The sequence below is a fragment of the Luteibacter sp. ME-Dv--P-043b genome, from assembly GCF_030209605.1.
In the GTDB taxonomy this organism is placed as follows: domain Bacteria; phylum Pseudomonadota; class Gammaproteobacteria; order Xanthomonadales; family Rhodanobacteraceae; genus Luteibacter.
Window position 1 is genome coordinate 1 of the sequence record NZ_JARVRT010000041.1, and the last position, 56,298, is coordinate 56,298.

45 protein-coding genes are annotated in these 56,298 nt (G+C 68.0%); 17 read left to right on the forward strand and 28 right to left on the reverse strand.

Translation table 11 applies throughout. From position 1 onward, the window contains the following. Window positions 1–446, forward strand: a 446-nt coding sequence (locus QRN34_RS17585) for an integrase core domain-containing protein (RefSeq protein ID WP_285406509.1), incomplete at its 5' end; no start/stop codon positions are given. Between the two features lie 314 nt (window positions 447–760). Here the strand turns inward: QRN34_RS17585 and QRN34_RS17590 are convergent. The 8 genes from QRN34_RS17590 to QRN34_RS17625 form a co-directional block, all read right to left on the reverse strand. Next, complete coding sequence (locus tag QRN34_RS17590) at window positions 761–1,753, reverse strand: alpha/beta hydrolase-fold protein (protein WP_285406510.1); 993 nt, start codon at window positions 1,751–1,753, stop codon at window positions 761–763. A gap of 70 nt (window positions 1,754–1,823) precedes the next feature. Then, on the reverse strand, window positions 1,824–3,467 hold the full coding sequence (locus tag QRN34_RS17595) for a serine hydrolase (protein WP_285406511.1): 1,644 nt from the start codon (window positions 3,465–3,467) through the stop codon (window positions 1,824–1,826). A 39-nt stretch (window positions 3,468–3,506) separates the two neighbouring features. After that, on the reverse strand, window positions 3,507–4,499 hold the full coding sequence (locus QRN34_RS17600) for an SIS domain-containing protein (protein WP_285406512.1): 993 nt from the start codon (window positions 4,497–4,499) through the stop codon (window positions 3,507–3,509). 10 nt (window positions 4,500–4,509) lie between these two features. Further along, on the reverse strand, window positions 4,510–5,835 hold the full coding sequence (locus QRN34_RS17605) for a peptide MFS transporter (RefSeq protein ID WP_285406514.1): 1,326 nt from the start codon (window positions 5,833–5,835) through the stop codon (window positions 4,510–4,512). Further along, a complete protein-coding gene (locus QRN34_RS17610) occupies window positions 5,817–6,827 on the reverse strand; it encodes a dipeptide epimerase (protein WP_285406515.1) in 1,011 nt (336 codons plus the stop codon). The genes QRN34_RS17605 and QRN34_RS17610 overlap by 19 nt, the downstream gene beginning before the upstream one ends. Before the next feature lie 19 nt (window positions 6,828–6,846). After that, window positions 6,847–8,850: a serine hydrolase domain-containing protein gene (locus QRN34_RS17615; protein WP_285406517.1), complete on the reverse strand. Its 2,004-nt coding sequence runs from the start codon at window positions 8,848–8,850 to the stop codon at window positions 6,847–6,849. 31 nt (window positions 8,851–8,881) lie between these two features. Next, window positions 8,882–11,137, reverse strand: coding sequence for a TonB-dependent receptor (locus QRN34_RS17620; protein ID WP_285406519.1), 2,256 nt, complete (start codon window positions 11,135–11,137; stop codon window positions 8,882–8,884). A 131-nt stretch (window positions 11,138–11,268) separates the two neighbouring features. Continuing rightward, entirely contained in the window at window positions 11,269–11,736 is a 468-nt protein-coding gene (locus tag QRN34_RS17625; RefSeq protein ID WP_285406521.1) for a hypothetical protein, read from the reverse strand. A 362-nt stretch (window positions 11,737–12,098) separates the two neighbouring features. Here QRN34_RS17625 and QRN34_RS17630 point away from each other — a divergent pair, with 362 nt between their 5' ends. The 3 genes from QRN34_RS17630 to QRN34_RS17640 all read left to right on the forward strand — a co-directional run bounded on the left by QRN34_RS17630 (window position 12,099) and on the right by QRN34_RS17640 (window position 20,439). Continuing rightward, entirely contained in the window at window positions 12,099–15,272 is a 3,174-nt protein-coding gene (locus QRN34_RS17630) for a TonB-dependent receptor (protein WP_285406522.1), read from the forward strand. Between the two features lie 71 nt (window positions 15,273–15,343). Then, the gene (locus QRN34_RS17635; protein WP_285406523.1) at window positions 15,344–19,513 is read left to right on the forward strand and encodes a GH92 family glycosyl hydrolase; all 4,170 of its coding nucleotides are present in this window, start codon (window positions 15,344–15,346) and stop codon (window positions 19,511–19,513) included. 107 nt (window positions 19,514–19,620) lie between these two features. After that, a complete protein-coding gene (locus QRN34_RS17640; protein ID WP_285406525.1) occupies window positions 19,621–20,439 on the forward strand; it encodes a MipA/OmpV family protein in 819 nt (272 codons plus the stop codon). Here QRN34_RS17640 and QRN34_RS17645 read toward each other — a convergent pair. Next, window positions 20,427–21,629 (reverse strand): ATP-binding protein, encoded by a 1,203-nt coding sequence (locus QRN34_RS17645; RefSeq protein ID WP_285406526.1) that lies wholly within the window; start codon window positions 21,627–21,629, stop codon window positions 20,427–20,429. The two genes, QRN34_RS17640 and QRN34_RS17645, sit on opposite strands and share 13 nt — an antisense overlap. Then, the gene (locus QRN34_RS17650) at window positions 21,626–22,312 is read right to left on the reverse strand and encodes a response regulator (RefSeq protein ID WP_036140696.1); all 687 of its coding nucleotides are present in this window, start codon (window positions 22,310–22,312) and stop codon (window positions 21,626–21,628) included. The genes QRN34_RS17645 and QRN34_RS17650 overlap by 4 nt, the downstream gene beginning before the upstream one ends. Window positions 22,313–22,407: 95 nt before the next feature. Here QRN34_RS17650 and QRN34_RS17655 point away from each other — a divergent pair, with 95 nt between their 5' ends. Genes QRN34_RS17655 through QRN34_RS17670 form a run of 4 tightly spaced genes read left to right on the forward strand, consistent with a single transcriptional unit; the run spans window position 22,408 to window position 28,438 of the window. After that, window positions 22,408–23,910, forward strand: coding sequence for an efflux transporter outer membrane subunit (locus QRN34_RS17655; protein WP_285406528.1), 1,503 nt, complete (start codon window positions 22,408–22,410; stop codon window positions 23,908–23,910). Further along, a complete protein-coding gene (locus QRN34_RS17660; protein ID WP_285406529.1) occupies window positions 23,907–24,995 on the forward strand; it encodes an efflux RND transporter periplasmic adaptor subunit in 1,089 nt (362 codons plus the stop codon). The genes QRN34_RS17655 and QRN34_RS17660 overlap by 4 nt, the downstream gene beginning before the upstream one ends. 1 nt (window position 24,996) lies before the next feature. Further along, the gene (locus QRN34_RS17665) at window positions 24,997–28,044 is read left to right on the forward strand and encodes an efflux RND transporter permease subunit (RefSeq protein ID WP_285406531.1); all 3,048 of its coding nucleotides are present in this window, start codon (window positions 24,997–24,999) and stop codon (window positions 28,042–28,044) included. Window positions 28,045–28,075: 31 nt separating this feature from the next. Continuing rightward, entirely contained in the window at window positions 28,076–28,438 is a 363-nt protein-coding gene (locus tag QRN34_RS17670) for a hypothetical protein (RefSeq protein ID WP_285406532.1), read from the forward strand. On the opposite strand, the gene QRN34_RS17675 is transcribed toward QRN34_RS17670, so the two are convergent. The 3 genes from QRN34_RS17675 to QRN34_RS17685 are packed head-to-tail and all read right to left on the reverse strand — an operon-like array spanning window position 28,413 to window position 32,280. Continuing rightward, window positions 28,413–29,564, reverse strand: coding sequence for a pectate lyase (locus QRN34_RS17675; protein ID WP_285406534.1), 1,152 nt, complete (start codon window positions 29,562–29,564; stop codon window positions 28,413–28,415). The genes QRN34_RS17670 and QRN34_RS17675 overlap by 26 nt on opposite strands. Continuing rightward, window positions 29,561–31,258, reverse strand: coding sequence for an ABC transporter ATP-binding protein (locus tag QRN34_RS17680; protein WP_285406535.1), 1,698 nt, complete (start codon window positions 31,256–31,258; stop codon window positions 29,561–29,563). The genes QRN34_RS17675 and QRN34_RS17680 overlap by 4 nt, the downstream gene beginning before the upstream one ends. Beyond that, complete coding sequence (locus QRN34_RS17685) at window positions 31,252–32,280, reverse strand: serine kinase (protein ID WP_285406538.1); 1,029 nt, start codon at window positions 32,278–32,280, stop codon at window positions 31,252–31,254. The genes QRN34_RS17680 and QRN34_RS17685 overlap by 7 nt, the downstream gene beginning before the upstream one ends. 172 nt (window positions 32,281–32,452) lie before the next feature. On the opposite strand from QRN34_RS17685, the gene QRN34_RS17690 reads away from it, so the two are divergent. Both QRN34_RS17690 and QRN34_RS17695 read left to right on the forward strand, forming a co-directional pair. Further along, entirely contained in the window at window positions 32,453–33,919 is a 1,467-nt protein-coding gene (locus QRN34_RS17690) for a radical SAM protein (RefSeq protein WP_285406539.1), read from the forward strand. Between the two features lie 8 nt (window positions 33,920–33,927). Further along, on the forward strand, window positions 33,928–35,136 hold the full coding sequence (locus QRN34_RS17695; RefSeq protein ID WP_285406575.1) for a nucleotidyltransferase family protein: 1,209 nt from the start codon (window positions 33,928–33,930) through the stop codon (window positions 35,134–35,136). Here QRN34_RS17695 and QRN34_RS17700 read toward each other — a convergent pair. The 15 genes from QRN34_RS17700 to QRN34_RS17770 are packed head-to-tail and all read right to left on the reverse strand — an operon-like array spanning window position 35,120 to window position 49,894. Further along, window positions 35,120–36,235, reverse strand: a complete 1,116-nt coding sequence (locus QRN34_RS17700; protein WP_285406541.1) for a glycosyltransferase family 4 protein — start codon at window positions 36,233–36,235, stop codon at window positions 35,120–35,122. The genes QRN34_RS17695 and QRN34_RS17700 overlap by 17 nt on opposite strands. Then, window positions 36,232–37,326 carry a glycosyltransferase family 4 protein gene (locus QRN34_RS17705; protein ID WP_285406577.1) on the reverse strand — a complete coding sequence of 365 codons (1,095 nt, stop codon included), beginning with the start codon at window positions 37,324–37,326 and terminating at the stop codon, window positions 36,232–36,234. Before QRN34_RS17705 ends, QRN34_RS17700 begins: the two co-directional genes overlap by 4 nt. Before the next feature lie 31 nt (window positions 37,327–37,357). Then, the gene (locus QRN34_RS17710; protein WP_285406544.1) at window positions 37,358–38,887 is read right to left on the reverse strand and encodes a radical SAM protein; all 1,530 of its coding nucleotides are present in this window, start codon (window positions 38,885–38,887) and stop codon (window positions 37,358–37,360) included. Beyond that, window positions 38,884–39,582: a class I SAM-dependent methyltransferase gene (locus QRN34_RS17715; protein ID WP_285406547.1), complete on the reverse strand. Its 699-nt coding sequence runs from the start codon at window positions 39,580–39,582 to the stop codon at window positions 38,884–38,886. Before QRN34_RS17715 ends, QRN34_RS17710 begins: the two co-directional genes overlap by 4 nt. Then, the gene (locus QRN34_RS17720) at window positions 39,576–40,784 is read right to left on the reverse strand and encodes an amidohydrolase family protein (protein ID WP_285406548.1); all 1,209 of its coding nucleotides are present in this window, start codon (window positions 40,782–40,784) and stop codon (window positions 39,576–39,578) included. The genes QRN34_RS17715 and QRN34_RS17720 overlap by 7 nt, the downstream gene beginning before the upstream one ends. 4 nt (window positions 40,785–40,788) lie before the next feature. Then, the gene (locus QRN34_RS17725; RefSeq protein ID WP_285406550.1) at window positions 40,789–41,610 is read right to left on the reverse strand and encodes a class I SAM-dependent methyltransferase; all 822 of its coding nucleotides are present in this window, start codon (window positions 41,608–41,610) and stop codon (window positions 40,789–40,791) included. Beyond that, window positions 41,607–42,470, reverse strand: a complete 864-nt coding sequence (locus tag QRN34_RS17730) for a Wzz/FepE/Etk N-terminal domain-containing protein (protein ID WP_285406552.1) — start codon at window positions 42,468–42,470, stop codon at window positions 41,607–41,609. The genes QRN34_RS17725 and QRN34_RS17730 overlap by 4 nt, the downstream gene beginning before the upstream one ends. Then, entirely contained in the window at window positions 42,457–43,614 is a 1,158-nt protein-coding gene (locus QRN34_RS17735) for a hypothetical protein (RefSeq protein ID WP_285406553.1), read from the reverse strand. Before QRN34_RS17735 ends, QRN34_RS17730 begins: the two co-directional genes overlap by 14 nt. Continuing rightward, window positions 43,611–44,525: a glycosyltransferase gene (locus QRN34_RS17740; protein WP_285406554.1), complete on the reverse strand. Its 915-nt coding sequence runs from the start codon at window positions 44,523–44,525 to the stop codon at window positions 43,611–43,613. Before QRN34_RS17740 ends, QRN34_RS17735 begins: the two co-directional genes overlap by 4 nt. A gap of 35 nt (window positions 44,526–44,560) precedes the next feature. Next, window positions 44,561–45,811, reverse strand: coding sequence for an O-antigen translocase (locus QRN34_RS17745; RefSeq protein WP_285406556.1), 1,251 nt, complete (start codon window positions 45,809–45,811; stop codon window positions 44,561–44,563). Beyond that, window positions 45,808–46,935: a DegT/DnrJ/EryC1/StrS family aminotransferase gene (locus QRN34_RS17750; protein WP_285406557.1), complete on the reverse strand. Its 1,128-nt coding sequence runs from the start codon at window positions 46,933–46,935 to the stop codon at window positions 45,808–45,810. The genes QRN34_RS17745 and QRN34_RS17750 overlap by 4 nt, the downstream gene beginning before the upstream one ends. Continuing rightward, window positions 46,923–47,855, reverse strand: a complete 933-nt coding sequence (locus QRN34_RS17755; RefSeq protein ID WP_285406559.1) for a GNAT family N-acetyltransferase — start codon at window positions 47,853–47,855, stop codon at window positions 46,923–46,925. Before QRN34_RS17755 ends, QRN34_RS17750 begins: the two co-directional genes overlap by 13 nt. Next, window positions 47,842–48,795: a hypothetical protein gene (locus QRN34_RS17760; protein WP_285406562.1), complete on the reverse strand. Its 954-nt coding sequence runs from the start codon at window positions 48,793–48,795 to the stop codon at window positions 47,842–47,844. Before QRN34_RS17760 ends, QRN34_RS17755 begins: the two co-directional genes overlap by 14 nt. Window positions 48,796–48,803: 8 nt before the next feature. After that, window positions 48,804–49,469, reverse strand: a complete 666-nt coding sequence (locus QRN34_RS17765) for an acetyltransferase (RefSeq protein WP_285406564.1) — start codon at window positions 49,467–49,469, stop codon at window positions 48,804–48,806. Next, on the reverse strand, window positions 49,466–49,894 hold the full coding sequence (locus tag QRN34_RS17770) for an FdtA/QdtA family cupin domain-containing protein (protein ID WP_285406565.1): 429 nt from the start codon (window positions 49,892–49,894) through the stop codon (window positions 49,466–49,468). The genes QRN34_RS17765 and QRN34_RS17770 overlap by 4 nt, the downstream gene beginning before the upstream one ends. A 127-nt stretch (window positions 49,895–50,021) precedes the next feature. Here QRN34_RS17770 and QRN34_RS17775 point away from each other — a divergent pair, with 127 nt between their 5' ends. From QRN34_RS17775 to QRN34_RS17805, 7 genes are all read left to right on the forward strand, one after another. Then, entirely contained in the window at window positions 50,022–50,579 is a 558-nt protein-coding gene (locus QRN34_RS17775) for a cytochrome b (protein WP_285406567.1), read from the forward strand. Between the two features lie 26 nt (window positions 50,580–50,605). After that, window positions 50,606–51,952 (forward strand): cytochrome C, encoded by a 1,347-nt coding sequence (locus tag QRN34_RS17780; RefSeq protein WP_285406568.1) that lies wholly within the window; start codon window positions 50,606–50,608, stop codon window positions 51,950–51,952. Window positions 51,953–52,038: 86 nt separating this feature from the next. Then, window positions 52,039–52,371, forward strand: coding sequence for a c-type cytochrome (locus tag QRN34_RS17785; RefSeq protein WP_285406579.1), 333 nt, complete (start codon window positions 52,039–52,041; stop codon window positions 52,369–52,371). A 77-nt stretch (window positions 52,372–52,448) separates the two neighbouring features. Beyond that, a complete protein-coding gene (locus QRN34_RS17790; RefSeq protein ID WP_285406570.1) occupies window positions 52,449–53,195 on the forward strand; it encodes a hypothetical protein in 747 nt (248 codons plus the stop codon). 66 nt (window positions 53,196–53,261) lie between these two features. Beyond that, window positions 53,262–53,846 (forward strand): sigma-70 family RNA polymerase sigma factor, encoded by a 585-nt coding sequence (locus QRN34_RS17795; protein ID WP_036140676.1) that lies wholly within the window; start codon window positions 53,262–53,264, stop codon window positions 53,844–53,846. Beyond that, a complete protein-coding gene (locus QRN34_RS17800; RefSeq protein WP_285406573.1) occupies window positions 53,843–54,466 on the forward strand; it encodes a zf-HC2 domain-containing protein in 624 nt (207 codons plus the stop codon). Before QRN34_RS17795 ends, QRN34_RS17800 begins: the two co-directional genes overlap by 4 nt. Beyond that, on the forward strand, window positions 54,463–55,803 hold the full coding sequence (locus tag QRN34_RS17805) for a S8 family serine peptidase (RefSeq protein ID WP_285406574.1): 1,341 nt from the start codon (window positions 54,463–54,465) through the stop codon (window positions 55,801–55,803). Before QRN34_RS17800 ends, QRN34_RS17805 begins: the two co-directional genes overlap by 4 nt. Window positions 55,804–56,298 lie beyond the last annotated feature (495 nt).

A 56,298-nucleotide genomic window follows, 5' to 3' on the forward strand; every position in this document is an offset into this window, starting at 1 on the left:
TCGATCGCACCGCCGAAGGGCGCGTATTGAAGTGCCTGACGATCGTCGATGACGCTACACATGAGGCAGTCGCCATCGAGATCGAGCGGGCAATCTCAAGCATCGGCGTAACGCGCGTCATGGATCGCCTGGCCGTCACTCGGGGCCTGCCGAAGATCATTCGCAGCGATAACGGAAAGGAGTTCTGTGGCAAGGCCATGGTCGCATGGGCACGCGAACGCGGCGTGCAGCTGCGCCTGATCGAGCCAGGCAAGCCGAATCAGAAAGCGTACATCGAATCATTCAACGGAAGGCTTCGCGATGAATGCCTCAACGAACACTGGTTTCTCAGCCTGCTGCATGCTCGAACCGAGATCGAAAACTGGCGACGGGAATACAACGAAGAGCGGCCGAAGAGAACGCTTGGCAGGCTGACTCTCGCTGCATACGCAAAAAAGCCACATTAATTCCGAACTCAAGATCGGACCGCTACTGAAGGCGGTGGACGTCGGTATGAGCTTGCCCGGATTTGACAACCACTCGCCACTTCCCCGGGTTGTAGGTACTTATCTCCGCGAGATACCTCTGGCGTTTCGCTCCATTTCTGGCTTTCTCGCCGACTCTGCGTTCGTCGGCAGCCTTCCCAAACAGCCCCACTGCGCAGACAGCTCGATATCACCTTGAAGTAGTCGATGGCAATTGCAGCTTCTAAGAATCAAGCAGCTATCTCATAGTCACAGTTAACACTGTCCGGAAAGCGGCATCAAACAACAGCGCCAGATCATCTAGCCTTACCCGGCAACGCCCAGAGTAACCCTCGCGTAATCACGGCCGGGAACACGGTCAGGTGATCCTCGGCCTCCACGGTGGTCATCTGGATATGCAATCCCGGGTAATGCTTCGCCTTCAACTCGGCGACGAAGCGCCGGGCACCGGCGACCATATCGGTACTGTGGTTGAAACGAGGATCGTGCGAGCCGGGCGAAAGCGACTCGTAGCCGCCCAGCACGATCAGCACGTTGGCGGGCATGTCGCGCCGCGTTGCCATCGCTTCGTGCAGGCGCGCGAACTCGGCGTCCTTGGCGAACTGGAATGACGGGCTGCCCAGGATGTAGTACTGGAACATGCCCGGATCGTGGATCAGGATATCCGCGCCGAGCAACCCGCCGTACGAATGGCCCGCGTAGATCTTCCGCTGCATGTCGGCCCGGTAGTGCCCGGCAATCAGCGGAAAGACCTGGTTCTTGATGAAACGGGCATAGGCTTCGCCGCCGCCATGGACGACGGCACGCCCCGGCATGTCGGAAGTAAGTTCGGGATCGCCATCGGGGGTTGGGGTGTAGTCACGGCGCCGGCTGTACTCCGGCGTCTCGCCGACGGCATACGACAAACCCACGAGGATGAAGGCCTCGGTACCGCCTTCGTGCTCGCCCACGCGACGCGCGATGCTGCGAATGAGCGGGAACGCGTAGTTGGCGTCGGTGACGAACAGCACGGGGTAGCGACGCTCGGGATGGTCCGCGTAGTCACGCGGCAAGCTGACGAATACCTGGTAATCGCGATCCGTACCATCGGCATGCAACGTACGCACCTCGGTACCCTCGAGTACGTAGGGTTGCGGCATGCCTTCGGCGGGCGCCGGTGGCGCCATCGCCGACCGGGCCGTAGACGCGGGGGGCCGGAGGGGTGTCGCCGGTGGCTCGGCACCGGGACGTGAGCAGGCAATCATCACGGCGCACAGCGCCAGCAGTCCAAACGTGGTGCGATAAGCCATCCGTTGCATTTCCCCTGATCGACAGCGGCCATTGACGCACGAAGGGCGCAGCCCCGGCAACCGACGCCGCTCAGTGCGTATCGGTGCCCACCGCTGTTACCGGTGTGAACAGCAGATCCTGGAAATCCCAGCTGAAATCCGCCACCGGTGACACCGCCTTCATGCTGATCCGATCGATGCCGCCTTCGGGCGTGAGCGCAAAGGTGACATAGGCGTCCTCGTCACCGGGCACCTTGAAGCGCGTACGGAACGTGTCCTGGCGCACATGCTCCAGCGGCCCTTCCAAGCCGGGCGAACGGTCGAAACGGATCGTCAGGCCTTTGCCGCTCCTGGCGATCGTAATGGTGCCGTACCACGGATCACGATAGACGCCCTCGTAACCGGCCAGCGGCAGCGACGGACCGCGGTCGCCAAGGGTCGGTGCGGCGCTGGTCGCGAGTGCCTTGCGTGCATCGGTCTCCTCCTGCCGCATCGCATCCCGATAGGCCGCGATCCAGTCCGGTGACGGCAGGCCCAGGCAACGGTCCAGCAGGTGTTCGCGCATGGCGAACAACGTGCCGGCATCCTCCGAGTTGATCATCACGGCGAAGGCGCAACGCTTCGCGGGCACGATCACCACGGCCGAGATACCGCCAAGCACGCCGCCCAGATGGGTCACGATCTTCTGCCCGCGGTAATCGCGCACCTCGAAGCCGAGGGCATACGCCAGGAACTGCGGTTCGGCCAGCGCCAGCGACGGCGGTCTCGCGGTGATCGGCATCAGCGTGTGCGGCGTCCACAGCGCCGTGGACGCCGCCGGACTGAACAAGGTCTTTCCATCGGGCATGACGCCATGGTCGAGCTGCACCTGCAGCCACTTGCCCATGTCCGCCGCGCTGCTCATCAACGCACCGGCGGGAGCGAACACATCGCCGGTCATGACCTGGGTGAGGACCGATGGCGGGCCTGCGCCTCGTAGCGGCCCGGAGATCTTCGCGTGCAGCGCCACCTGGTCGGGCGTTCGTGCATCGATGCTCACCTGGGTGTCGCGCATGCCGAGCGGGTCGAGGACACGCCGCTGCATGAAGGTTTCCCAGCGCTGGCCGCTGACGGCTTCCAGCAGCTGTCCGGCCGCGATGTAGAGCACGTTGTCGTAATCGTAGTCGGCCCGGAACGCGTGCGCGGGTTTCAGGTAGCGGCTGGCGTGCACCAGCTCCGCGCGCGTGCGGTCGGTACGTGGCACCAGCATCAGGTCGCCCTGCCCCAGGCCCAGGCCGCTGCGATGCACCAGCAGGTCGGTGATGGTCATCTCGCCCGAGGTCTGCGCGTCGTACATGCGGAAGCCCGGCAACCGGTCGACGACCCGATCGTCCCAGCGCAGCTGCCCGCCGTCGACCAGCATGGCCAGCGCCGTCGCGGTGAAGGCCTTGGTATTGGAGCCCAGGGGAAAGACCGTATGGGCGTCCACGCGCTCCGCCGCACCCAGCTTCCTCACCCCATAGGCATGCGTCGAGGTGTTGCCGTCGTCCACGACCACCACCGCCATGCCCGGCGTATCGAAGGCCTGCATCGCCCGCGCCGCATAGGCGTCGAGCGCGCTCGATGAAGACGTTGCCGGCGTCGCCTCCGTCGGCGCGGCAGGCACGCCGGCGCCGGTCTCGGCCAGGGCAAGGGCCGGCGAAAGCCCGCCCGTCGTCAACAGCAGGAGCAGGCACGCACGCGGTAGCACGGTCATCGGCATCGGCCTCTGGCGGCAGGAGGGGAACGGTCGGGATCAGGCCCTGGGCGGCCGCGGCTTGCGCGGCGCGCCCGCGGAGGTTTTCGTGCTCGCGCGACCAGCGGAGGTATTCCGGAGCGCGGGTTTCTTCGCGACGGTTTTTCTCGTGGCGGTTTTCTTCACGGAGCCCTTCTCCGTCGCCGGATGCCCGGCCGCAGGCGCTTCGACGTAGCCCACGAACGTCTGGCGCAATTGCGTGGTGTCGCCGATGCGCTCGAAGCGGTCGCCCATCTCGTTGCTCACGGCGCCGATCAGCAGGCTGAAAAGGCTGTTGGCGGCGCTGAAGTTGTGCCATGCGCGGTGATCGTCGATCGGCAACATGAGCACATGATCGGTGAGCTGGCGTGCCCAGTAGCACGACGCATCGGTAAGGATCACCAGCGGGATGCCGCGCCGGGCCACTTCCTCGGCCAGCAGGCGGAAATGGCGGGAATACCGGCGAAAATCGATCAGCACCGCGCAGCCGTTCGGCGTGGCGTCGAGCAGCACATCCGCGTAAGCGCCATCCAGGCCGTCGGCGAACACGGTGCGCGGCTTGACGTGCTGCAGCAGGCTGGCCAGACCCAGGCCGAGGAAGCGGCCGTGGTGGAAGCTGGTCACGGAGACACGATCCGCACGTACCAGCAAGTCGACGATGGGCGCCCATTCCGCGGTGTGCGTCAGCGCGTGCGCGGCGGTGAGGCCACGAATCTCCGACTGCAACGCCTCGGACGGTGAGGCGGCATCCACGCCGCCGGGGTTGCTGTACAGCTGCAGCCACGGCGTGCCCGTGCGCAGTTCTTCCTTCAGTTCACCCAGGTTCTCGTAGCCCAGGTTACGAAGGAAGCGGCCCACGGTCATCGGGCTTACATCCACGCGCTTGCCCAGCGACGCGGCCGTTTCGAACGGGATGCTGTCGATGTTCTGCAGCAGGTGCGCGGCGATCTTCTGCTCGGCCGTGGTGAAGGTATCCCAGCGGCTTTTCAGCTTCTTCTTGATGTCCTTGCTCATCGTCTCGTACTCACCGTGTCATCGCCGTGGCGGCTTCCGTCGTTCCGTGCCGCCCGACATCGCCCAGGCGTCGTCCAAGCATATACAGGAGCGACGCGGAAAAGCCGGCCACCCCGCCCACCATGACGAAAAACCATCCGTGCGCCAGCCAGCTCCACAGGGTGCCGAGCGCGCCGGCCAGCAGGTTGCCGAAGAAGCCGGCGAAGAACCAGGTGGCGATGCTGGTGGCGCGAAACCCCTCCGGTGCCAGCCGGCCGAACAACGCCAGCCCCACCGGCAGGATGTACAGCTCGCCGAGGGTGAATACGACGAACCAGGCGAACAGCCACAGCCAGCTCGCACGCGTGCCGTGCGCGTCGTTCCATGCCGCGACGGCGCCCAGCGCTACGAACGACACGCCGACCACTGCGGCACCGAACGCCATCTTTCCCAGCAACGGCGTCTCGACGCCCTGGCGGGCCAGGCGCGACCACCGCGCCACCAGGAACGGCGTGAATGCGAACACGGCCAGCGAGTTGATCGACTGGAACCAGGTCATCGGTATCACCCAGCCCGAGGCCAGTTGACGGTCGATACCGGTGTCGGCCCACAGGGCGATGGTGTTGCCGTTCTGTTCGTAAGCGCCACGAAACACCACCACGATGGCGGCGATACCCAGCAGCAGGGCGAACCGGTCGCGTGCCGCGCGGTCCAGTGGCGGGCGCGCCGCGCGCATCGCCGCACTGCGTGCCGGCTCCGGCGGCAGGTAACGGCTGCCCGCCAGGTAGATCACCAGCGACAGCAGCATGCCGATGCCCGCGGCACCGAAACCCAAGTGCCATCCATACGCCTCCCCCAGCGTGCCGCAGACCAGCGGCGCCAGGAAACCGCCCAGGTTGATGCCCACGTAGTAGATGTTGTACGCGCTCTTGCTGCGCACGTCGCCGTCGCGATACAGCCCCTCGATCTGGCTGGCCAGGCTGGGCAGGAACAAGCCGTTGCCCAGCGCGATGGTGACCAGCGCCGGGTAGAACAACGCCTCCGACGACATCATGAAATGGCCCAGGGCCATCGCCGCGGCACCGATGACCACGGCGTTGCGCTTGCCCAGCCAGCGATCCGCCAGCACGCCGCCGGCCACTGGCGTGAGGTAGACGAACGCGGCATAGGCGCCGTACACGAGCGAGGCGTGCTCCTGGCTCATGTCCAGGTGCTTGGTCATGTAGTAGACCAGGATCGCGCGCATGCCGAAGAAGGAGAACATCTCCCACATCTCGGTCAGGAACAGCACGCTCAGGCCACGCGGGTGGCCGAACCAGTCGCGGCCCGGGCCTGCCTTCAAAGCGGCGAGCCCCACAGGGTTTCCGGGCACCATATGTTGCCGTCCTCGTAAGTGGCGGCCGGTACGACGTCGCGGGTCAGGAAGGTCGGCCCGTCCAGGTCCACCACGTCGCATTGCTGGCCGACGACGAAGGCGGCGGCCATGGCCAGCGACGAGCCTGACATGTTGCCCACCATCAGGTCGAAGCCCAGCCGACGCGCCTCCATCGCCAAGGCCAGTGCCTCGGTGAGGCCACCGCACTTGTCCAGCTTGATGTTGACGATGTCCACGCGGCCGACCAGCGTCGGCAGGTCGGCGCGGTCCTGCACGCTCTCGTCCGCGGCCAAGCGGATCGGGCAGTCCAGGGCGTCCAGCCACGCCTCGTTACCCACCGGAAACGGCTGTTCCACCACGTCCACGCGCGCCTCCACCAGCGTCGGCAACAGGCGCGCGAACGACTCGCGCGTGAAGCCCTGGTTGGCATCGACCATCAGCCACACGTCCGGCCGCGCGGCACGCACGGCGGCCACCCGCTCGGCGTTGCGTCCGTCGTCGGTGAGCTTGAGCTTGATGGCACGGGCCGTCGCGTAGGCCAGCGCATCGCGGACCATCACCTCCGGCTCGTCGGCGCTCACGGTGAAGGTGGTCAGCAAGGGCACCGGTGCATCCTGCCCCGCCAGTTCCCACACCGACCGGCCGCTGCGTTTGGCCTCCAGGTCCCACAGCGCGCAGTCCAGCGCGTTGCGCGCCCCACCCGCCGGCAGCAGCTGTTGCAGTTGCTCGCGGGTCAGGCCCGCCTCGATGCGCGGACGCAACGCCTCGATCTGCGCCAGCATCGCGACGGGCGTGTCGTTACGGTAATAGACGCCCAGGCCCTCGCCGCGGCCGACCAGGTCGCCGTCGCGAAGGGTGACCACCACCGCCTCGAAGGCGTTGAAGGTGTAGCCGGTGATGTGGAAGGGGGCCTTGGTCGGCCACGTCTCGATGCTCGCCTGCAGTTGCAGACGATGGATCAGGGTGCTTTGCATGACGACTCCGGAAGCGTGCTCAATAACGGGCGCTGAAGCTGATCAGGCCGAAAACCACGATGAACCAGGCCAGGTAGAGGGCGGATACCGCCAGCAGCGCTTCGCCCACGCGTACCCACGCGCTTCGACGCGGTGCCACCCATACCCGCACGGCATGCACGACGATGGCGACCACGCCAGCCAGACCGAGCAGCCCCAGGACATACAGCACGTAGAGCCACGGTGTGATCGTGCCCTGCACCAGCGGCACCGCCCCGGTCGCAGACAACACCACCAGCATCAGCAACCAGCCGAACACCGCGGCGAACAGCGCCAGCGAGCCCAGTCGCGACAGGAGGCGCGTGCGCCGCTGCGTTGCCGTCAATACCAGCGCATGGCGATAGTGCCGGCGCAAGCCACGGCCCAGGGGCCACAGCACCAGGGTGACCAGGACGACCAGGCATGCCAGCGACGCCAGCCAGCGCACCGATCCCAGCGCCTCCAGGCCCGTCACCCGCTGGAACAGGAACACCGGCGGCTCCGCATCGGTGGCCCAGTAGCGGATGGCACCCTGCGCATCGGCCACGAAGGTGACATGCCGGCTGCCGCCGACCTCGCGATAGGCGAGCGGACCCACCTCGCGCCAGCGGATCGGCGCACCGGCATCGTCGGTGAGCGCGGAGATGACGAGGGTATCGTCGGGCATCGCGGCCACCTGCACCTGCGTCAGCAGGTAGAGCGGACGCATGGCACTGTCGTTGCGGCGGCTGGACAGGTACCAGCCGGCAACGCGTGCGGCATCCGCACCCGCCGTGGCGGCGGTCGGTGGCGCAGGCGTGCGATCCGGAAAGTAGCGATCGAGGAAGGCGCGGAACATCGCCGCGCGGATCACCCCGGCACCGCCCTCGTTACCGGCGCTGTTCATCGAGATGAAGAAGCCGACGTGCGCGTCCAGCATGAGGTGCAAATCGGTATGGAAGTAGTTGAGGTCGCCGGCATGGCCGACGATGCGCTGGCCGTGGCTGTCTTCCTGGTAGAAACCCAGGTCGAAACCGTTGAGGCCCGGCGCGGCCGTGCGCTGCGGCGTGTGCATCGCCGCCACGGTGGCTGGCTGCAGGATGCGCGCGCCGTCATAGCTGCCGCCTTCCAGCTGGGCGATCATGAAATGCGCCATGTCGGTCGCGGTGCTGCTCATGCCGCCGGCCGGTGCGGGATGGACCACTTCGAACGGCTGCAGCTCGCCGTCCGAGGCAGTCCGGTAGCTGCTGGCCATCAGTGGCGCCAGTGGCGCCACGATCGGCTGGTCGTTGGTGGAATGACGCATGTCCAGCGGCACGAAGATGTGCTGCCTGACGTAATCCTCGAAGCGCTGGCCCGATACGCGTTCCACGATGTAACCGGCCACGCCGCAACCGAAGTTGGAATAAGCCACCACCTCGCCAGCGGGAAAGATGCGCGCGGGCACGTGTGACTTCAGGTAATCGCCCAGCGTGACCTGCTTGTCACCGGCGCCGGTGATGAGGCCCTTGGCACTCTCTTCGAAACCGCCCGAGTGGGTCATCAGGTCGCGCAGCGTGACCGGCTTGCCGTCACGCGGTGGCAGCGCGAAGTCGAGATAACCGTTGACATCGCGATCCAGGTCCAGCTTGCCCTGCTCCACCAGTTGCATCACGGCCGTCCAGGCGAACAGCTTGGAGGTGGAGCCGGGCCGGAACAGTGTGTCATCCGGCGAGGGCACCGCGCGCGTCTTCAGGTCGCCATAGCCGTAGCCCTTGGCGAAGATGATCCTGCCATCCTTCACCACGGAGATCACCGCGCCGGCCACGTCGCCGCGCTGGAGCGCGAACGGCAACAGCCCGTCGTAGAACACCGCCAAGTCCTGCCCGGTCAATGCCGGTGGCATCGCGACCTCGTCGTGCGCCCCCGAGGTAGGTGCCGTCGGTGATGGCACGGGCGATGGCATCGGCGCAGGCACCTGTGCCGATACGATCCCGACCGCGGCCGTGGCGACGAACGCGGCGATGAGCTTGGTGAGGCGATGCATGGGCGCTCCCGGCTGACGATGGACGAGCGAATCAGAAGTCGTAGATGACGTTCACGCCGACCGTGCGCGGCGGCACGTACGACGCCGCGAAGGGGCTGCCCTGCGGATCGATGGTCTCGGAGGTGAGCGATGTGATGCCGCGCTGGTTGGTGAGGTTCTTGGCGTACGCCTGCAGGGTCCAGTCGCCGTAGTACGCCCCCGCGTGCAGGTCGATGCCGTGGTAGCTGGGTGCGGTCAGGCGCGGCCCAGGCACAGGGAGGAAGTCGGTGCGCCGCGAGCCCACGTAGTTATAGGTGCCGCCGAGCGTGCCCGACCATCCGCCACCGAGCGGAAAGTCATAGTCCACACCCACCGTGGCGTTCCACTTCGGCACCCACGGCAGGCGGTCGCCGTCATAGCCATAAAGGCCCGGCGGCGTATCGGCGGTCAGGGTGGCATCGGTATAGCTCGCATTGGCCGACACCACGAGGCCCCGTGCCGGCGTGAATTTCCAGCTGGCTTCGACGCCCTGGCTTCTCGCCTTGCCACCGTTACCCAGGAAGCTGAAACCACCGGAGGTCGAGGTCAGCTGGATGTGGCTCCAGTCGATGTAGAACACGTCCGCGTCGAATGACATGCGCCGGTCGAGCACGGTGGCCTTGAAGCCCAGCTCGTAACTGGTCAGCTTGTCCGGCCCGAAACTCACCGGCGCGCCCAGGCCCGGCGGCACGCCGACGTTCGCGCCGCCGGGGCGGAAGCCGGAAGCGACACGGAGGTAGGCCATGGCGTCGTCGCTGAACTTGAAGCTGGGGTTGAACAGGAAGGTGGCCGGGCTATCCGTGCTGCGCGTACGGAACCCGACGTCGCCCACCAGCAGGCCGGAGCCGGTCTGCGCGAACGTCGTGCGGTCCTTGCTGTAGCGCCCGCCTACAAGGATGCTCAGTTGCGAGGTGACATGCCAGGTCACGTCCGCGTAGGCCGCCCACTCCTTGAAGATGCCCGGCCCCACGTCGATGCTGCCCAATGGCGGCAGATCCAGGGGAGCGCCCGTGGCGGCGTCGAACCCAAGCACGCGTTGGGCGTTGGTCGTGTGCTCGCGCGTGTAGAACGCGCCGATCCGCCATTCCAGCGTCTGGTCTTCCGGCGACTGCAACCGCAGGTCCTGCGTGAACTTGCCGAGGGTGATCGGGTTGGCGATGGCGTAACCGCCGTTATTCACGCCGAACAGCGGATTGAGCAGCGGGCCGTAAGCCGCGGTGACATCCTGGTTCGTGTTGACCTTCTGCGTGCTGTAGCTGCTGGAAGACACCAGCTTGGCCCAGCCGAAGTCGGCGTTCACCGTGGCGTCGTACAACCGATAGCGGATCTTGAACAACCCCGTGCCGGCCGCCCTGCTCTGCTTCTGGTAGCCGTAGAGCGGACGCAACGTCGCGGGATCCACGTCCACGCCGGTGTTGGCTAGGCCATCGCTGGCGAGGTTCTGCGCCAGTGCGGAAAGGCTGACCGATACCTTGTCCACGGGCGTCCAGAGCACCTCCGCCCGTCCCCCGCGCACGGTATCTTCGTTCACGCGCGACGCGCCGGTGGCAACGTTATCGATGTATCCCGGGTCCTTGCGCGAATAGGCGTTGACCCGAAGCGCCAGCGTATTCGCGATCAGCGGCACGTTGAACATGGCGCGCTGGCTGAAGCCGCTGCCGCCGCCCGATACGCTGCTGTAGCCGGCAGACACGTAACCGAACGCATGGCTGGCGTCGGGCTTGGCCGTGACGAACTTCACCAGTCCACCGAGCGAGTTGGCACCGTACAACGTGCCTTGCGGGCCGCGCAGCACCTCGATGCGTTCGAGGTCGGCCGGATCGAGATCGGGGGTGAGCAGGCCGCCGCCGGCGTAGACCGTGCTGGAGCCGTAGGGTGCGTCGTTGATATAGGTACTCACCGCCGCGTTGGCCTGCCCGCTGCCGGACGTGATGCCGCGAAGCACGAGCTGGGTCTGCCCCTGCGAGGTCGAGATGATGTTGAGGCCGGGCACCTGGGTGGCGTAGTCGGCGAAGCTGACCGCACCGGATCGCTTGAGGTCTTCGCCGGTCACCGCCGACACCGCCATCGGTACGTCCTGCAGCTTCTCGGCACGTTTGTTGGCGGTCACCACGACGGCGGTCAGGTCCTGGGCCTGTCGCGAGTCGCCCTTCGTTTTCGGGTCCTGCGGGGCGTCCTGGGCCGGCGTGGTCCTGACCAGACCGATCAAGGCAACGGCGATGGCTGCGCAGGCAGCGCGACGGTTGGGCAGCGAACGGCGACACGCCATGACATTTCCCCCGGAACACGTGGATGGATATCCCCGGGAGCCATTGTTATCTTGTTATCAGAACCGTGTCAATGATACATATCTATCTTAAAGTGAATTCCGTCCAGCAGGCGTGGCGACGGCAAGCGACGCTACATGTCGCGGAGGACGGCGGCACGGCGACAGTCCTTCTCCCGCCCGAACAGATGGAGCACGCGTCGCAGTTCCGCCGGTGAAGGCAGGCGAAGACGCGCGGCGTACCCATCCAGGGGGCGCGATTCATCGATGCGCACGGATTGCCACGCGTCCTCCACACACACCTCCAGGCCGCCCATGATCTCCACCGGCATCGCCGTGAACGCGTAACGCGCGAAGCGCGAGCGAAACAACCCGCCGTCCGACGGCAGGTAGTCGTGCAGTCGGCGGGACTGCCACACCTGTTCCAGACGCCTGGCATCGTCGGTCGTGGTGAGGATATCCAGGTCGGCGACGTCGATGTCCGCACCGACGAGGCATACGGCGGCGCTGCCGATCACGAAGGCATCGCTTGTCAGTTGCCGGCGGAGGTCGTGTTCGATGTCGGCGAGCGCGGCGCCGATACGCATGTCGTTGTTCGTCATCGTGTCAGCTTAATGAAATGAGCATCACGTCGCACTTTGCATGCGTGATTTTTTGCGGCGCAGCGTGACACGCCGCCGCTTTGACGGCCTAATTCCTGCCAGGGGATTTAGATCGATCCAAGTAAGAGAAGTCGGGCCATGTCGCGAAGACGGGCCCGGGGATTTCGTGCAGGAAAAATTCCATCGGGAACACGCGTCGCAGGTGCCGCCTGTCGCTCGCGATGTGCCCGGGCCGTCGGGGTCGGGGTCCGAAAGGACAAAGGGGGAACGCGTGCAGACATAGGTCATGTACAGGGCATTGACGATCGGGGGATCTCCACGCCGCCGTCGCGGCGCATACGACTCGAGGGAAGTACATTCACATGACCTATCTGCCACGCTTGCTCACGCGCAAGCCGCTTTGCGCCGCCTTAGCCACCGCCACACTGTCCGTCGCCGGCTGTCTTGTCCTTCCTGCGCCGGCTTTCGCGCAGGCATCCACGCCATCTGCCGCACCCAGCACCGCACCGGCGCAGGCAAAGCCCCATGACGACACCCGCAAGACGGATAAACCCAAAGCCGGCGAGCCCGGCAGTCCCACCACCATGGATGCCGTGGTCGTCACCAGCTATCGCCAGTCCATCGACCAGAACGTGCAGGACAAGCGCGAGGCCAACTCGATCGTCGAGGTGATCAACGCGCAGAACATCGCCCAGTTTCCCGCCAAGAACATCGCCGATGCGCTGGCACACGTGCCCGGCGTGGTCATCAGCCGCGAATCCGGCGAAGGCAAGACGGTGAGCATCCGCGGCCTCGCACCCGAGCTCACCCTCACCCAGTTGAACGGCAACTATGTCGCCTCGGCCGATACCTCGGCCGGCCTCACACGCTCATTCAACTACACCTTGTTCCCCGCCAACATGTTCTCGGACATCAAGCTGTACAAGAGCCTGGAAGCCCGCCTGGACGAGGGCGGCATCGGCGGCAACGTGGACCTGCGTACGCGCCGCCCCCTGGAAATGGCCGCGAACGAAGGCTTCGTGACCGGCACCGCCGCGGGCTCGGACACCAGCAGCAAGCTGGAGCCGCAAGGCTCCGCGCTGTGGTCGTGGAAGAACAAGGACGAGACCTTCGGCGTGCTGGTAGCGGGTTCTTACCAGAAGCGCCATGCCACCACCCACTCCGCCGACGCGGGAAGCTGGCACTGGTGGTCGGACAACTGTACCGACCGCGATGCGTGCACGCAGCCGCCGCGTAACGTCCATGGCGGCACCTATGCCGCAGACGTCAACTCGAACATCGACCTGTGGCCCGGTGGCGGCGTGGTCGACCAGGCCGGCAACGTGTCCAACGGTTTCTGGATGCCGCAACAGTTCTCCACCACCCGCAACGAGCTGGACCTGAAGACCAAGGGCGCGCAGGCGACCATGCAGTTCAAGCCCAGCGACCATTTCCTGCTGACCGGCAACTATTTCCGCTTCGAGCGCCAGCAGACCCAGATCACCAATACGCTGGAAGTACCCGAGTGGGGCCTGCCCGGCAGCAGCAACTACGCCGACCAGCAAGGGCGCCTGCTCGCGCCCAACGGGCTGACCTTCGACCCTTCGCACACGATCGTCACCGGCGCCAACTACCGGCTACCCGCCGCGGGCGTGGGCTGCAACGCCACCGTCAACCCGTCCACCGGCGCGGTCCGCCAGGCCGTGGACGTCTGCAACACCGAGATTCCGTGGTTGAACGGCAACTACTCCGTCGAGAAGGCCACCTCGCAGACCCTGAACCTGGAAGGCGAGTGGGACAACGGCGGCAGCCTCAGCGGCTCGTTCAACGTCGGCCGCACCTGGGCCAAGGGCGGCCCCTCGGTGGAACTGGGCATGGCCGCCAAGCCACGCAACTTCGTCGACGGCCAGTGGGTCAACGGCAGCAACGGCGCCGCGTGGACGCTCAACGGCAAGCCGACGCTCAGCGCCGACGGGCAAACGCTGCAGAACATGCAGAACGGTGCCGGCCAGGTGGACCTGGGCTCCACCGGCTCCAACATGGTCAACACCAGCAACTCGCAGAACTTCGCGCAGGCCGACTTCACCTGGGCCTTCGACTCGCACTGGATGCAGTCGCTGCAGTTCGGCGTGAAGACCTCCGATGCCCATGCCGAACAGCAGAGCAACGAAGTGCGCTGGTACTGCAAGGGCACCACGTCGCAGTTCCAGACCTGCGACCCGAACGCCGGGCAGCTGCCACCGGGCTTCCTGCTGGCCAACTCGCTGGATGGCAGCAGCGAGGCCTACAACGACAGCACCTTCCCGGCGATCAACTTTCCCGCCTACTACAACCATCTCAATTCGACGTACGACCGCGTGCTCTACAACAAGCCGCAGAACAAGTCGTCGATCGGGGAGAAGATCGCCGCGGCCTACGTGCAGGCCAACTTCGATACGGGCACCGTGCGTGGCAACGTGGGCGTGCGCTTCGTCACCACGAAGCAGGACCTTACCGTGGCCAACCAGGTCACCACCAACAACGCGGTGTATTACCACAATGCGGCGGGCAACATCCTGATCTGCCCCGCCTCGGGCGTGAATGCGGGCGGCGGCGCCTGCGCACCGGGTGATTTCCAGTACCTGCCGCGGGAGGTGGCGGTCATCGAGGACTTCACCAACTCCAGCACCACCAAGCGTTACAACAAGTTCCTGCCCAGCTTCAACGTCGCCTGGACGATCGCCGACGATTTCATCGTCCGTGCCGCCGGCTCGCAGGCCCTGGCCCGGGCCAACTACACCGACCTGGCGCAGCTGGGCAGCCTGACCAACAACACACAGGCGTACTACAACGACCGCAAGCAATTCGGCGCCCCACTGCCGGGCTGGTACGGCAGCGGCGCCAACGCGGACCTGAAGCCGTTCACGGCCACGCAGTTCGACCTGGCCGGCGAGTGGTACTACGCCGAGCACTCGGTGGTCGGCATCGACCTGTTCAAGAAGGAAGTGAAGAACTTCGTCGTACCGGTGACGGTGAACAACGTCGACGTGAACGTCGGCGGCACCCAGACCAACTTCATGCAGTACAGCACCAATGCCAACGGTCGCTCGGGCACGTCCAAGGGTATCGAGCTCTACACGCAGCACACGTGGGACTCGGGCTTCGGCTACATCGGCAACTACACGCTCAACAAGACCAACGAAACGCCGGTCTCGCTGGGCGACACGCAAGTGGGCAAGTCCGAGCTGATCGGCAGCGCGAAGTACGCGGCCAACGTGTCGGTGTTCTACGAGAAGAACGGCCTGCTGCTGCGCGCCAGCGACAACTGGACCGGCCGCACGATGCAGGGCCTGGCCTCGGGCCTGCCCATCTACGCGCAGCCCTACCACCAGATCGACGTGAACGGCGACTACGAGTTCAACAAGCACTTCATGGTCACGGCCTCGGTCATCAACCTGACCAAGTCCACGCCGCATACCTACCTGGGTGGCGATACCCGTGCCCGGCTGGTCCAGCTGCTGTATCCCGGGCGCCAGTACTACGTGGGTGTGACCTACAAGTTCGGTGCGGATAGCTGAGCACGATCGTACGCGCGGGGCCGGTGCGTCATGCCCGGCCCCGCAACCGTTTCGCCTGCCTGGACCCGACCATGATGCGCTCCCCTGAATGCCCCCGCGGGCCGTTTCCGTACGGCCGCACCCTTCTGCTCCTGCTGCTGGCGGGCCTTGCGCCCGCCGGCGTCGCCGCGGACCGGACCGCCGCCGAACCTCACGTGACCGCACGGGCCGCCACGGCATCGGCCCCCTCGCCCGTGGACCTGGCCAACCCGCTCGTCGGCACCGCGCCGCTCGATCGGCAGGATCTGATCGGCAATGCGCCACCGCCGGGCGAGCCGCTGTACACCGGCATGACCACGCCTGGTGCCAGCCTGCCGGAAAGCGCCACGGAGGCCGCGCCGGTCAACATCAACACCGACCTGGGTTTCGCCACCGGCGTACCCGTGGCCTACGATTACCGTCGTCCCGCCATGATCGGATTCACCGGCGGCGGCTCCACGTACGGCGCTCGCGGCGCTCCCATGGTGATGCCCGTGGTCGGCGACTGGACGGTGCCACCCGACTACACCACCGCCGCGTACGACAAGGCGACCGAGAAGGCGTCACCCGGTTACTACGCCGTAGACCTGGCCACGTTCCACACGAAGGTCGAGCTGACGGCCACGCAGTGGACCAGCCTCATGCGTTTCACCTTCCCCGAGAGCCACCGCGCCAACGTCGTGCTCAACCTGCGCAGGGACGGCGGTGACGTGGAGGTGGTCGGCGATCGAACGATCCGCGGCATGGCCAAGGCCGGACGGCACGATCACGACGCAGACGGTCCGTTCTTCGTCGCCGAGTTTTCCCGCCCGTTCACTGTCTTCGGCAGCTTCCACGCCGAGGTGAACCACCAGGGCGAGGGGCTGGGACGCGAGGATGTGCAGGCCGGTCGCCGCACGGTTTCCGGCGACTATGCCGGCGCCTATGTCACCTTCGACACGAAAGCCGGTGACCAGGTAGTGCTGCGCATCGCCCATGGCCACAGTGCGGCCGAAGCCGAACAGCGTCTGCACGCGCAGGACAGCGACACGGAGTTCGACCGCGTGCACGCGAAGGCGCGCGATATCTGGGCACGCCTGTTCGATCGCGTGCAGGTGGAAGGCGGCACGCCGAAGCAGCGCATGCTGTTCTATTCGACGCTTTATCATTCCTTCGCCAGCCCGCGGATGATCGCGCGCAAGGGCGAGCACTACACCGATAGCACCGGGCACGACCGGCTCGCGGCGTACGACCAGTACGGCCCCGTGCCGTTCTGGGATACCGGACGCAACCAGATCGCCCTGCTGATGCTGCTCCAGCCGGACGTGGTGAAGGACATCATGCGCTCCGAACTGGATCGCGCACGCGAGCGCGGCTACATGAACACCTCGTTCCACGGCGATCATGCGGTGTTCCTCTATGACGGCGCCTGGCAGCGCGGCATCGATTTCGACTACGCCGCCGCGTACGAGTACCTGCGCAAGAACGCCACGGACCCGAAGGGGCCGCGCGGTTACCTTGCCGAATACGATACGCAGGGCTGGATCGCCGACACCGTGCCGGAAGGCAGTCCCAGCCCGCCGTACGCCGGCGGCAAGGCGGGCGTGGCTACCACGCTGGAATACGCCTGGGACGACCACGCGCTGGCCGACCTGGCGCGCCGCCTGGGAAAGACCGACGATGCGGCGATGTTCGAGCGTCGCGCGGGCAACTACCGCCACGTGTTCGATCGCTCGACCGGCTTCTTCCGTGGCCGCACGGCCGACGGCGCCTGGATAACGCCGTTCGATCCCGGCGAGCCCTATTACAACTTCATGATGAAGGAAGCCTCCGGCTGGTCCACGCTGTGGCTGGTGCCACACGACGTGCAGGGACTGGTGCAGCTGCTGGGCGGCCGTGACGGATTCAACGCGAAGCTCGACGCGTTCTTCGCCACGCCTTATACGGCCAAGGGCATCTGCCGCGACTGCACCGGCCTGATCGGCCAGTACGTGCAGGGCAACCAGCCGGACCAGCAGGCGGCGTATCTCTACGCCTGGAGTGGCCAGCCGTGGAAGACCCAGGCACTGGCACGTCGCATCCTCAGCCAGATGTACGGCAGCGACGCCACCGGCTACGGATATCCCGGCATGGACGACCAGGGCTCCACGTCGTCGTGGTACGTGCTCAGCGCGATGGGCTTCTATCCCGTGGACCCGTCGCGGCCGGAGTACATCATCGGTAGCCCGATCTTCGACCGCGTGCGTCTGCGCCTGGGCAACGGCAAGGTGTTCGAGATCGTCGCGCGCGACAACACGGACGCCAACCCGTATATCCAGTCCGCCACGCTCAACGGCAAGCCCTGGAACAAACCCTGGTTCAGCCATGCGGACATCGCCAATGGCGCCACGCTGGTGCTGACGATGGGCCCGAAACCGAACACCGCCTGGGGCAGCGATCCCGGGGATGCGCCACCGTCCATGAGTGCCAAGGCCGCCACATGGAGCGGCAAGGTGCCTCCGCTGGCCACACCGTGGACTGCGGAGGTATCGCCCGACAACGCGCTGCCCGAGTACCCGCGCCCGCAACTGGCACGCCCATCGCTGGAGCATCCGCAGTGGTCCAACCTCAACGGCCTCTGGGAGTACGCGGCAAGCGATGTGGACACACCGCCCGTGTTCGGCCAGGCACTGAAGGACCGCATCCTGGTGCCCTACCCCGCCGAGTCCGTATTGTCCGGTGTGCAAAAACATGCGGACTTCATGCAGTACCGTCGCCTCGTGGACGTGCCGGCCACGTTCACGGCGAACGGCCAGCGGGTCCTGCTCCATTTCGGTGCGGTGGCCCAGGACGCCACCGTGTACGTCAACGGCACGCAGGTGGCACGCCATACGGGCGGCTATACGTCATTCGACGCCGATATCACGGCCGCGCTGAAAGCCAGGGGCCCACAGGAAATCCTTGTCACCGTGCATGCCCCCGTGGATGGCGCCAACGTCATGGTTGGCAAGCAGCGGCTGAAGCCCGAGGGTATTTTCTACACCGCCGCCTCCGGCATCTGGCAGACGGTGTGGCTGGAACCGGCGCCGGCCGTCCACCTGGCACAGCTGGACATCCTGCCGGCCACCGGCCTGGACGCCTTCACCGTGAGCGCGACGCTCGCGGGTGACGCGGCAGGCGCCACGTTGCATGTCACCGCCTATGCGGACGGCGCGCCGGTGGGCGAGGCCAGCGGACCCGCCGGCACACCGCTGCGCCTTGGCATCGCGCACCCCCGGCCGTGGAGCCCTCAGGACCCGTTCCTCTACACGTTCAAGGCCACACTGGTCGCGGGCAGCACGCGCGACGAGGCAACCAGCTATGCCGGCCTGCGCAGCATCGGCATCGCGAAGGTGCACGGCCGCAATCGCGTGGTGCTCAACGGCAAGCCCACCTTCCTGCTGGCAACGCTGGACCAGGGCTACTGGCCCGACGGGATCCACACCGCGCCGACCGACGAGGCGCTGCGGTTCGACATCCAGAAGACCCGCGATCTCGGCTTCAACACCATCCGCAAGCACATCAAGGTGGAACCGGCACGCTGGTACTACTGGGCCGACCGCATCGGACTGATGGTGTGGCAGGACATGCCGGCGCTGCCGAACGGCCACAACGACGCCTTGGGCGAGGCCGACAAGGCCGGCTTCCGCCGCGATGTGGACGCCATCGTGGACCAGCTCAAGGGCGACACCTCGATCATCGGCTGGATCCCCTTCAACGAGGGCTGGGGCCAGTGGAGCGTTCCCGCCGCCGCCGAACTGGCCGCGCAGATCAAGCGGCGCGATCCATCCAGGCTGGTCGACGCACGCAGCGGCGCGAACTGCTGCGATACCAAGGGCGATCCGATGGCGGGTGACATGATCGACATCCACGATTACCAGGGACCCGGCCTGCCCGCGCCGGATGCCACCCGCGCCTCGATGGACGGCGAGCATGGTGGCCTGACCCTCGGCGTCCCCGGCCATGTATGGCCGAACACGCCGATCAACCCGTACGGCGAGGTGAAGGATGCCGCCGCGTTGAACGACGGCTACGTGGCCAACACCGCGGTGCTGCGCGACAAGGGCCCGGGCATCGGTGTGTCGGGGGCGGTGTATACCCAGATCACCGACGTGGAAGGCGAGCACAACGGCCTGTTTACCTACGACCGCAAGGTCGAGAAGGTGGACGAGGCCCGTGTGCGCGCCATCAACGAGGCCACGATACGCGCGGGCAGCTCGCCCTGACGATGGGGCCGGCGACGCCCGTCTCCATCAAATCTTGAAGATCCATGAAGGTCATCTTGACGATCGGCGCCTAGCCTCACGGTTGCCCTCCCCCTCAGGAACCCTCCATGACATCGCCAAGATCCTTCCGTGCCGCGCGCACCCTCTCCGCGCTCGGCCTGGTCACCGTGACGACCTTCGTCGGCGCGCAGGACGCCGCGCCGGCGTCCTCGCCCGATCCCAACGCGCTGCAGGCCGTGGTCGGCGTGGCGGCGGTATCCGCGCCGCGCTATGCCGGCTCGAAGCGCGACCGCATCCAGGTGCTGCCCGTCGTCTCGATCGCCAAGGGCCCGTGGTTCATCGACACGCTGCGCGGCGTGGGCGCGCAATACCAGACGCAGGGCGGCTTCTCGGTCAGCGAGGCCCTGCACTACGACTTCGGCCGCCGCGACCGCGACGATGGCCTGCGACCGGGCGCGGACGAACTGCGCGGCATGGGCGACGTGCCCGGCTCCGTCGTCAGCCGCACCATCGTGGCCCAGCAGTTCAGCCCGGTGCTTTCCACCAGCGCCGAGGCCGAGTACTCGCTGAGGGACGGCACCCACCGCGCCCGTTTCCGCGCGGGGCTGCAATGGGCGCTGATCCAGCGCGACAGCGACATGCTGACCTGGAACGCGGACATCCATGCCGGCAACGCCTCATTCAACCAGGCCTACTTCGGGGTGTCGCCGCTCCAGGCCACGCGCACCCGCTTCACGCCTTACCGCGCTGCGGGCGGCGTGTATGCCTACTCCAGCACGCTGACCTGGACCCACGTGTTCAGCCCACACTGGTCGACCAGCGTCACGCTGAGCGGGCTGCGCTACACCGGCAAGGCCTCCGACAGCCCGATCGTGGCGCGACGGACCGCGCTCACATCGGCCGTGGCGATGAACTACGCGCTGTAACCGCCGCGCAGCGGCAACGCGACCGTCACCCGCAAACCGCCATCGGCACGGTTGGCGGCGTGGATGGTGCCGCCGTGGGCTTCCACCACCACGCTGGCGATGGACAACCCCAGCCCGCTGCCACCGGAATGCCGGCCGCGAGAGTGTTCCGCGCGCCAGAAGCGGTCGAAGATGCGCGGCAGCTCGTCGGGCGGCACGCCCGGGCCGCGATCCTCGACCGCGATGCGCGGCGCACCGCCTTCGTCGGTAAGTCGAATACGCAGCGACCGCCCCGCGGCCGCATAGCGGATGACGTTCTCGATCAGTACGGAAACGACCTGCCCCAGGCGGTCGCGGTCGCCGTACCAGCGCAGCGAGGCGGGGCCGTCCACGCTGCACGCGATACCGGCCTCGTCCAGCGCCGGTGACGACCAGGCCACCCGTTCGGCGATCAGCTCGGCAAGGTCGAAACGGTCTTCGCTCAGGCGCAGTTCGCCCGCCCGCGCCACCGAGAGGAAATGCAGGTCGGAGACCAGGCGGTTCAGCTGCACCAGCTGGCGCAGGATCATGCCCAGCTGTTCCGGCTGCGGCTCGAATACGCCATCGAGGATGCCCTGCAGGCGACCCATGGCCGCGTTGAGCGGCGTGCGCAGCTCGTGCGCGAGGATGGCGCTGGAGTCCAGCACCTCGCGCTCGTAGCGCGACAGCTTCTCGCACATGGCGTTGAAATCCGCGGCCAGCCGGTTGAGCTCGTCCGGCGCGTTGGGCACGTGTTCGGCCCGCGCGGAGAAGTCGCCCTGCGTGACCCGTCGCGCGGTCGCGGCTACGATGGAAAACTGGCGGGACAGCGGCCGCGACGCGACCAGGCCCAGCAGCACGATCACCGGCACCGAGGCCAGCACCAGCGCGTAGAACAGCAGCCAGTCGGAACCGACCAAGCCGGGCACCAGATCCTGCGGCCGGTAGTACTGGCGCAGGTAACCCCATAGCTCCGGCTCGTGCCTTTCCGGCGCGTCGCTGAGCACGGCGATGCGATCGCGTATGGCGGGCGGGATGCGCCGTTCGATCGTGTAGGCCTCGATGGCAAAGCGCAGCCACATGCACAACGCGATGGTCAGCACCACGCCCAGGGCGAGCAGGCTCATGCGCACCGCCACCCAGCGCCATAGCGAGCGCCCGCGAGCGGGCTTCGACGGATCAGTGCGCGTCATCGGTAGCGATAGCCGACCGAGCGCACGGTGACCAGCACCCCGGTTACATCCAGGGCCTCGAGCTTGCGGCGCAGGTTGTGCACGTGCGTGTCGACCACGCGCTCCAGCGCATCGCTGTCCGGCAGGCAGGCCTCCAGAAGCTCCGCGCGCGTGAACGCCTTGAACGGTGTGCGGATCAGCAGCGCGAGGATGCCGAACTCGGTGGGCGTGAGATCCAGAACGACCGTCCCCCGTTGCGCATGGGCCACGGTGGCCATCACGGATTCGGTATCGACGGTGACCGGGCCTTCGACATAGGAGGCCACTGTGGGCGATACCGGCACCGACCGCCGCAGGACGGCGTGCACGCGCGCCACGACTTCCCGCGGGCTATAAGGCTTGACGATGTAGTCGTCGGCGCCATAGCGCAACGCGCCGATCTTGTCGGGCTCGTCGCCGAGGGCCGTGAGCATGATCACCGGCGTCTGGCTGCTGCGACGGATAGCCGAGAGCACGTCGGTGCCGCTGACCAGCGGCAGCATGACATCCAGCAACACGATGTCCGGATGCCACTGCGCGTGGGCCTCGATGCCGCGCTGGCCATCGGGTGCGATATGGACGTCGAAACCATCCTTCAGCAGATAGGCCTGCAGGATGCTCGCGCTGTCGGCATCGTCTTCCACGACGAGCACACGTCGCACCATGGCGTTCTCCCTTGATGAAATCTTGAAGAAAGGCCGATGAAGCCTTGAGATACGTCTCTGACAATGCGCCCAGCTTATCAGCCCGGGAGCATGCAGTGCGTTGGTCATTCCGTCAGGATCGAATCCTCTGGCCCCATTCCGTAGCACTCCTGCTGCTGGTCGTGGCGTGCCTGCCGTTTTCCGCGTGTTCGCTGGCGCCTGCGTACCAGCGACCGTCGGTCGCCATGCCGGCGACGCTCGGCGAGCGCGTGGTGCCGAAGGCGCCGACGACCGCCGGTGCCACACCGTCCACGGCGGCGCTGTCGATGGAGGAAGCCCGTTTCCTCGGCGCCTTCGCGCCGGACGCCGAAGCGACCCGCATCGTCACCACGGCACTCGCCGCCAATCCGGACCTGCGTGCCGCCGCGTCGCAGGTGGCCGAGGCCCGCGCGGGCGTCGCGGGGCAGCGCGCCGCGCTGTTCCCGCAACTGGGCGCCACCCTGCAGCGCGACAAGACGCAGATGGATGATCCCACCGCCGCGGCGATGCTGAACCGCGATTTCAAGTCGGCCACGCTGGACGGCCGCTTCGAGCCCGACTTCTTCGGCCGCCTGCGCAGCCTGTCCGACGCGGCGTCGTACGACTACCTGGCCAGCGAAGCCGGGCAGAAGGAGGCACGTGGCGAACTGATCGCCGCCGTACTCGCGGCCTATGTCGACGAACGCGCCGCCGTCGAGGTGGCCGGCAAGCTGGTCTACGCCGACCAGGCCGGTGAAGCGCTGACCGGTCATGCGCGCAAGCAGTACGCCGTCGGCACGATCTCCGCCGACGACCTGCAGGAGCGCATCGACCAGGCTTCGCGCGTGCACGCCGCGCGACTGGAGGCCCAGCGCCGGCACGACGACGCGCTGCGCTACCTGCAATCGTTGACCGGCTACGCGCTGCCCACGCCGGTGGTGGACCTGGACCGTATCGGCCGCACGGATACCGCCGCCGACTCGCTTGCATCGCTACCCTCCACCGTGCTGCTGCAGCGACCTGACGTGGTGCGCGCCGAGGAGCGCCTGCGCGCGGCCAACGCGAACATCGGTGCGGCGCGTGCGGCCTTCTTCCCGTCGATCCAGCTGTCGTCGTCGGTGGGCCATGTGTCGTCCAGCCTGGACAATCTCTTCGGTGCGGCCACGGGCGGCTGGACGTTCCTGCCGCAGCTCACGCTGCCGTTGTTCGACGGTGGCGCAAGGCGCGCCGACCTGGACCTGGCCAAGGCACGCAAGGACACCGCGGTGGCCGACTACGAAGCCACGGTGCAGCGGGCGTTCCGCGATGTGGCCGATGCGCTCGGTGCCCGCGATGCGCTGGCGGCGCGCGTGCAAAGCCTCGACACCGCCTGCGCCGCTGACAGTGCGCGACTGGCCAAGGCGTATGCACGGCATCAGCAAGGCCTGGAAGACCCGTCCCAGGTGCTCGTCCACACCATCGACACGGCGCAGGTGCAGATCGATTGCCTTTCCGCCCGACGCGACCAGGCGCTCAACCGCGTCGCCGTCTTCCGCGCCTTCTACGGCGTGACGCTGCCCGATGCCCCCGGCGCGTCCACCTTTCACGGAGCTTCGTTGTGAACACACGTTTTTCCCTCCTGGCCGCCGGCCTGGTGCTGCCCTGCCTGCTGGCCGCGTGCAGCGAACCGCATCGCGAAACCGTCGTGCCGCGCACCGTGCTGCTGGCCGATGTCGCCCCCGCGCCGGGCGCGACCTATACGGTCACCGCCGAAGTGCGCCAGGCGCAGCGTGCCCGGCTCGGCTTCGACGTGGCCGGCCGCATCGCGAGCATCGCGGTCAAGCCCGGTGACGCCTTTACCCAGGGCCAGGTGCTGGCCCGGCTCGATCCCGAGCCGATCCGCCTGCGCCGGGTCCAGGCCCGCGCGGAAGCCGCGTCCGCCCATGCCGAAGCGGCCGACCGCGCGGAGCAGCTGCGCCAGCAGGTGGCTTTGTTCGACGACGGCGCGGCCTCGAAGACCACGCTGTCCATGGCCAAGGCCGCCGACGAGGCCGCGCGCGGCAAGGCCGCTGCCGCCGATGCCGCCGTGGCCCTGGCCGCGCGCGATCTCGCTCATGGCGACATCGTCGCCCCGTTCGCCGGACACGTGGTGTCGCGTGCGGAGGAACCCAGCCACGATGTCGCCTCGGGCCAGGTGGTGCTGACCCTCGATGGCCAGGGCCAGTTCGAGGTGGTCGCCGCACTGCCGGCGTCGCTGCGCGCGTCGCTGGCACCGGGTGCTGCGGCGACGCTCGTGGCCGCCGACACCACGCCGGTCACGGTGCACCTCGCGCAGCTGTCCGACCACGAAGACAAGGGCGCGACGGTGGAGGCGATCTTCCGCACCGACGGTGCGCCATCGGCCCTCACCGCCGGGCAGTTGCTGCCGCTGCGCTTGAGCGGCGCTGACGACGGTCGGCTGTCGATCCCCCTCACCGCGCTGGTGCCGGGCACCCGGGCAGGCGATGACGCCGTGTTCGTCTTCGACACCACCCACGGGCACGTGCATCGCAGGAAGGTGGTCGTGGGCGGTCGCTCGGGCGATCGCGTGTTGATCGGCGGCGGCCTGGCCGCGGGGGAACAGGTGGTCGTCGCGGGCACCGCGTTCCTGGTCGACGGGCAGTCGGTGCACGCGTTCGAAGGCGCCAGCCAGCTGGAGACCCACTGACATGTTCCTGACCCGTTCGGCGCTCGGCGCCAGCCGCCTCACCCTGTTCATCGCCGCGCTGATCCTCGTCGCCGGCACCTGGACCTTCCTGCACTTTCCCTCGCAGGAAGAACCGTCCGTCACCGTGCGCGACGCCGTGGTGTCCATCAGCCTGCCCGGGCTGGATACCCGCCAGGCCGAAGATGTCCTGGCACGTCCCGCGGAAGAACGGCTACGCGAACTGGGCGGCCTGAAAACCATCGCCACCACCGTGCGGCCCGGTGCCGTGGTCATCCAGCTGACCGCGTACGACGCGGTAACCGACCTGGATGCACTCTGGCAGAAGGTGCGGTCCAAGCTGGCCGAGGTAGCGCCCACGTATCCGCAGGGGACGATAGGACCCTTCCTCGACGACGATTTCGGCCGCGTGTCGGTCGCCTCCATCGCGGTAACCGCGCCGGGCTTCTCGCTGGCGCAGATGCGCGAGCCGCTGAAGCAATTCCGCGCGCAGCTGTATGCGCTCAAGGGCGTGGAGCGCGTGGCGTTCTACGGCATGCAGGATACCCAGCTGTATGTGCAGTTCGACCGGAGCAAGCTGGCTGCCCTGGGCCTGACACCGATGGACGTCGGCCGCCAGCTGGCCGCCGTCGACGCCATCGCCTCCGCCGGGCAACCCTCGGTCTCGGGGCTGGGCCTGTCGGTCAGCGTCGACGGCGCGATGCACTCGGTGGACGACCTGCGACGCGTCACGCTCACGGTGCCCCACGAGGGCGGCGCGCGCGACGTGACGCTGGGCGACGTGGCCGTCATCCGCGCGATGCCCACCGATCCGCCGCAAAGCGCGGCCGTCTACCAGGGCCAGCCGGCCGTCGTGGTCTCCGTGTCCATGGCCGAGGGCCTGGAGATCGCCAGCTTCGGCCGTGCGTTGAAGGCCACCCTGGCCACGGCGGGCCAGTCGCTCCCGGCCGGTTTCGCCGCGCACGTGGTGACGTTCCAGCCCGATGTGGTCACGCGTGAGATGGGCAAGATGCACCACGTGATGGGCGAGACGGTGGTGATCGTCATGGCCGTGGTCATGCTGTTCCTGGGCTGGCGGATGGGCCTGGTGGTGGGCGCCATCGTGCCGCTGACCATCCTCAGTTCGCTGCTGGTCATGCGCGCGTTCGACATCGAGCTGCAGATGGTGTCGATGGCGGCGATCATCCTCGCGCTGGGCCTGCTGGTCGACAACGGCATCGTCATCGCCGAGGACATCGAGCGGCGACTCAAGGCGGGCGAGGAACGTCGCTCGGCCTGCATCGAGGCCGGACGCACGCTGGCCGTGCCGCTGCTGGTATCCACGCTGGTCATCGTGCTCGCGTTCTCGCCGTTCTTCCTGGGCCAGACCAGTACCAACGAGTACCTGCGCTCGCTGGCCATCGTGCTGGCGGTGACCTTGCTGGGCTCGTGGTTCCTCGGGCTGACCGTCACGCCGTTGCTGTGCTTCCATTTCGCCCGCGTCCATGCGGACGCCGCGGACGACGCCGCGCACGAGTCGCGCTTCTATCGCGGCTACCGTCGGGTGATCGGCTGGGTGCTCGCACACAAGCTGCTCTACGTGGGCGTGATGCTGGCCCTGCTGGGCGGCGCGGGGTGGACGCTATCGCGCCTGCCCTACGACTTCCTGCCGCGTTCGGATCGCCTGCAGTTCCAGATCCCGTTGACCTTCCAGGCCGGCGTGGACGCGCGGCAGACCCTGGACGACGTCACCCGCATCAGCCATTGGCTGGGCGACCGCAAAGCCAACCCGGAGGTGGAGGACAGCATCGGGTATGTCGCCGATGGCGGTCCGCGCATCGTGCTAGGGCTGAACCCGCCGTTGCCCGGTCCGAACATCGGCTATTTCACCGTCTCCGTGCGACCCGGCACGGATATCGACAGCGTCATCGCGCGTTCGCAGCATTACCTGGCCGATCGCCTCCCCAACCTGCACGCCGAACCGAAGCGTTTCTCGCTGGGTGCCACCGAAGCCGGCGTGGCGGTCTATCGCGTCACCGGAGCCGACGAAGCCACGCTGCGCCGGCTGGGCGACCAGGTGGCGGCCGTGCTGCGTGCCCTGCCCGGCACGGTCGACACGCTCGACAGTTGGGGACCGCGCATTCCGCGCTACCGGGTCGTGCCGGACCCGGCGAAGATGCACGCTGTCGGCATCACCCGCGAAGACGTGCTGCACGCCCTGCAGTTGCGCTATAGCGGCTACCAGGCCACCGCCATCGACGACGGCGGTACCAGCGTGCCGGTGGTCCTGCGCGGCAGCGCGGCCGAACGCGCCTCGGATGCCGATCCCGGCGATACGGTGGTCTATCCGTCCGACGGCCAGGCGAACGGTGGGCCCGTACCACTGGCCGCCGTGGCATCCGTCGTGCTGGACTCCGAGCCGGGTGTCGTGCAACGGCGCAACCTGAGCCGCGCCATCACGGTGACCGCACGCAACCCGTCGCTCACCGCGCAGGAGATCGCCGACCGCCTCGCGCCCGCCATCGCGCGCATCGCCCTTCCGCCGGGCTACACGATCAACCTGGGCGGCGAGATCGAGGACTCCGCGGAAGCCAATGCCGTGTTGACCCAGTACATGCCGCTGGCCCTGGGCGGGATGCTGCTGCTGTTCGTCTGGCAGTTCAACTCGTTCCGCAAGGTGTTCATCATCGTCGCCAGCATCCCCTTCATCCTGATCGGCGCGACGCTCGCGCTGGTGGTCAGCGGCTATCCGTTCGGCTTCATGGCCACGTTCGGACTGCTTGCCCTGGCCGGCATCATCGTCAACAACGCCGTGCTGCTGCTGGAGCGTATCGACGCGGAAATCGCGGAGGGCCTGCCCCACCACGACGCGGTGATCGAAGCCGCGGTCAAACGCCTGCGCCCCATCGTGATGACCAAGCTGACCTGCATCGTCGGGCTCATACCGCTGATGTTGTTCGCCGGTCCGCTGTGGACGGGCATGGCCATCACGCTGATCGGCGGCCTGCTGCTGGGAACGCTGGTCACGCTCGGCCTCATTCCGCTGCTTTACGACACGCTGTTTCGCACCTGATTCTGTCATCCATCCCGCGGAGAATGTCGCCATGGGCGAACACCACGACACGCCGGTACGTATTCTTTACCTGGACATGGACCCCGGGGCGCAACCGCCCGGGTACGAGACCGTCTACGCCATCCTCGACCCGACCCCTTCGCCACGCTGGCGGGCCGCGTTCCGGCGCTTCGCGCGCAACGGCCCGCCGTTGCTGCGCGGGGTGACGATCCAGACGTTCCAGCGCAAGGCAGCCATCCGTATCGCGGTACCCGAGCAGAACATCGCGGCCGCTCTGCAGGGGCTGAAGACGCTGGTTGCCGACGTCAGCGGACGCACGGGCCGCGTACGTGCCGTGCCGACGACGACGACGACGGACCAGGGTGGGCTCAGTGCGGCCCGGCGCTCGCCTTGACGCGGTCGGGAACATCCGAAGCGGGATCGAGGGTGTAGGCATAGGCGACCGGCGGCCGCAGGAACGGCGTGCCGACGGCGGACTGGCCGGTCGTCGTCCGGTAGACGTTGTCACGCTCGTAGAACGCATGGGCGTCGCCGGGCTTGTCCAGGCCGATCTCGTTGCTCTGGTGGGTGCCCATGAAATAGTTGGCTTCCGAATACACCACCGCACCGCTGCCCACCTGCAACGCCGTGTACTGTCCCGCACCGGCCCGCGCGGCCGGCCCCGCCGATGGCGGCGACGCATTGTCGAAGTAGTTGTCGTAGGCGTGGATCCAGCCGCGCAACAAGGGGCGGCCCTTGACCCGCGGACCGAACCAGTCGTGGTGAAGCGTGACGTGCAGCGCGTGCGACCCGTAGCTGTAGGAGTCCGACGGGTTGGCGCCGACGATCATGGCCAGCCGTTCGTTGGCCAGGTCGCTATAGCGGCCGACCCAGTTCCACAGAGGGTCCGGGTCCATGGTCAGCCAGGCCTCGGTGAAGTAGAAATGGTCATACGACAACGTGACGTCGTCGGAGCCGAGCGTGACGCTCAGCAGGTCGTCGCTGGTGTCGTAGAACGTGCAGTGGTCGATCCACGCGTTCACCGTCCGCCTAAGCGACACCCCCTCGTAATTGATGCCGATGGTGTCCGGCGTACCGAAGACCTGGGGCGGCAAGGCCTGCAAGTCCGCGATGCGGCCGTGGAAGGTGATGTTCCTTACCACGATGTTCTCGATGGCCTGACCCACGGGCAGTTGTTCGCCGTCGAACTTCAGTTGGATGTTCTCCAGCACCGCCTTGCCGCCGGGCGCGCCTTCGATCGTCGTGTCATTCCACGCCGTGCTGCCGAAGAGGATCGTGACCGGCACCGGACCGCCGTAGATCGCCCCGTCCACCACGATATGGTGCCGGGACGACGCGACCGCCGCACGAAGCTGCGCCAGCGTCGCCACCGTCGTCGCAGGCTCAATGGAGCCGGTCGCCGTGGAAAAGCCACCCGTGGCGGCGTGTCCGCTGTGACCGGCATGCACGGCGGCCACGGGCAAAGACAAACCCAGGGCCACGGCGAGGGCACCCAGCGAAAGCGTTCGTTTGATGGTCATGCGGGCGCCTTCCCGGGGATGGTGGACCGGCCCGTCACCGAGCCGAGATGCAGCGTGCGGTCCGCGATCGTCGCGACGTCCGCGCGATGCGAGACGACGATCAGGATGGTACGCGGAAGACGGCGTTTCAGGCGCTCCAGCACGATCCGCTCGGAAGCGGCATCCAGTGCGCTGGTCGCCTCGTCCAGTACGGCCAGCGCCGGCTGCCGCAGGATCACCTGGGCCAGCATGAGGCGTTGCAGTTCTCCACCGGACAGGCGGCTGGACGATCCGTGCAACGCGGTATCCAGGCCCTCGCTCGCACGCGCCAGCCTGACGTCCAGGCCCACATCCGCCAGGGCGTCGCGCAAGGCCGCCTCGTCCGCCTCGGGTGCGGCCCAAAGCAGGCACTCGCGCACCGATGTCTGCCATGGCCGCACGTTCTGCCCGACATAGGCACCGTGCCGCACGAGGTCGCGATAACGCCCGAACGCCAGCGGGCGACCATCGAGCGTGGCTTCGAATGCCTCGGGCTCGGCCATGCCGGCCAGCACGTCGACGAGGCTGCTCTTGCCGATACCCGAATCGCCGAAGACCAGGATCATCCGGCCCGGCACCAGGTCCAGGTCCCGTACTTCCACGCCTTCGGTGGGCGGCACGACCCGCAGGCGGACGATCCGCAACGTGCCCGGTGGGCAGGTGGCGACCGCCACCGACCCGGCGTTGGCGCCGAGTCGCGCATAGCGTTCCCACAGTTCGAAAGCCGGCACGGCGGACCGCAGCTGCTGGAAGCTTTGCCGGCTGGACACCATGTACGGGAACAGGCGGCCCAGCAGCAGGCAGACGGCGATCAGGGACGCGGGATCGATCCCGTGCCAGTGCCGTGCCAGCACCAGTACGGCGGTGATACCGGCCGCGCCCAGCAGTTCCAGCAACATCCGCCCGGAAGCGACCAGCTCGACCTGACGCGCGTAGCCATGGGCCAGGCGAGCGGAAATCGCGCCGTAACTCGCTTTTTCCGCGGCTTCGCGCCCGAACGAGCGTACGTGGCGAAGGCGCCGCGGAAAATCCTCGCTGTGCCAGAACAGTGTCGTCATGTCCGTCACGTACTGCCGGCTGACCCGCGACTGCTCGCGCCCGAACAGCCGTGACGCGGCGATGGCCACCGCCATCAGCAACGGCGTCGCCAGCATCAGGCCGGGCGACAGCCAGAATGCGAACGCCAGGCTGACCGCCGCGGTGACGCCCGCCACCAGCAACTGCTGCAGCGCCGTGAAACCCTGCACCACGATCTCGATGTTGTACGTGAGCACGTTGGCGATCTCCGCCGACGTGGCATCGGCCAGCGACGCCAGCGGTGCACCGACGAGGCTGGCATGGACACGTCGCCGCAGGTCCAGGCCGTAACGCCCCACCAGTCGCGCACCGACACGTGCCGACTGCCAGCGCAGCCAGGCGAACGACGTGGTAACCGCAAGAAAGGCGAGCACCTGCAGGTCGGGCGGCGGCCGCCATGCAATGCCTATCGCGCCCAGGGGCGCCGCCTGGCCGGGCTGGATCAGCGGCACCAGCAGCAGGGCGGCAAGGCTGCCCACCAGCGCCGAGGCCAACGACAAGGCGACATAGGTGGCCAGGGCGATCCGGTCACCCGGTGAGAGCGAGGTCACCAGCGAACGCAACGGGCCGCGCGAGCGGACACCGGCAGGCATCAGCATGTCGCCATGTCGTGCCGGCGGAGGAGATCGCGCAAGGCGTGGGCCGATGCGCGCGGATGCCGTCCCCGACGCAGTTCGTGACCGCCCAGCGCGCACAGGCCATGCAGGAAACGGCGCCATCCGTGTTGTCCGGCGGCATAGGGCTGGTCGACCTCGATGCGCGCGGCCACGTCTTCTGGGGACAGCGGCGCCAGCAACCGATCGGGATCGGCCGCCATCCGGTCGGAAACGAACACGGCGCCGACCAGGGCCAGCGGCGTGCCCAGCGGTCGCGCGCGCCCACGCAGGTCGGCTTCGAATTTCTCCACGCCGCTGCGCCGGCGGATGACGGGGGCTGCGGCGATCCAGCGGCGGGTCGCCTCATCGTCGACGAAGCGCAACGCATCCGCCCGCACGTGCAGGAAGTTGGCCACGCCGGTCGCCAGCATGCCCGCCGGCTGCACCAGCACGGCATCCTCCGAGACGAAGTCCATGCCCTGCGACAGGCACTGCAGCGCCAGTGTCGACTTGCCGGCACCGCTGCCACCCAGCAGCAGTACACCGCGCCCGTGCTTGCCCACGCAGGCACCATGCAACGGCACCAGGTCCATGCCGCGCGCCGCCAGCAGGTAGACGGCGAATTCGATCAGTTCGTAGCGAACATGATAGGGATGCGCCAGCATGTCCTGCGACACCACGACCAGCGCATGCTGTCGATCCGGCGAGACCACGACGTAGTTGGATTCATCCATGACCCCGCAGAGCAGGCCCGCGCCCGCCTGCGTACGCACCGCGGGCGGTGGCCCGGCGCCATGGCGCGGTTTGCGCATGACCAGCCGCAATTCGACACGAAACACCGAAGGTACGTCGTGCCATCGTTGCGCGGGAAGTCCGCCATACGCAGCCTCCACCAGGTCCAGCAACGCCTCGCTGCCACTGTCGAACTGAAAGCGTCCGCCGAGCAGTTCCTTGCATACCGTGAACGGCAGCACCGCGCGCTCCGAGAAGGGATCGGTCACGTCGGGATCTTGCTGGTTGGTCAAGGCCATCTCGCCGCTCGTTGGCCGGGGCCGCGCCGTGACACCGGCGACGCCACGGTCGGAATAGTGATCGTGAGTGCGCCGCCGGCCGGCAAAGGTTGCCGCCGCAAAAAAGCACAACCCATACCGCTCGCAGCGGCACTCACGAGGCAAACCGCGCACAGGCTCAATCGCGATGCTTACGATCCAGGTCGGCCACTCCTACTTCCTTCGCGACGACCGGAAGCAGTGGGAACGCGGCAAACCCTATCCCCCGCTGGCCACGATCCAGATCGCGGCGCTGCTGCGTGACGGCGGCCATGCCCTGTCGCTGTTCGACGCGATGCTGGCCGATGGCGTCACGGACTATGCCCCCACGTTGAAGGAGGCCGCGCCGGATCTGGTCGTCTTCTACGAAGACAACTTCAACTTCCTGACCAAGATGTGCCTGAGCCGCATGCGCGACGCGGCCTGCCGGATGATCGGCGAAGCCCGCGCGGCCGGTGCCCGGGTGATCGTCGCGGGATCGGATGCCTCGGATCACCCCGATGCCTTCCTCGACGCCGGGGCGGACGTCGTGCTGATCGGCGAGGGCATCGCCGCCCTGCTCGCGCTGACGGACCGGCTCGCGGAACGGCCGGACATCGACGCCCATGCCTGGACCGACGGCGTGCCCGGCATTGCCACGCGGGTGACGGGACAGACGCAGGTTCACCGCACCGGCATCCTCCCACCGGATGGACGCCTGGTCGGGCAGCCGGCCTGGGACCTGATCGACATGCCGCGCTACCGCACGTTCTGGCGGGAGCGGCACGGTTACTTCAGTCTCAACATGGCCGCATCGCGCGGTTGCCCGTTCCGCTGCAACTGGTGCGCGAAACCGATCTGGGGCAACCACTACAAGCAGCGTCCCGCCGGGGACGTCGCCGCGGAGATGGCTTACCTCAAGGCGACCTACGCGCCTGACCACATCTGGATGGCCGACGACATCTTCGGTTTCCACGTGGACTGGGTCACAGCGTTCGCCGAGCACCTCGAGGCGAACGACGGCTCCATCCCCTTCATGATCCAGACGCGCGCGGACCTGGCCAGCGAGCGCATGGTCACCGCGCTGGCGCGGGCCGGCTGCGCCGAGGCGTGGATCGGCGCGGAGAGCGGCAGCCAGCGCGTGCTGGACCGCATGACCAAGGGCACGCGCGTGCCCGATCTGATCGCCGCGCGCGAACGACTGGGCGCGCAGGGCATCCGCGTCGGTTTCTTCATCCAGCTCGGTTACCTAGGCGAGGCGCTGGACGACCTGCTCGCCACGCGCGACCTGGTGGTCCGCGCCGCACCCGACGATGTGGGGGTGAGCGTGTCCTACCCGCTGCCCGGCACGCCGTTCTACGAAGAAGTGAAAGCCCAGCTGGGCCACCAGACACACTGGGAGGAAAGCGGCGACCTGGCGATGATGTTCCGCGGCGCCTACGATTCCGCTTTCTACCGCAGCGTGCGCGACCTGCTGCACGAGGAGGTCACGCTGCGCCATGCACCCGCGACACAGCGCGACGCGCTGGACGCCCGCTGGGATGTGCTGGTGGCCCGCGAACACCTGCACCGCAACGAGAATCCCACGCCGGTGCCGCGCGAGGCGAGGCGACGTATCGCCTTGACCCAGCTTTGAGCGCGGGCCTGCCGCCCCTGTCGTCCATCCGCCGGGGACTGCGGCACGCGACCGAAGCGTTGGCCGTCCAGCTGGCCATGCCGGCACCGGAAAGCGCCACGCCCGACTGGACCGACCTGCAATGGCGGCTCGCCCTGGCCGCGGCCGCCGCGCATGGCGTGTCGCCCCTGCTGGCCGCGCACACGGGCTGGCAGCACCCGTGCTGGAACCCGTTCCTTGCCGAACAGCGCGCCCATGTGGAGGCACGCCACCGGCGTATCGCGACGCTGCTGGAACGTATCGATGCCGGTGCGCGCGCGGCATCGGTCTCGCTGGTGGCCCTGAAGGGCTCGGCCCTGCATGCCCTGGGCGTCTATACACCTGGCGAGCGACCGATGGCGGACATCGACCTGCTGGTCGCCGAGGCCGACCTCGACGCCGCGTCCGGGCTGTTGAAGGACCTGGGCTATGTGGAATCCTTCGCGCACTGGCGGCATCGTGCGTTCAAGCCGGCCGTGGGCGCGCCGACGGTCGGCCTGGGCGAACATCGCGATACGCCGGTCAACATCGAGCTGCACACCCGTATCCAGGAACGCTTGCCCATCGCCACGGTGGACATCACCGCCCGCGTGCCGCTGCACGAGCCGGGCATCCAGCCCTACCCGTCACACGGCGCCCTGATGTGCCACCTGCTGCTGCATGCCGCCGGCAACATCTGCGGCCGCAGTATCCGGCTGCTGCACCTGCACGACATCGCCCTGCTTGCCGCACGCATGGATACGGCGGACTGGGACGTGCTGTGGACCGACGGCTCCGCATGGTGGGCGTTCCCGCCGCTGGCGCTGGTCTCGCGGTACTACCCCGGGTCGATCCCGCCTGCGGTGGTCGCACGGCTGGATGGCGAGTGCCACGGCTGGCTACGGCGCACCTCGCGCCGCCGCACGCTCACGCAACTGTCGTGCTCCGCGCTCTGGGCACAGGCGCTGCCCGGGATCGAATGGGCACGCACGATGCGGGACATCGGGCGCGCCGTGCGCAACCGCTTCCGCCTTACCGAGGAAAACGTGCAGGAGCGCGCCGACCTGGCGCGTACGCAGCTGTGGCTGCAAGGCCAGGCCTGGGTGAAGCGCAGCCACGGTCGGCGGATACTCACCCGGCTAACCCGGCCGGTGCCGCGCATGGACACGCTCTACGTCGTGCGCGCCGCACTCGGCTACGGCGTCAGTCGTCCGGGCTGACCGCGCCGCGGCGGGCGCGCACCTCACGATAGAGCGTCTCGAACGCGCGTGCCGTCATGTCGGCATCCTCGGCCACGGCGCGCTGCTGCGCTTCCCTGGCAAGCCGCAGCCGCAGGTCTTCGTCGTCGAGCACCCGCTGGATGCAGCCGGCCAACGCACCGGCGTCGTTCACCGGCACCGCCAGCGCCGCCGCCGGGGCCCACTCCACGAGATGACCGACGGCGGTGCCCACGGTGGGCACGCCGGCCACGGCGGCTTCCAGCACGACCAGCGGGCCGGCCTCGTGCAACGACGACACCAGCAAGAGGTCGGCGGCCACCAGCAGCGGCTGCAACTGCCGCTGTGTGCGAAAACCGAGGAAATGCACGCGGTCGTCCAGTCCCAGCCGTTGCGCCAGCGCGTGGATCTCGCCGTCCAGCGTATCGACACCGACGATATCCAGCACGAACGGTGAGGTCACCCGCGCCATGGCATGCAGCAGCGTGGTCTGGTCCTTGACGCGGTTGAGGCTGGCCACGTGGATCAGCCGTGCCGTGCCCTGCGCGCGGCGACGCGGTGCCCGCACCGGCCATGCGTCGAGGTCCACGCCCAGCGGCAGGCGACGTGCTGCTACCCGCAGGCCGCGCAACGCGTCGATGATCGGCGCACTGGCCGCGGTCACCGCATCGGCGAAGCGCAGCACGAAGGCTTCGCGCAGGCGACCCTTCCAGTCACGGCGGCCGCCGTAGCCGATGGCATGCAGCGCCACCAGTTCCCCGCCGGCCACGTGGACCGCGCTCGGGCGAGCGATCAGCCTCGCCGCGACCACGGCGATCAGTCCGCAATCGCCGGAAAAGATCGACTGGACCAGGTCGAACGGTGCGATGCGGTGTTCGGCGCGGATCGCCGCGACGGCGCGCAGGCGCGATCGCCGCCGGCCGATGTTGTGGATCTTTGCGCCGACCAGCCGCCACGTGGCCGGCAGCGGCTCCTGGTAAAGCACGAACACGTGCACCTCGTGCCGACGGGCCAGCCGTTCGATCAGCGCCAGGAACACGGGAATCACCCGGTACTCGCCGGAGCGGTCGACACCCCCGGGAAGCACGATGGCCAGCTTCATGCCCTGCCCTCGTGTCGATGGCCCACGAGCGCGGCATACGCCTCGGCCCAGTGCCTACCCACGGCCGCGAACGACAACGCCTTGTCGAAATGCGCGCGTACGCTGGCCGCGGAGGGTCGCCCGGCCGACGCACGCACCAGTGCCGCAGCCAGGCTTCCGGCATCGCCGACCGGCCAGAGTTCGCCGATGCGCCCGAGCGTGAGTGCGCGAAACGCGGGAATATCCGTCACCACCGGGGTGACGCCGCACGCGAGCGCCTCCAGCAGGGCAAAACCGCAGCTTTCGGCGCGGCTGCCCGAGACGAACAGATCGGCGGCCTGGAGCGCGGTCTGCACATCGGCGTGGGCCAGGTTGCCGAGCAGGTGCACGCGTCGGGCGAGACGCCCATCCTCGGCCACGCGCCGTTGCACCTGCGCCAGCATCGGCGCGGTGCCGAACGCGATCCACAAGTGCGCGTCCGGCAGGTGCAGCGCGGCCCGCGCGAAGCCTTCCAGCACGGTGAGCGGGTCCTTGCCTTCGGCGAGATGGCCGATCGAGAGGACGCACGGGCTGCCATGCAGGCCGCTCTTCGCGCGTGCCGTCGCCCTGTCGCCCGGAACGAACCGGCTGCTGGACTCCGGGATGGCGAACACGCGCATGCCGGGCGCGAACAGACCGGCCGAGGTGAAGGGCATGGCCATGGCCGCCGAGGTGAAGGCGACCCCCGACGCCGCGGCGTACCAGCGACGGTACGGCAGGCGCAGCCAGCGGGTCGGCGGCGGGTCGGCATGGTCCTGGATAAGGATGGGCAGGTCGGGCAACCGTCGGTGCAACTCGAAGGCATCGTGCGCGAAGCCCAGGCCATGCAGGTGGAGCACATCGGGCGACAGCCGGTACAGCACGTCGACGAAGCGCACCGCGCGCGTCGCCGCCGACGTCGTGCCGCGCAGGTCGACGAAGTGGTAATCGATGCCCTGCCGGGTGAGATGCAGGTCGCATGCCGCGGCCTGGACGACCGAGACCCGCGTGCCGGCGGTGGCCGTCGCCTCGGGAATATCCGCCGTCGACGGCCAGCGGACGAACAGCTCCTCGGGGCTGCACGCCGCCGGCATGGCCTGCACGTTGACCTGCGCGACGTGCACCCTACAGGCCGGAAACCTGTGGCAGGCGCAGGCGCACCAGGCGGTTGGCAAGGTTGAGTTCCCAAGGCCGGTCGTAGCGCCCCTGCCGGTAGCGACGTGCGGCCAGCGCGCTCAGTCCTCGCTTGGCCCACGGTGGCGAACGCAGGTCCTGCACGGTGGGAAAGCGGCAACGCAGCACCGTGACGAAGTCCTGGATATGCCGGCGCAGGTCGTCGGTGAGCCAGGGCGCGTCGGCATGGCAGGCGTAATCCACCCAGCGCTTCTGCATCCACTCCTCGGGTGACGTCGGGAAGACCACGGGATCGCCATTGAGGTCGCGCAGCGCCATGCCGGGGTGCTTGCCGCGATCCTTCTCGTGCTTGCTCGACTCCGGCAGCGGCGTGTAGATGTAGACGATGATCTCGGACGCGGGATTGATCTTCTTCAGCTCACGGATGAACTCGAACGTGAGATGGGTCTCTTCCTCCGTATTCTCCGGCGGCGCCACCATGAAGGACAGTTCCGGGATCACCCCGTGCCGGCGGCACAGTTCCGCCACTTCCAGCGTCTGGTCCGGGCGTGTGCCCTTGCGGATTTCCTTCAGCATCTGCCCGTTGGGCGACTCCGCGCCGATATACGCCATCTGCAGGCGGCTCTTCCGCACCAGTTTCCAGGTGCTCTCGGACAGCTTCAGCAAGGCATCCGAGCGGGCGTAGCACCACCAGGGCATCTCCAGCTTCGCCATCACTTCCAGCAGCGGGATCATGTCTTCCTCGCGATCGAAGAAGTTGTGATCGAAGAACTGGACGGAGTCGGCCCCCAGTTCGTGCTTGAGGTAACCCAGGTCGCGTTCCAGTCGTGCCGCGGTCGGCAGCGCCGTGGTGCCGCCGAACATCGCGGCCACGCCGCAGAACGTACAGCGGAAGCGGCAGCCGATCGCCGCCTGGTGAGCGACGGTACGCCGGCCCAGGAACGTGCGCGCGAGGTAGCGACGTGGATCGCCCAGCTTGTCGTAAGGCAGCACGATGCCGCTGTCGCCGAGCGAAAAACGCCGGTTGGGGTTGTGCACCACCATGCCGTCCCGCTTCCACGACAGGCCGCCGATGGTCGCCATGTCGCGCCCCGCTGTGGTCAGTGCGGCCATCAGTTCGGGCAGGCTTTCCTCGCCCTGCCCCCGGATCGCGTAATCGACATACGGGGCCGACAGCGCGGTATCGGTATACAACGTGGGGAAGTAGCCGCCCCACACGATCGGCAACTGCGGGAAGCGCTCGCGGATCGCCTTCGACACGGCGATGGACGGCTCGATCTGCGGACCGCCCATGACGCTGATGCCCACGGCATCGAAGCGTTCGTGCGCCAACACATCCAGCGTGGCGCCAACCACGTCGCGGTCCACGTTGCCATCGACGATGCGGCTGTCGCCGTGGCGGTCCAGCGCCGCGGCCAGGTGCAGCAGCGACAACGGAAACCGCGCGCTCGACGGCGAGGTGATGGTCGGGTTGACCAGCAACGTCCGCGCACCGGCGGACGTGCTCTCGAAAGCATTCATGGAAGGCGCCTCAGCTGGAACACCAGGGCGACGGGCACGTGCAGCGCCGCCGGATCGAATCGCGCGCCGGCAGGGATATCGGCGGGATCGAGCATCGGCTCGACGACCCGCTCGATCGCCAGGCCCAGCGCGGTGCACGCCGCGTGCCAATGGCCGTAGAGGTGACGCGTGTGGCGGACGGCGTAACGTTCGCCGCCTGCGCGGAAATCACGCTGCCAACCAAGCGCCGCGCCGATCGGATGGAAATCGCTGCACACCACGCGGCCTCCCGGACGCGTCACGCGATGCAGTTCGGCCAACGCCGGGTGCAGGTCGGGCAGATGACCGACCACCAGCCCGCATACCGTCAGGTCGGCCGTCTCCGCGGGGGCCGGCAGCGCGGTGAGGCTGCCTTCGTGCAACGCCACCCGCCCGGCATCCGCATGCCCGGCCAGCGCACCGCGTGCACGCTCCAGCATGGGCGGCGACAGGTCGATGCCACGGACGTGGGCGGCGCCGCGGGCCAGCGCGTGCAGCACGTAGCGGCCGCTGCCGCAGCCGGCATCCAGCACCCGTATGCCGTCCAGGCGCCCGGGCAGCAGCGCGAGCATCGCGCGCTCCTCCGCCAGCATCACGGGGTTATGGGCATGGGGCGGATAGCTGTCGGCCCAGAGGGCGTAGGCTTCCGAGGGGTCGAGCACGGGGACGCTCAGCATGCGCGTTGCCGCGAGCGCGCTTCGACCCGCGCCAGGCCCGGCTCCAGGGCCAGCACGGCGGGATCGGCCAGCGTGCGATCGAGCAGTTTCGGCCGGCCGTCCAGGGTGACCGCCACCGTCTCGACACCCGCGGCGTCGAACCAGTCGGCGAAATCCGGATCGGCGATGCGCGGCAGGCCGCCGCGCACTACCGCGCGCAGCTCGGCCCGCGAGGCGTTCAGCAGGCTGCGTGCCGCCGGGCCGCCACGGTCCTCCACGATCACCATGTCCGCGTGCGCGCCATGGACCAGCTCGCCACGCCCCGGTGTGCGCAGAATACGGGCGGCATCGGTGGTCACCAGGGCCAGTAGCGAAGAGGCGGCCAGGCCGTCGCGTGACCCGGCCACCCGCAGTTCCTCCAGCAGGTCGCGGCTGCCGCTGACGCGCGAATCGGTACCCAGCGCCAGGCGGCCGGCCTCGTGCAGACGGTGCGGGTCGAGCGTCCGGCCCAGCAACGCCCGGTTACTCGACGGGCACCAGACCACGGCGGCGCCGGCGTCGATCACGCGATCCACGTCGTCCGCACCGAGGCCGACACCGTGGATCAGCACCGTGTGGGATGCCAGGCAACCCAGCGCATCCAGCCGAGTCAGTTCGGAGCCGGCCACCTCGTCCGTGCCTTCGGCCAGGTGGATCATCCAGGGACGATCCGTGGCACACGCCGCGAAACTCTCGTTCACCGGCGGACCGTAGTCGGGACCGCCCAGCGCATAGCTCCAGCCGAACCCGCGCAGCACGCCGACGGGAAAATCCTCCGCATCGAACACGGCATGCGCGGGATCGTGGTGGGCGACGAACGTGGTGCCGGCCAGCAGGTTCTTCAGTGCCCCGTGGCGCAGGCGCGCCGCCTTGGGCACGGCCAGCGCGGCGGCCACCGCGGGATCGGCAAAATGTGCCTGGAACGCCTCGATCCACGCGTAGCTGTTCGGAAACGGCGCGGCATGCTGCAGCGGGGGCACGCCGTTGATGTGCAGGTGATCGTGCGCGTTGATCAGGCCGGGGAAGACGAGATGATCGCGCAGGTCCACCCGATACGACGTGGTACCCGCGGCGATGACGACGCGCCCCGCACGCATGCCCATCGGCAGGCGCGACACACCCTCCGGCGACACCGTCACCGCGCCGCGCAGGTCGACGTCCGAGCACCGTCGCGTCACCGTCATCGCCTTATCGCCGATGCATGACGATCAGGAAATGATCGCCCATGTCGCGCAACAGCGGCACCTCGCCGAGGCGATCGTCCCAGCGGCCGAGCCGTTCGTAGCGTGCGGGACGACGCCGGTAGCGGTCCACGAGGTACGGCGGCGGCATGAACAGGCTGAGTGCGCGGTAGCTGCCCAGGGTGAACGACGGCGCGAACGCGCGGTAGAACTCCCGCGGCAGGTAGTAGTACGTCCAGATCGTGTGGTTGTTCATGCCCACGGCGGTGGCGCCGCGCGCCGCACGTACCGCGGCCCGGCGGAACCGGCCCCGGCGCGCGTAGTGCGCCACTTCCCAGGGGCAGATCCGGCCCATCACCGAGAACACCAGCGTGCCGCCCGGCGCCAGCAGCCGCGCGCATTCGGCGGCCACCGCGGGCAGGTCGGGCGCGCAGTTCAGCGGACCGAAGTTGGAATAGATGGCATCGAAGGTGCCCTCCAGCCGGTCCAGCTGCTGGATGCCCAGGTGGGTGGCCGTCACACGCGAGGTGAGGGCCGCGGCTTCGGCGCGGTCGCGTGTGCGCGCGATCATCTGCGGCGACCAGTCCGTGGCCACCACGCGGAACCCGCGCCGTGCGAACTCGATGGCGTCCAGGCCCGTGCCGCAGCCCAGGTCGAGCAGGCGCGCGCCCGCGGCCACCTGCGCGTGCACCGTGTTCCACAGGGTGATGCGCATGCGCTGGATCAGCTCGTTGTTGCCGCGCGGGCCATCGTAATCCGCTGCCACGCTGTCGAAGGCCTGCTGCGTTTCCAGCAGCTGTGTGTCATCCAGTGTGTGCCGACCGCTCATCTGTCTCTCCTGCCCGGAACCGTGAGTGCCGCATCGGCCGCATTCGGTTCAACGCGGCGTGCCCGGCCGGCGGCATCGCGGGCCACAGCCACCCCGCAGCCCAGCAGCAGGCCCATCACCAGCCCGATCGCCCAGATCATCACCGGATGCGGCGAGACCTTGTCCGCAGGCACGTAGACTGGCCACGGCATGGAGGTCTCGAAGGTGTAGTTGGGAATGAGCCGCGCCACCATGTCGCTCTCGGCCTGCTGCAAGCCGCGGATGTCGTCGTTCTTCCTCGACAGCGCGATGGCCGCCACACCGCCGCCCATGCCGCCTGCCGCCGCTTCGCGGGTCAGGCGGTCACGATCCTCCAGCGCGATGCGCAGGTCCTTGCGGATGTCGTCCAGGTGCTGGTGCGCCAGCCGCAGTGGCAGCTCGCCGATCTGCCGGTGGATCGCCGCCAGCGCGTTCGCCGTGGCATAGGCCAGGTCGCTGGCCTGGCGCGCGGAATAGCCACGCACCTTCATGCGGATCAGGTTGGCATAGGGCTCGGGATCGAGCTTGAGGCTGGCGCGGTACAGCGACGCCTCCGGCGAGGTCACGGCCAGGCCCGCACCGGTGGTCACCGCATCCTGGAACGCACGGGTCTGCAGGCGTTCAATGGTCCGCAGCAGGGTCTCGATTTTCGGATCCTGGCCGGAGGGCGTGGGTGCGATCTGGCCGATCTGGATCCAGCCCGACGCCTCCCACTGGCTGCGTGCCACGCGGGCGTACGCGAAGGTCAGGCCAAGCACCAGCACCAGCGTGCCGAGCACCCAGCGCCAGCGACGACACAGCACGCGCCACAGGTCGATCAGGTAGATGTCATCCGGTTCCATGGGAACTCACTTCGAGGGGTGTGGGGAAGGCGCTCGCGCGGCGATCGGGCAGCCAGGCGGCGAACAGCTGCATCGCCAGGCACAGGACGATGAAACCGATATGGGTGAAGGTGTAGGCCTGCGGCGCGAACGGGCTCATCACGGCCACGTACGCCACGCGCAGGAAGATCAGCAGGGGAAACAGCGAGGCCCCGCGCAGCAGCCAGGCGCTCCAGCGCAGCATCGCGTAGAGCCCGACCATGGCCGCCACGGCACCGAGCGGCCCCATCGCCATGACGAAGGGAAAGAACTCCGTACCGATGTTGATGTTGGAGGCGTCCAGCGGGATGTCCGTGCCCGCCGTGGCCACCGAGCCGTTGAACGGCACCAGCTGGTTGACCAGGAAATCGGCGTTGACGTAGTGCCGGGCCAGGATGCCGCCGAAGTTGTAGGGCCCCGCGCTGGTGTACAGCAGCAGCCACTTGATCGCCTGCGGCATGGCCAGGTACAGCGAGCCGAACGGCAGCGTGACATGCTCGATCGAGCCCGAGCGCAAGGTGCCCAGCACGGAGAACGCCACGCCGCCGGCCAGCGCCAGCAGGCCGATGACCTTCCAGGGTAACGGCCGGCTCTCGTCACGCCGGAACACGATCACCAGGCCCATCGCGATCAGCCCGGCGAACAGCCGGTTGCGGTCGATTACCAGGATGGGAAAAACCACCCCGACGAGGATCAGCGCGTTGCGCAGCCAGCGGCGCCGCACGCAGAGCAGGCCGATCGACGGCAGGGTCCAGCACATGTCGGAGATGTGCCGCACGTGCTCGCGGCCGTTCTCCATCGTGGCGTACGAGGCCGGGTTGTCGATCAGGGGGATGGAAAACGCGGTGAGGTCGACCAGGCACGCGATCACGACCATCGCCGCGAAAGCCAGCGCCACGAATGCGTCGCGCGTGCCCGCGTAGCGATGCCGGCGGAACGACGCCATCGCCGGCAGGCGCGTCGTCGAGAAGGCATCCACGAAGAGGATCGCCGCCGCCGTCGTCATCAGCAGCAGGATGCCGGCCAGGTAACCGTCCGGCAGGTCGTAGGTCAGCAGCGTCAGGCTGCAGGCCAACAGGATCGGCAGGCCGAGGTAGGCCGAGGGCCAGCGAAGCAGCTGCATCACGTGGCCTGCTCCGGACGATGCGGCACGGCGAAACGCAGGCGGGACGTGACCACCAGGCCGGCATACACCGCGAGGTGCAGCGCCACGCGCGTGTAGCGCTTGTGCAGGAAGGCGATCTTCGCGCCAAGGTACTGCGATTCGGCGCGAAGCAGGCTGCGATAGGGTTCGTCGAACAGTTCGGCGCGGCGGATCGCCACCTGCCGTGCCTCGGACAGGTTGATGATCCGCGTGGCCACGTGCGTGGTCTTGCTCAGGTTGGTCTCGTGCAGGCGGTAGGCGCACACGCCCACGTCGATGAAGCCCAGCGCGTCGTGCGCGGCCAGGCGCAGGAACAGGTCCCAGTCGTCTATCCGCAAGCCTTCGGTCCAGCGCGACACCGTCTCGAGCGCGCTCTTGCGGATCAGCGTCACCGGGCCGCCCACGGCCCAGCGGGTGATCACCGCGCGGCGAATCCCGTCATCGGTGCGGTACAGGCGCTTGTCCGCCTGGTGCAGGTCGCACATGCCGCTGTCGTGCAGCTTGCGTCCCTCCCCGTCCACCACGATGGAATCGCCGATCACCGCACCCTTGCGCGGATGGGCTAGCAGGTAGCGTACCTGGGCATCCAGGCCGCCCGGCAGCAGGTAGTCGTCGCTGGAGCCCAGGCGCAGCATCTCGCCCCGCGCCCGCGCCACCAACTCGTTGAGCGTGGCGGTGATGCCCTTGTTCTCCCGCCGCACGAATTCGATCGGCAACTCGCCCTCGTGCAGCGCCACCCAGGCGGCGATGCGATCGGCGGTGCCGTCGGTCGAGCCGTCGTCGATCACGACGATTTCCTTGGCCGGGTACGGGTCCTCCAGCACGCTGTCGAGGAAGCGCTCGACGAAGCGCTCGTGGTTGAACGCCGGGATCAGCACGGAGACCAGCGGCATCGCCGCCACGTTCCTTACCGGTTGCGCCGCCATGGTCATAGCCCCCCCAGGTAGCGGCGCACCACCACGATATTGAACACGAGGTAGGCGCCGTAGTTGATCGCGAACGCGTACATGGCGCCGACGACGCCGAACCGCGCGGTGAGGATGAAGACCAGCGCCAGGTAGCTGGCGGCGAACACGCATTCGGAGACGACGAACAGCCGCGTCATCGCCTTGGCCAGCATCACGTACGACAGGATGAACGAGGCGATCTTGACCACGTCGCCCACCAGCTGCGGGCCATACAGCGGATTGGCCGGAGCGAAGGCGTCGGTGAACAGCAGCTGCGTGATCCACGCGCGCAGCACGTACACGGCCAGGGCGAGCACCGCCACCACCGGCACGACGACGCGGAAACCCTGGCGCAGCTCGCGCACCAGCGCGCCGCGCTCGCGGGTCGAGGCCAGCTTGGGCAGGTAATAGATATTGATCGCCGCGGTGAGGAACAGCAGGTAGGCGTCCGACACGCGGGTCACCGCCTGCCAGTAGCCCACCTGCTCCCAGCCGAACTCGCCGGCCAGGCGGTTGCGCACCACCAGGGTGACCAGCGGCGGCAGCAGCGCGGAGCTGAGCGTCATCACGGAGAACCGCGCCAGCCGCAGCACCATCTCGCCGTCGAAGCGCCAGCGCAGCATGCCGCGGTGAAAGTACGGACTGGTCCACCATGTGGGCACCGCCACCACCAGCCAGAGCACCTGGCCCAGCACCAGCGCGAGCAGCGCACCGTACAGGTGCCATCCGCGCGCCAGCCAGAGCGCCAGCGCGATCCCCAGCACCGAGCCGGTGACCTGGATCAGGGCCAGGCGGCGCACATCCATGAAACCGTTGACCACCGCCAGGATGTAATTGAGCAGCGCGATGCCCACCTGCGCCAGCGCAAGGATGCGGATCAGGCCCGCGTAACCCGCATCGTCCAGCAGCCAGGACGCCAACCCGCGGGCGAAGATCAGCGCAGCCACGCCCATGAACAGGGTCGCGCACAGCGAATACCACAGCGCCGCGGCGAGGAAACGCGCCACCCGCTCGGGATCGTCGCGGAACTCGGCCACGTACTTGACGATGGCCGAACCGATGCCGCCCCCGGCCAGCACGGCCAGCACCGACATCAGGCCCATGAACTGGCCCAGCTTGCCGACGCCCTCGGGGCCGGCGTACGCCGCGACCAGCTTGATCACGACCAGCGCCGCGATCAGCCGTGCCCCCGTGCCCAGCGCCGAATAGAAACCCGTGCGGACGAGGCTCATGCGGACCCGTCGAACGACGCGCAGGCGGCGATCACGCGGTCGATGTCCGCGTCGCCTAGGGTGGGACCCATCGGCAGGCTCAGCACCTCGTCCTGCAGGCGCTCAGTCACCGGCAGCGACAACGCGCGTAGCGAGGCATACGCCGGCTGCCGATGCGGCGCCGTGGGGTAATGCACCTGGGTCTGGATGCCCCTCGCCCGCAGGTGACGCTGCAACGAGGCACGCAGGCGGCAGCGCACGACGAAGAGATGCCAGACGTGGCGGCCCTCCTCGGGCGTCGACGGCACCAGGATCTGCGGATGGCGCAGCCCCGCGCGGTAGCGTGCCGCCACGCGGCGGCGCACGGCGGTATCGCTGTCGAGGTAACGCAGCTTCACGCGGAGCAGCGCCGCCTGCATCTCGTCCAGGCGCGAGTTCAGGCCCTGCTGGGGATGCACGTATTTCTCGACCGACCCGTAGTTGCGCTGGGCGGCCACGCACGCGGCCAGCTGCGCGTCGTCGGTGACCACCGCACCCGCATCGCCCAGCGCACCGAGGTTCTTGGTGGGGAAGAAACTGAAGGCCGCCGCGTCGCCGAAGGCACCGGCGCGACGGCCCTGCGCGTCCAGCGCGCCGTGCGCCTGGGCGGCGTCCTCGATCAGCAACAACCCGTGCCGGCGCGCCAGCTCGCCCAGGGCGTCCATGTCGGCCAGTTGGCCATAGAGGTGCACCGCCATGATCGCGCGGGTACGCCGCCCGATGGCGGCGCCCGCGCGCTGCGGATCGAGATTGAAGGTCTGCGGGTCCGGCTCCACCGGTACGGGGACGAGGCCGTTCTGGCTGATGGCGAGGAAACTGGCGATGAAGGTGTTGGCCGGCACGATCACCTCGTCGCCGTCGTGCAACATGCCCAGCTGCTTGTACGCGCGCAGGATCAGCGACAGCGCATCCAGGCCGTTGCCGACGCCGACCGCGCAGGCCACGCCGCAGTAGTCGGCGAACTCGCGCTCGAAGGCGGCCAGCTCGTCGCCGAGGACATACCAGCCCGAATCGATGACGCGCGCCGCGGCGGCCTTCAGTTCATCGGCGAACCTGGCATTGATCTGCCCCAGCGGCAGGAAGGGAACGTCGCTCACGGTGTCCACTCGTAGAAATCGTGTACGACGGCGCGCGCACCGAAGGATTCCTTCTGCGCAACCAGCCCGGCATTGAGTACCTGGCCGCCCTGCTCCGTCGATATGCCAAAACTGAAGTGCTGGCGGTCCGCATAGGTGTCGCGGATCAGGTGCTCCAGTGTCAGGCTGAGGGCGCCCAGCGCCCGGCCCTGTTCCGAGGCTGCCATGTATTGGGTGTGCACCACGCGGCCGAAGTCGTAGACCAGCACGCCCGCCAGCAGCTCGCCGTCACGGCGTGCCTCGTGCAGCGCGATGGCCTCGGGAAACCGTGAGCGCAGCCGCTGCAACTCGTCCAGGCGGTGTGTCGGCGAGGCATCGTGCCTGCGCAGCGCGTCCGTCAGCAGGGCGTGGAAACCCTCCAGGTCGTCGCCCGGGGTCACGTCGATGCCGGCCTTGCGCGCCTTGCCGATGTCATGCCGGCGACCTTGCGAAAACGCGAACGGTTCGCGCAGCGCGATCGCCGACGACAGGTCGCGCCGTACCAGTCGCGCACCGAGCCGGTGCAGCGCGTAGAGGTCTTCGTCCGCATGCCCCGACTGGAAGACGCGTGGCACCGCCTTGTAGAGAATCCGCGATACACCGCGCCCACGGTGGTGCGCGCCGATCGCGGCGAACGCATCGAGCATGGCTTCGGCGCGCAGCGCGGCCGTGGAAATCAGGCCCGCATAGGTCAGGCCGCCATGGCTGACGATGCCGTCGTCGTGCGCACTGGCCGGAAACACCCCGACCATCTCGCCCGCCTTTTCCACCACCAGCGACGCGTCGATGAAGCGGTCCGCGTGGTAATCCATGTAGCCGCGCCGGTGCAGCAGGTTGCCGTTGCGCGAGCGCGCGACCAGGGCGTCCCAGTTCGCGGCATCCGCGGCGACATAGGGCCTAACCGCAAGCACCGTTCGCCTCCTCGTGCCATGCATCGTGGGCGTGTGCCACGCCGAAACCGTCCACGCCCATGTCGTTGCCGTTGTAGAACATCCACAGCGTGTCGCGCTGGCGGATCAGGGCGGGATAGCAGACCACCCGCGAGTCCCAGCCGGTCTCGGCCAGTGCCAGGCCCAGCGTCTCGTCGCGTCGCGTCCAGGCCAGGCCGTCGTCGCTATAGGCCACACCGGGGAAATACTCGCCGGTGACGTTGCCGCGCGTGAAATACATCACGTAGCGGTCGTAGAGCCGATAGACGCGGGGACGACCGATCCGGTATTCCGTGCCCTGGGGCAGCAGGCAGACATGGTCCTCGCGCGGCAGCCGCGTGAGGTCGTCCGTCTCGGTATAGCGGATGTGGTAACGCGGGAAGTCGCAGCCGTCGATGGATTCCCAGTCGTCGCCCACCGCGTACCACAGGCGCCAGCGTCCCTCGTCGTACAGCGCGGTATGCACGGCGCCGATGGTGCTGCGTCCGTGGGCCCGATCCAGGATCGGGGTCTCCTGCGTACGGAAGAAGCGCTGGCCGCCGTCGATCGAACGCGCCAGCCCGGTGAAGGCCAGGAACTTCGCCTTGGCCACCCGCTGGAAGCCGACGTAGAACATGTACAGGCCACCCGGCCCGTCCACCACGTCGCCCAGGATCACGCCGTTGTCGTCGAAGCAGCCGTCGCGGCCGATATCCAGCACGGGCGCGGCGCTGACGCCCAGGATCACCGAGGGATCGTCCGCCCGCACATCCACGTAGCCGATCCGGCTGACACCGTCCTCGTCGCGAAACCCCGCGTAGACGCGGATGCGCTCGTCGTCCAGGCGATACGGCGTGGGGGTGAGTGCGGAGTGCCGCATCCAGCCGCCCACGCCCTGCCGCGCCGTGTCGAACACCAGTCCCTTCCGCGTCCACACGAACATGGCGCGCCTCAGAGCTTCGCGTCGAGACTGGACTTGCCGGGCACGGCACGGGCCGGCGAGCCGACGTAGATCCGGCCGGGCTCGGTGTCGCGGGTCACCAGCGCCCCGGCGCCGATGAGGTTGTCGGCGGCCACGGTGACGTGGTCGTTGAACGTGCTGTTGACGCCGATGAAGCTGCCCTGCCCGATATCGCAGTAACCCGAGATCACCGCATGCGAGGCGATGAAGACGTGGTCGCGCACCACCGTGCGGTGACCGATGTGGTTGCCGCTCCACAGGATGCAGTTGTCACCGATGCCGACGAAGGGCTGGATGACATTGCCCTCGAAGATGAAGCTGTTCTCACCGATCTCGGCGGTGCGCCACACGAAGGCACGCGAGCTGACATAGGTGGCGAACCGGTAGCCCCGGGCCTTCGCCTCCATGTACAGGCGCATGCGCAGGCGGTTGAGCTGGCTGGCCGGAATGGCCACGAAGACGTCGAAGTCGCCGGGCGGATGGCTCTGGGCCAGCGTCTCGAACGGCACCACGGGCCGGCCGGCCAGCATCGGCTGCGCGATGTAGTCGCGTTCCACGCTGAAGGCCACCACGTCGCGGTCGCTGTCATGCTCGAAGTATTCGCAGGCGATCATCGCGAACTCGCCGGCACCCACCAGCACCAGGGGGCGACTCATGCGGCACCGCCTTCGGCGTAGGCCGCCACGCCGTTGACTTCGCGCAGGAACGTGTCGTAATCGACGATGTAGTCGTCCACGTCGTAGTACTGGTCGGCCAGCACCATCAGCACGCAGTCGTCGCTGAAATCGTAAAGCTCGCGCCAGACCATGCTGCCCAGGAGCAACCCGTGCGCCGGATCGTCCAGGGTCACCCGCGCCGGGCCGGTGCCGTCGTCGAGCAGGAAACTGACCGAGCCGCACACCGCGATCGCCAGCTGGTTCAGGTGGCGATGCGCGTGCCGCCCGCGGTGCACCCCGCCCTTGGTGGCGAACAGGTAGTAGACGCGGCGGATCTCGAACGGGACATCCCGCTCCTGCTCCAGGGCGACAAGCATGCCACGGTGATCGCCGTGCGACTGCAACGGTATGCGTTCGATTTCCATGCTCAGGACCAGGCCGGTAAGTGAGTACGTCCCACGAGGCTGAGTGCCATCCCCCAGCGAAAAGGTTGCGACGGTCGTCGTGCCCCTGTGGCGCAACCTTTCGCCGCAGTCGCGGCACTCAAGGCGTATGAAGCCACCTTCCGACCTCTCGCCCGACTTGCCTTATCCGCGCCGCGTGCAGGTGCTGCACTGGCTGACCGTCGCCGCGCTGATCGCGGCCGCGGCTTTCATCCTCACCCGCGACGAGCTTTCCAGCCGCGCCTGGCGTGGCTGGCTGATGGAAGGACACCGGCACGCCGGCCTGATCGTGCTGCTGCTGTTCGTTGCGCGCATCCTGGTTCGCCTCGGCCTGCCCAGTCGCCCGCACGATGCCGCCACGGCGTGGCCGTTGCGCATGGCGGCCGCCGCCACGCACGTCGTGCTCTACGCGATGCTGCTGGGCATGCCACTGCTGGGCTGGGCGCTCAGCAGCGCCCAGGGCAACCCCGTGCACTTCTTCGGTCTCACCCTGCCGCCGTTGATCGGCGAGGACGAAGACCTGGCCGACACCCTGCAGACCTGGCACATGAATGCCGCCTGGGTGCTGCTGGGCGTGATCTGCCTGCATATCGGTGCCGCGCTGTGGCACCACTTCGTGCTGCGCGACGGCGTGCTTCGCCGCATGTTGCGCAGCGCCCGCCCATGAACGACGACGCCACCCCAGGAGTTTCCATGCTGCCTCCCAGGCACCGCCAGGCCATGCGCCACCCGACCCACCGGCCGCTCTGGCTGGGCCTGCTGATGCTGCTCCTGGTCGTCTTCGGACCGAGCGCGCATGCCATTCCCGCCTACGCGCGGCAGACCGGATCAGCCTGCGCGGACTGCCACGCCGGCGCGTACGGCCCGCAGCTCACGCCCTACGGCATGCGCTTCAAGCTCAATGGCTACACCGATACCGACGGCAAGGGGACCAAGATTCCGCTGGCCGCGCAGCTGACCGAAACGCACACCGCCCCGGCGCGCGGCGACAGCACCACCCGGCTGACCGAGGGCGATCTCTACCTGGCCGGTCGCCTGACCGACAACGTCGGCGGCTACGTCAAGGTGGAAGCGGACCATACCGGCCACAACACCTACAACACCAAGCTGAGCAACGTGGACCTGCGCTTCGTCGCCAAGGAACTGAAGCTGCGCGGCAAGGACCTCATCCTCGGCGTGAGCGTCAACAACAGCCCGGGCTTCCAGGATCCGATCGCCGCCCTGCCCAATGCCGCGCTCATCGGCCCGGCCGGCGTCACCGGCTCGCTGCTGAACCCGTCCAGCCCCAACACGCTGACCGACCGCGTGATCGGCGCCACCGTCTACGGCCTCTACGACAACAACTGGTATGGCGAGGCCGGCACATACCGCTCGCTGCCCACCTCGCAGCAGGACCACTTCGGCTATAACGTCGCCGGCGATCCCGGCAAGCTCGGCAACACCGGCTATGCCCGCTTCGCGTACATGAAGGACATGAAGTACCAGTTCTTCTCGGCCGGCGTGGTTGCCCTCACCACGCAACGCCAGTTGCCGCGTTCCGGCCCGCACGACGATCTCACCGACCTCGGCTACGACCTCACCTACCAGTACCTCGGCAACCGCGAGCACATCGTCCAGGTCAGTTACGTCAACATCCTGGAACAACGTCATTACGGCGCCCGGCTGCTCGGCCCGCAGGGCCAACTGGCGCAGAACCGCGCGGCGATCCACGACCAGACGGCCAGCGTGTCCTACACCTTCCGCCAGACCTACGGCGTGATGGTGACCCACATGCTCAGCAGCGGCCCCCACGACGCGGTGCGTTACACGCCCTACGGCGATCCGAACGCCACCACCAACCTGTTCACGGTGTTCTGGGCGCCCTTCGGCAAGGACGATTCGTACACCACGATCGCCAACATCAAGCTGTCTGCCAACTGGTTCCGTTTCACCCGTTTCAACGGCCGCGCCAACGACATCTTCGCCGCCCCGCCGGGCTCGCGAAAAACCAACGCCGGCGACCTCAACGCGTTTTCCGTAACCGCCAGCCTCGCATTCTGACCCAAGGGAGCACGCACGTGACCGATCCTTTCCTGAGCCGCTTCGGCCGACCGCTCGCCGCCCTCGGCCTCCTCGTCGGCTGGCTGCTGGCCTCGCCGCTGGTCATCGCGGGCGACGTCACCGCCGGCGCGGACGTGTTCAAGGCCGAGTGCGCCGAATGCCACGCCGCCAAGGAAGGCCGGAACAAGAAAGGCCCCAGCCTGTTCGGCGTGGTCGGACGCAAGGCGGGCAGCATCGCCGACTACGACTACTCCGATGCCGTGCGCAACAGCGGCTGGACCTGGACGCCCGAACAGCTGCATACCTATCTCTCGCAGCCGGCCAAACAGGCCAATCCGGGCACGAAAATGAAATACGATGGGTTGACCAACGCCAAGGACCTCGACGACCTGCTGTCGTACCTCGGCAGCCTGCATTAAGGCCACCGCCCTATCGACACACCCTCGTTCCGATGCCGGCGCTGATCCGCCCCGGGTCATGCGATCACCCCCACGCCTTGCCGTCGCCCCGCGCGCCGGCAAGGCGTTCGCGTGCCTGGCGGGGGTGGCTCAAGTGCAGCGGACTGGCCCTGTCCATCGGCCTGGCCGGGATGGCGCAGGCGCAATCGGTCGTCACCAGCGGCACCGTGGCGCTCAGTTCGCAGCTGGTCGATCGCGCCGTCGCACTCACGCCCGCCACGCCCATCCTGCAGGGGTCCGTGACCTGGACCACCCCCACCGGGTGGTCGCTCGGGCTGGCTGCCAGCACCCGGCTACGCGCACCCGGTCGGCTGGCGGAGTCGCTGGCGCAGGTGGCGCGCTCCTGGACCCTGTCCGACGACTGGCAGGTGCAGGTGCCGCTGGTCTATTACCGTTACCCGCCCAACGGATCGTGGCACGTCTACGACCGGGTGGAACTGGCGGTCGTGGGCATCTACCGCGACACGCTGACGATCGGGGTGTCGGGCGCCCAGCTGGTGCACGGGGCCAACCGCGGCCCGCGCGGCGCGGCCGACCTCGGCTTCCTCTGGCCGCTCGCCGACCACCTCACGTTGTCCCTGGGCGCCGGCATCGCCCAGACCCTGATCCGGCCGCGTCACGTCTACGACTCGGATCCCGGGCATTATCTCTACGGCCAGGCCGGCGCGATATGGGACACTGGCCCCTGGCGGTTCCAGCTGGCGCACATCGTCAACGGCCAGCACGGCCAGGGCGGCCCGTCGCGCATCGCCCCCTGGACGGCCACCCTGTCGCGCTCGTTCTGACGTCCAGGCAACCTTTTGGCCCCGATCGGGGACTTACCTGCTCCACCACACGGTCGCCGCGAGCCCATGAGAGACCCCGAGAACGACACCGAGGCCACCGACCGCCTGCTGCTGCAGCGCATGGCGGCGGGCGATCGCGTCGCGCTGACCGTGCTCTACCGCAGCTACCACGACCGCCTGTGCCGGTTCCTGTCGCGCCTGACCCGGCGGCCAGACATCATCGAGGAAGTGATCAACGACTGCTTCTGGATCGCCTGGCAGAAGGCGGGCGGCTTCCACGGCGACTCGCGCGTGTCGACCTGGATCATGGGCATCGCCTACCGTTGCGGCCTGAAGGCGTTGCGCCAGCACGGCAGCGAGCCGGTGGACGAGGACACCATCCCCGAGAGCATGATCCCCTCCCACGACCCCGACGACGACCGCGAGCTGCGCGACTGGCTGGGCAAGGGCATGGATCGGCTTTCGGTCGACCAGCGCGTGGTGGTGGAGCTGGTCTACGGCGTCGGCCACAGCCTGGACGACGTGGCGGTCATCATGCAGTGCCCCGTGGGCACGGTGAAGGCCCGCCTCTTTCATGCGCGGGTCAAGCTGCGCAACGTACTTCCCGGCCTCGCCGGGGAGCCCCATCGTGCCAGGGAGAGCGCAACATGACCGTCTCGACGGAAAACGGCAGGGAGTGCAGCCGCGTGTGGGAAGCCATGCCTTCGGTGGTGATGGGTACCGCGACACGCGAACAGGACACGTGGGTGCATGCCCACCTGGCCGAATGCGACAACTGCCGTGAAGAATTTAACCAGCAGGAGCGCCTGCGCCATGCCATGGCGCTGCCTTCGGATGTCCATCTGGATGCCAACGCGGGCCTGAAACGCCTGCTGACGCGGCTGGATGCCCCGGCCGAGGAAACGGTGCGCGTGCGCACGTCATCCTGGCTGACCCGTGCGCTGGTCGCCGCCGTGCTGGTCCAGGCCCTGGGTCTGGGCGCGCTGGCCCTGCGCCTGCATGGCGAACGTCCCGCCTACCGTACGCTGAGCCAGGTTTCGGCACCGGTCGCCGCCGGGGCGATCCATGTCGTGCCCGATGCCACGATGGCCCTGGCCGACTGGAATGCCCTGTTGCAGGCGCATCACCTGCAGGTGGTGGGCGGCCCGAACGAAGCCGGCGCCTATACGCTGGTGTCCACCGACCCGGCCTCCTCGCCCGACCAGCTCCTGCGCGAACTGCGCGCGTCACGCGGCATCCGCTTTGCGGAACCGGTCATGCGCACGCCATGACACCACGCGACATCCTGCTCGCCGCCTGCCTGGTCGCCCTGGCCGCCTGCGCTCCCACCCATCCCGATCGCCCGGCCGTGGGTGCCGCGACGGCGACACCCGCACCGGCGCCGCCAGCGCCGGCGCCATCATCGTCGACGCCTGCCACGGGCGCCTCGTCCATGGACAGCCGGCGCGACATCGTGCTGGCCGTGGCCAACCCGCTGGCGCCGATGTCCACCCACGCCGGCTCCAACGTGCTGGGTTACGCCGCCAGCGGCCACTACGGCGCAGGGCAGCGTGCCGCCGGCGTGCTGGCCGAACTGAAGAAGCACTACGACTTGCAGGAAGTGGCCGGCTGGCCGATCACGGCGCTGAGCCTGTACTGCATCGTGGTGAAACCCGCCGCCGGCGTGGATCGTGACGCGGTGATCGCCGCACTGGCGAAGGACGAGCGCGTGCAGCTGGCGCAGCCGTTGCAGGATTACGCGGTCTACACCGAGCAGGCGCCGCCGGATGCGCACCGCTACAACGATCCCTACGTAGACCTGCAGCGCGGCTTCGTCGCCACGGACGCCGCGCTGGCGCACACGGTGAGCCAGGGCGACGGCGTGCGCGTGGCCGTGGTCGACACCGGCGCGGACCTGACCCACCCCGACCTGCAGGCCCGCATCCACGATACGCAGGACGATGTCGGCACCGATGCCGGCGCCTTCGACCGCGACGCGCATGGCACCGAGATCGCCGGGGTTATCGCGGCGGTGGGCGACAACCACCAGGGCATGGTCGGCATCGCGCCCAAGGCCACGCTCAGCCTCTACAAGGCGTGCTGGTATCCCCCCGGCGGCCACGACGGCGCACGCTGCAACTCGTTCACCCTGGCCAAGGCGCTGGCCGCGGTCAACGACACGGACGCCCGTATCATCAACCTCAGCCTGGGCGGCCCGGCCGATCCCCTGCTGGGCAAGCTGCTGGAACACCTGCTCGGCCAGGGCCGGATCGTCGTCGCCGCGTTGCCGCCCAATGGCAGCGAACGCGGCTTTCCCGACAGCGCCGATGGCGTGATCGTGGTCCGCGCCGGCAACACCACCGCCGCGCCCCCCGGCGTGCTCAGCGCCCCCGGCAACGACATCCTCACCACGCAACCCGGCGGCAGCTACGACTTCAGCTCCGGCTCGTCACTGGCCGCCGCCCACGTCAGCGGCATCCTCGCCCTGCTACTGTCGATCGAACCCAACCTCGACGCCCGCACCGCCCGCGACCTGCTCCTGCGCAGCAGCAAGCTGACCAACGGCATCCTCGAAGTCAACGCCGCCCTGGCCGTCCAAACCCTCCGTCACGACCACCCCCGCCGCTAACCCTCGCCCGCCATTCACCACGTCGCAACATCGCGATGTCGCCACATCGCGACGTCGCCACGTCGCGACGAACGGTAGGAGCCCACGATGTGGGCGATGCACGTTGCCGCGGTCGATCCACATTGCCGTGTCGAACGAAAGCAACATGCGCGGTGGAGCAAGAGCCGGCGGGTAGCCCGGGGTGGTGAACGAGCAGAGGTAGGGTACGGCGTCATCGCTTTGTTGGCTTTTCGCCCACATCGTGGGCTCCTACCCCAAGGGTAGAGCCGGTTGTGGCTTATCCGACGCGTGGTCTGCCGTCTGGGGGTAGGAGCGCACGCACGTACGCGAACCCTCGACGTATCCAAGGCGACCGATGCGATGCAAAGCAGGCAAGCGAGCGTTCCCAGCCACGAAGCGAAACCTGGCTCTGCGCTTTCCCCACACGCAACCTCAGTCGCCGAAAGAGCCGGCGGGTGCCACCCTCGGGGCCGGTAGCCGCAGGCGAGGGCTTCG

Excerpts from the sequence above, each read along its gene's own strand:
- QRN34_RS17675 (WP_285406534.1), bottom strand. The coding sequence starts at position 29,564 with ATGACCATCAAACGAACGCTTTCGCTGGGTGCCCTCGCCGTGGCCCTG.
- QRN34_RS17615 (WP_285406517.1), bottom strand. The coding sequence starts at position 8,850 with ATGCATCGCCTCACCAAGCTCATCGCCGCGTTCGTCGCCACGGCCGCG.
- QRN34_RS17720 (WP_285406548.1), bottom strand. The coding sequence starts at position 40,784 with ATGACGGTGACGCGACGGTGCTCGGACGTCGACCTGCGCGGCGCGGTG.
- QRN34_RS17620 (WP_285406519.1), bottom strand. The coding sequence starts at position 11,137 with ATGGCGTGTCGCCGTTCGCTGCCCAACCGTCGCGCTGCCTGCGCAGCC.
- QRN34_RS17705 (WP_285406577.1), bottom strand. The coding sequence starts at position 37,326 with ATGCCGGCGGCGTGCAGCCCCGAGGAGCTGTTCGTCCGCTGGCCGTCG.
- QRN34_RS17745 (WP_285406556.1), bottom strand. The coding sequence starts at position 45,811 with ATGAGCCTCGTCCGCACGGGTTTCTATTCGGCGCTGGGCACGGGGGCA.
- QRN34_RS17770 (WP_285406565.1), bottom strand. The coding sequence starts at position 49,894 with ATGGAAATCGAACGCATACCGTTGCAGTCGCACGGCGATCACCGTGGC.
- QRN34_RS17780 (WP_285406568.1), top strand. The coding sequence starts at position 50,606 with ATGCTGCCTCCCAGGCACCGCCAGGCCATGCGCCACCCGACCCACCGG.
- QRN34_RS17765 (WP_285406564.1), bottom strand. The coding sequence starts at position 49,469 with ATGAGTCGCCCCCTGGTGCTGGTGGGTGCCGGCGAGTTCGCGATGATC.
- QRN34_RS17760 (WP_285406562.1), bottom strand. The coding sequence starts at position 48,795 with ATGTTCGTGTGGACGCGGAAGGGACTGGTGTTCGACACGGCGCGGCAG.
- QRN34_RS17710 (WP_285406544.1), bottom strand. The coding sequence starts at position 38,887 with ATGAATGCTTTCGAGAGCACGTCCGCCGGTGCGCGGACGTTGCTGGTC.
- QRN34_RS17665 (WP_285406531.1), top strand. The coding sequence starts at position 24,997 with ATGTTCCTGACCCGTTCGGCGCTCGGCGCCAGCCGCCTCACCCTGTTC.
- QRN34_RS17635 (WP_285406523.1), top strand. The coding sequence starts at position 15,344 with ATGATGCGCTCCCCTGAATGCCCCCGCGGGCCGTTTCCGTACGGCCGC.
- QRN34_RS17740 (WP_285406554.1), bottom strand. The coding sequence starts at position 44,525 with ATGCCGCTGGTCTCCGTGCTGATCCCGGCGTTCAACCACGAGCGCTTC.
- QRN34_RS17630 (WP_285406522.1), top strand. The coding sequence starts at position 12,099 with ATGACCTATCTGCCACGCTTGCTCACGCGCAAGCCGCTTTGCGCCGCC.
- QRN34_RS17795 (WP_036140676.1), top strand. The coding sequence starts at position 53,262 with ATGAGAGACCCCGAGAACGACACCGAGGCCACCGACCGCCTGCTGCTG.
- QRN34_RS17625 (WP_285406521.1), bottom strand. The coding sequence starts at position 11,736 with ATGACGAACAACGACATGCGTATCGGCGCCGCGCTCGCCGACATCGAA.
- QRN34_RS17700 (WP_285406541.1), bottom strand. The coding sequence starts at position 36,235 with ATGAAGCTGGCCATCGTGCTTCCCGGGGGTGTCGACCGCTCCGGCGAG.
- QRN34_RS17670 (WP_285406532.1), top strand. The coding sequence starts at position 28,076 with ATGGGCGAACACCACGACACGCCGGTACGTATTCTTTACCTGGACATG.
- QRN34_RS17775 (WP_285406567.1), top strand. The coding sequence starts at position 50,022 with ATGAAGCCACCTTCCGACCTCTCGCCCGACTTGCCTTATCCGCGCCGC.
- QRN34_RS17690 (WP_285406539.1), top strand. The coding sequence starts at position 32,453 with ATGCTTACGATCCAGGTCGGCCACTCCTACTTCCTTCGCGACGACCGG.
- QRN34_RS17650 (WP_036140696.1), bottom strand. The coding sequence starts at position 22,312 with ATGGTGCGACGTGTGCTCGTCGTGGAAGACGATGCCGACAGCGCGAGC.
- QRN34_RS17645 (WP_285406526.1), bottom strand. The coding sequence starts at position 21,629 with ATGACGCGCACTGATCCGTCGAAGCCCGCTCGCGGGCGCTCGCTATGG.
- QRN34_RS17610 (WP_285406515.1), bottom strand. The coding sequence starts at position 6,827 with ATGCAAAGCACCCTGATCCATCGTCTGCAACTGCAGGCGAGCATCGAG.
- QRN34_RS17590 (WP_285406510.1), bottom strand. The coding sequence starts at position 1,753 with ATGGCTTATCGCACCACGTTTGGACTGCTGGCGCTGTGCGCCGTGATG.
- QRN34_RS17800 (WP_285406573.1), top strand. The coding sequence starts at position 53,843 with ATGACCGTCTCGACGGAAAACGGCAGGGAGTGCAGCCGCGTGTGGGAA.
- QRN34_RS17725 (WP_285406550.1), bottom strand. The coding sequence starts at position 41,610 with ATGAGCGGTCGGCACACACTGGATGACACACAGCTGCTGGAAACGCAG.
- QRN34_RS17680 (WP_285406535.1), bottom strand. The coding sequence starts at position 31,258 with ATGCTGATGCCTGCCGGTGTCCGCTCGCGCGGCCCGTTGCGTTCGCTG.
- QRN34_RS17805 (WP_285406574.1), top strand. The coding sequence starts at position 54,463 with ATGACACCACGCGACATCCTGCTCGCCGCCTGCCTGGTCGCCCTGGCC.
- QRN34_RS17715 (WP_285406547.1), bottom strand. The coding sequence starts at position 39,582 with ATGCTGAGCGTCCCCGTGCTCGACCCCTCGGAAGCCTACGCCCTCTGG.
- QRN34_RS17640 (WP_285406525.1), top strand. The coding sequence starts at position 19,621 with ATGACATCGCCAAGATCCTTCCGTGCCGCGCGCACCCTCTCCGCGCTC.
- QRN34_RS17730 (WP_285406552.1), bottom strand. The coding sequence starts at position 42,470 with ATGGAACCGGATGACATCTACCTGATCGACCTGTGGCGCGTGCTGTGT.
- QRN34_RS17600 (WP_285406512.1), bottom strand. The coding sequence starts at position 4,499 with ATGAGCAAGGACATCAAGAAGAAGCTGAAAAGCCGCTGGGATACCTTC.
- QRN34_RS17595 (WP_285406511.1), bottom strand. The coding sequence starts at position 3,467 with ATGACCGTGCTACCGCGTGCGTGCCTGCTCCTGCTGTTGACGACGGGC.